At 71.2% G+C, this 55,119-nt stretch carries 55 protein-coding genes (1 of these 55 running past the window's edge); 27 read left to right on the top strand and 28 right to left on the bottom strand.

Annotated features, from left to right (window positions below; genetic code table 11):
• The 6 genes from ACZ5NH_RS01945 to ACZ5NH_RS01920 all read right to left on the bottom strand — a co-directional run.
• Positions 1 to 61: the start of a hypothetical protein gene (locus ACZ5NH_RS01945; protein WP_468772450.1), read on the bottom strand. It extends 380 nt beyond the left edge of the window; 61 of the gene's 441 nt are visible here — the first part of the coding sequence; the start codon lies at positions 59 to 61; the stop codon falls past the left edge of the window.
• A 51-nt stretch (positions 62 to 112) separates the two neighbouring features.
• Positions 113 to 442 carry a DUF2231 domain-containing protein gene (locus tag ACZ5NH_RS01940; RefSeq protein ID WP_468772449.1) on the bottom strand — a complete coding sequence of 110 codons (330 nt, stop codon included), beginning with the start codon at positions 440 to 442 and terminating at the stop codon, positions 113 to 115.
• An 11-nt stretch (positions 443 to 453) separates the two neighbouring features.
• Positions 454 to 654: a hypothetical protein gene (locus ACZ5NH_RS01935; protein ID WP_468772448.1), complete on the bottom strand. Its 201-nt coding sequence runs from the start codon at positions 652 to 654 to the stop codon at positions 454 to 456.
• Positions 655 to 729: 75 nt separating this feature from the next.
• Complete coding sequence (locus ACZ5NH_RS01930) at positions 730 to 1,158, bottom strand: hypothetical protein (protein WP_468772447.1); 429 nt, start codon at positions 1,156 to 1,158, stop codon at positions 730 to 732.
• Positions 1,159 to 1,237: 79 nt separating this feature from the next.
• Positions 1,238 to 1,972, bottom strand: a complete 735-nt coding sequence (locus tag ACZ5NH_RS01925) for a helix-turn-helix transcriptional regulator (RefSeq protein ID WP_468772446.1) — start codon at positions 1,970 to 1,972, stop codon at positions 1,238 to 1,240.
• A 121-nt stretch (positions 1,973 to 2,093) separates the two neighbouring features.
• Positions 2,094 to 2,813 (bottom strand): FAD binding domain-containing protein, encoded by a 720-nt coding sequence (locus ACZ5NH_RS01920; RefSeq protein WP_468772444.1) that lies wholly within the window; start codon positions 2,811 to 2,813, stop codon positions 2,094 to 2,096.
• Positions 2,814 to 3,055: 242 nt separating this feature from the next.
• On the opposite strand from ACZ5NH_RS01920, the gene ACZ5NH_RS01915 reads away from it, so the two are divergent.
• The 13 genes from ACZ5NH_RS01915 (at position 3,056) to ACZ5NH_RS01855 (ending at position 16,362) form a co-directional block, all read left to right on the top strand.
• Positions 3,056 to 4,003, top strand: coding sequence for a DMT family transporter (locus ACZ5NH_RS01915; protein WP_468772443.1), 948 nt, complete (start codon positions 3,056 to 3,058; stop codon positions 4,001 to 4,003).
• Between the two features lie 82 nt (positions 4,004 to 4,085).
• The gene (locus tag ACZ5NH_RS01910) at positions 4,086 to 5,153 is read left to right on the top strand and encodes a glucose-1-phosphate thymidylyltransferase (RefSeq protein WP_468772442.1); all 1,068 of its coding nucleotides are present in this window, start codon (positions 4,086 to 4,088) and stop codon (positions 5,151 to 5,153) included.
• Positions 5,150 to 6,139, top strand: coding sequence for a dTDP-glucose 4,6-dehydratase (rfbB, locus tag ACZ5NH_RS01905; RefSeq protein ID WP_468772440.1), 990 nt, complete (start codon positions 5,150 to 5,152; stop codon positions 6,137 to 6,139). The genes ACZ5NH_RS01910 and rfbB overlap by 4 nt, the downstream gene beginning before the upstream one ends.
• A gap of 39 nt (positions 6,140 to 6,178) precedes the next feature.
• Entirely contained in the window at positions 6,179 to 7,072 is an 894-nt protein-coding gene (gene rfbD, locus ACZ5NH_RS01900; protein ID WP_468772439.1) for a dTDP-4-dehydrorhamnose reductase, read from the top strand.
• A complete protein-coding gene (locus ACZ5NH_RS01895) occupies positions 7,069 to 7,668 on the top strand; it encodes an acyltransferase (protein WP_468772438.1) in 600 nt (199 codons plus the stop codon). Before rfbD ends, ACZ5NH_RS01895 begins: the two co-directional genes overlap by 4 nt.
• 291 nt (positions 7,669 to 7,959) lie before the next feature.
• Entirely contained in the window at positions 7,960 to 9,132 is a 1,173-nt protein-coding gene (locus tag ACZ5NH_RS01890; protein ID WP_468772437.1) for a hypothetical protein, read from the top strand.
• Positions 9,129 to 9,899, top strand: a complete 771-nt coding sequence (locus tag ACZ5NH_RS01885; RefSeq protein WP_468772435.1) for a WecB/TagA/CpsF family glycosyltransferase — start codon at positions 9,129 to 9,131, stop codon at positions 9,897 to 9,899. Before ACZ5NH_RS01890 ends, ACZ5NH_RS01885 begins: the two co-directional genes overlap by 4 nt.
• Positions 9,899 to 11,158: a nucleotide sugar dehydrogenase gene (locus ACZ5NH_RS01880; protein WP_468772434.1), complete on the top strand. Its 1,260-nt coding sequence runs from the start codon at positions 9,899 to 9,901 to the stop codon at positions 11,156 to 11,158. The genes ACZ5NH_RS01885 and ACZ5NH_RS01880 overlap by 1 nt, the downstream gene beginning before the upstream one ends.
• Positions 11,159 to 11,161: 3 nt before the next feature.
• On the top strand, positions 11,162 to 12,277 hold the full coding sequence (gene wecB / locus ACZ5NH_RS01875) for a non-hydrolyzing UDP-N-acetylglucosamine 2-epimerase (RefSeq protein ID WP_468772433.1): 1,116 nt from the start codon (positions 11,162 to 11,164) through the stop codon (positions 12,275 to 12,277).
• Positions 12,278 to 12,328: 51 nt separating this feature from the next.
• Complete coding sequence (locus ACZ5NH_RS01870; protein ID WP_468772431.1) at positions 12,329 to 13,156, top strand: Wzz/FepE/Etk N-terminal domain-containing protein; 828 nt, start codon at positions 12,329 to 12,331, stop codon at positions 13,154 to 13,156.
• A complete protein-coding gene (locus tag ACZ5NH_RS01865; RefSeq protein ID WP_468772430.1) occupies positions 13,119 to 14,615 on the top strand; it encodes an oligosaccharide flippase family protein in 1,497 nt (498 codons plus the stop codon). Before ACZ5NH_RS01870 ends, ACZ5NH_RS01865 begins: the two co-directional genes overlap by 38 nt.
• Positions 14,612 to 15,559: a hypothetical protein gene (locus tag ACZ5NH_RS01860; protein WP_468772429.1), complete on the top strand. Its 948-nt coding sequence runs from the start codon at positions 14,612 to 14,614 to the stop codon at positions 15,557 to 15,559. The genes ACZ5NH_RS01865 and ACZ5NH_RS01860 overlap by 4 nt, the downstream gene beginning before the upstream one ends.
• Positions 15,560 to 15,570: 11 nt before the next feature.
• Entirely contained in the window at positions 15,571 to 16,362 is a 792-nt protein-coding gene (locus tag ACZ5NH_RS01855; protein ID WP_468772428.1) for a glycosyltransferase family 2 protein, read from the top strand.
• Positions 16,363 to 16,380: 18 nt separating this feature from the next.
• Here ACZ5NH_RS01855 and ACZ5NH_RS01850 read toward each other — a convergent pair whose 3' ends face one another.
• Positions 16,381 to 17,280, bottom strand: coding sequence for a glycosyltransferase family 2 protein (locus tag ACZ5NH_RS01850; protein WP_468772426.1), 900 nt, complete (start codon positions 17,278 to 17,280; stop codon positions 16,381 to 16,383).
• The gene (locus ACZ5NH_RS01845) at positions 17,277 to 19,292 is read right to left on the bottom strand and encodes an O-antigen ligase family protein (RefSeq protein ID WP_468772424.1); all 2,016 of its coding nucleotides are present in this window, start codon (positions 19,290 to 19,292) and stop codon (positions 17,277 to 17,279) included. Before ACZ5NH_RS01845 ends, ACZ5NH_RS01850 begins: the two co-directional genes overlap by 4 nt.
• A gap of 71 nt (positions 19,293 to 19,363) precedes the next feature.
• Between ACZ5NH_RS01845 and ACZ5NH_RS01840 the strand changes: the two genes are divergently transcribed.
• A complete protein-coding gene (locus ACZ5NH_RS01840; RefSeq protein ID WP_468772423.1) occupies positions 19,364 to 20,020 on the top strand; it encodes a hypothetical protein in 657 nt (218 codons plus the stop codon).
• Positions 20,021 to 20,037: 17 nt separating this feature from the next.
• On the opposite strand, the gene ACZ5NH_RS01835 is transcribed toward ACZ5NH_RS01840, so the two are convergent.
• The 8 genes from ACZ5NH_RS01835 to ACZ5NH_RS01800 all read right to left on the bottom strand — a co-directional run bounded on the left by ACZ5NH_RS01835 (position 20,038) and on the right by ACZ5NH_RS01800 (position 31,321).
• Positions 20,038 to 21,084, bottom strand: a complete 1,047-nt coding sequence (locus ACZ5NH_RS01835; protein ID WP_468772421.1) for a glycosyltransferase family 2 protein — start codon at positions 21,082 to 21,084, stop codon at positions 20,038 to 20,040.
• 71 nt (positions 21,085 to 21,155) lie between these two features.
• The gene (locus tag ACZ5NH_RS01830; RefSeq protein WP_468772420.1) at positions 21,156 to 24,758 is read right to left on the bottom strand and encodes a DUF4082 domain-containing protein; all 3,603 of its coding nucleotides are present in this window, start codon (positions 24,756 to 24,758) and stop codon (positions 21,156 to 21,158) included.
• A gap of 71 nt (positions 24,759 to 24,829) precedes the next feature.
• Positions 24,830 to 25,948, bottom strand: a complete 1,119-nt coding sequence (locus ACZ5NH_RS01825; RefSeq protein WP_468772418.1) for a DegT/DnrJ/EryC1/StrS family aminotransferase — start codon at positions 25,946 to 25,948, stop codon at positions 24,830 to 24,832.
• Entirely contained in the window at positions 25,945 to 26,634 is a 690-nt protein-coding gene (locus ACZ5NH_RS01820) for an acetyltransferase (RefSeq protein WP_468772416.1), read from the bottom strand. The genes ACZ5NH_RS01825 and ACZ5NH_RS01820 overlap by 4 nt, the downstream gene beginning before the upstream one ends.
• On the bottom strand, positions 26,631 to 27,770 hold the full coding sequence (locus ACZ5NH_RS01815; protein ID WP_468772414.1) for a DegT/DnrJ/EryC1/StrS family aminotransferase: 1,140 nt from the start codon (positions 27,768 to 27,770) through the stop codon (positions 26,631 to 26,633). Before ACZ5NH_RS01815 ends, ACZ5NH_RS01820 begins: the two co-directional genes overlap by 4 nt.
• Positions 27,767 to 28,741, bottom strand: coding sequence for an SDR family NAD(P)-dependent oxidoreductase (locus tag ACZ5NH_RS01810; RefSeq protein WP_468772412.1), 975 nt, complete (start codon positions 28,739 to 28,741; stop codon positions 27,767 to 27,769). Before ACZ5NH_RS01810 ends, ACZ5NH_RS01815 begins: the two co-directional genes overlap by 4 nt.
• Before the next feature lie 31 nt (positions 28,742 to 28,772).
• Positions 28,773 to 29,828, bottom strand: coding sequence for a Gfo/Idh/MocA family protein (locus ACZ5NH_RS01805; RefSeq protein WP_468772410.1), 1,056 nt, complete (start codon positions 29,826 to 29,828; stop codon positions 28,773 to 28,775).
• A 53-nt stretch (positions 29,829 to 29,881) separates the two neighbouring features.
• Entirely contained in the window at positions 29,882 to 31,321 is a 1,440-nt protein-coding gene (locus ACZ5NH_RS01800; protein ID WP_468772408.1) for an exopolysaccharide biosynthesis polyprenyl glycosylphosphotransferase, read from the bottom strand.
• A gap of 344 nt (positions 31,322 to 31,665) precedes the next feature.
• On the opposite strand from ACZ5NH_RS01800, the gene ACZ5NH_RS01795 reads away from it, so the two are divergent.
• The 3 genes from ACZ5NH_RS01795 to ACZ5NH_RS01785 are packed head-to-tail and all read left to right on the top strand — an operon-like array spanning position 31,666 to position 34,844.
• On the top strand, positions 31,666 to 32,514 hold the full coding sequence (locus tag ACZ5NH_RS01795) for a glycosyltransferase family 2 protein (RefSeq protein WP_468772406.1): 849 nt from the start codon (positions 31,666 to 31,668) through the stop codon (positions 32,512 to 32,514).
• A 24-nt stretch (positions 32,515 to 32,538) separates the two neighbouring features.
• Positions 32,539 to 33,798, top strand: coding sequence for an MFS transporter (locus ACZ5NH_RS01790; protein WP_468772405.1), 1,260 nt, complete (start codon positions 32,539 to 32,541; stop codon positions 33,796 to 33,798).
• Positions 33,795 to 34,844, top strand: coding sequence for a TolB family protein (locus tag ACZ5NH_RS01785; protein WP_468772403.1), 1,050 nt, complete (start codon positions 33,795 to 33,797; stop codon positions 34,842 to 34,844). Before ACZ5NH_RS01790 ends, ACZ5NH_RS01785 begins: the two co-directional genes overlap by 4 nt.
• Positions 34,845 to 34,856: 12 nt before the next feature.
• On the opposite strand, the gene ACZ5NH_RS01780 is transcribed toward ACZ5NH_RS01785, so the two are convergent.
• Both ACZ5NH_RS01780 and ACZ5NH_RS01775 read right to left on the bottom strand, forming a co-directional pair.
• Positions 34,857 to 35,102, bottom strand: coding sequence for a Smr/MutS family protein (locus ACZ5NH_RS01780; RefSeq protein ID WP_451004346.1), 246 nt, complete (start codon positions 35,100 to 35,102; stop codon positions 34,857 to 34,859).
• A 45-nt stretch (positions 35,103 to 35,147) separates the two neighbouring features.
• Positions 35,148 to 35,582 carry a hypothetical protein gene (locus tag ACZ5NH_RS01775; RefSeq protein WP_468772401.1) on the bottom strand — a complete coding sequence of 145 codons (435 nt, stop codon included), beginning with the start codon at positions 35,580 to 35,582 and terminating at the stop codon, positions 35,148 to 35,150.
• 179 nt (positions 35,583 to 35,761) lie between these two features.
• On the opposite strand from ACZ5NH_RS01775, the gene ACZ5NH_RS01770 reads away from it, so the two are divergent.
• Both ACZ5NH_RS01770 and ACZ5NH_RS01765 read left to right on the top strand, forming a co-directional pair.
• On the top strand, positions 35,762 to 36,391 hold the full coding sequence (locus tag ACZ5NH_RS01770; RefSeq protein ID WP_468772399.1) for a hypothetical protein: 630 nt from the start codon (positions 35,762 to 35,764) through the stop codon (positions 36,389 to 36,391).
• A gap of 195 nt (positions 36,392 to 36,586) precedes the next feature.
• On the top strand, positions 36,587 to 36,973 hold the full coding sequence (locus tag ACZ5NH_RS01765) for a DUF2267 domain-containing protein (protein WP_451004349.1): 387 nt from the start codon (positions 36,587 to 36,589) through the stop codon (positions 36,971 to 36,973).
• An 86-nt stretch (positions 36,974 to 37,059) separates the two neighbouring features.
• Here the strand turns inward: ACZ5NH_RS01765 and ACZ5NH_RS01760 are convergent, their stop codons facing one another.
• A complete protein-coding gene (locus ACZ5NH_RS01760) occupies positions 37,060 to 38,391 on the bottom strand; it encodes an erythromycin esterase family protein (RefSeq protein WP_468772397.1) in 1,332 nt (443 codons plus the stop codon).
• A gap of 368 nt (positions 38,392 to 38,759) precedes the next feature.
• Positions 38,760 to 39,056 (bottom strand): hypothetical protein, encoded by a 297-nt coding sequence (locus tag ACZ5NH_RS01755; protein ID WP_388635787.1) that lies wholly within the window; start codon positions 39,054 to 39,056, stop codon positions 38,760 to 38,762.
• A 113-nt stretch (positions 39,057 to 39,169) separates the two neighbouring features.
• Between ACZ5NH_RS01755 and ACZ5NH_RS01750 the strand changes: the two genes are divergently transcribed.
• Positions 39,170 to 39,622 carry a YbhB/YbcL family Raf kinase inhibitor-like protein gene (locus ACZ5NH_RS01750; RefSeq protein WP_450987113.1) on the top strand — a complete coding sequence of 151 codons (453 nt, stop codon included), beginning with the start codon at positions 39,170 to 39,172 and terminating at the stop codon, positions 39,620 to 39,622.
• Positions 39,623 to 40,077: 455 nt separating this feature from the next.
• On the opposite strand, the gene ACZ5NH_RS01745 is transcribed toward ACZ5NH_RS01750, so the two are convergent.
• On the bottom strand, positions 40,078 to 40,515 hold the full coding sequence (locus tag ACZ5NH_RS01745) for a DUF2267 domain-containing protein (RefSeq protein ID WP_468772395.1): 438 nt from the start codon (positions 40,513 to 40,515) through the stop codon (positions 40,078 to 40,080).
• A gap of 181 nt (positions 40,516 to 40,696) precedes the next feature.
• Here ACZ5NH_RS01745 and ACZ5NH_RS01740 point away from each other — a divergent pair, with 181 nt between their 5' ends.
• Positions 40,697 to 41,476 (top strand): hypothetical protein, encoded by a 780-nt coding sequence (locus tag ACZ5NH_RS01740; protein ID WP_468772394.1) that lies wholly within the window; start codon positions 40,697 to 40,699, stop codon positions 41,474 to 41,476.
• Between the two features lie 449 nt (positions 41,477 to 41,925).
• Here ACZ5NH_RS01740 and ACZ5NH_RS01735 read toward each other — a convergent pair whose 3' ends face one another.
• On the bottom strand, positions 41,926 to 42,801 hold the full coding sequence (locus tag ACZ5NH_RS01735; protein WP_468772392.1) for an NmrA/HSCARG family protein: 876 nt from the start codon (positions 42,799 to 42,801) through the stop codon (positions 41,926 to 41,928).
• 22 nt (positions 42,802 to 42,823) lie between these two features.
• On the bottom strand, positions 42,824 to 44,278 hold the full coding sequence (locus tag ACZ5NH_RS01730; RefSeq protein WP_468772390.1) for an MDR family MFS transporter: 1,455 nt from the start codon (positions 44,276 to 44,278) through the stop codon (positions 42,824 to 42,826).
• 64 nt (positions 44,279 to 44,342) lie between these two features.
• Between ACZ5NH_RS01730 and ACZ5NH_RS01725 the strand changes: the two genes are divergently transcribed.
• Complete coding sequence (locus ACZ5NH_RS01725) at positions 44,343 to 45,044, top strand: TetR/AcrR family transcriptional regulator (protein WP_388630116.1); 702 nt, start codon at positions 44,343 to 44,345, stop codon at positions 45,042 to 45,044.
• A 475-nt stretch (positions 45,045 to 45,519) separates the two neighbouring features.
• Here the strand turns inward: ACZ5NH_RS01725 and ACZ5NH_RS01720 are convergent, their stop codons facing one another.
• On the bottom strand, positions 45,520 to 46,686 hold the full coding sequence (locus ACZ5NH_RS01720; protein WP_468772388.1) for an acyl-CoA dehydrogenase family protein: 1,167 nt from the start codon (positions 46,684 to 46,686) through the stop codon (positions 45,520 to 45,522).
• Positions 46,687 to 46,981: 295 nt separating this feature from the next.
• On the opposite strand from ACZ5NH_RS01720, the gene ACZ5NH_RS01715 reads away from it, so the two are divergent.
• From ACZ5NH_RS01715 to ACZ5NH_RS01695, 5 genes are all read left to right on the top strand, one after another.
• Positions 46,982 to 48,250: a beta-ketoacyl-[acyl-carrier-protein] synthase family protein gene (locus ACZ5NH_RS01715; RefSeq protein ID WP_388630110.1), complete on the top strand. Its 1,269-nt coding sequence runs from the start codon at positions 46,982 to 46,984 to the stop codon at positions 48,248 to 48,250.
• Positions 48,247 to 49,530: a ketosynthase chain-length factor gene (locus tag ACZ5NH_RS01710; protein ID WP_468772386.1), complete on the top strand. Its 1,284-nt coding sequence runs from the start codon at positions 48,247 to 48,249 to the stop codon at positions 49,528 to 49,530. Before ACZ5NH_RS01715 ends, ACZ5NH_RS01710 begins: the two co-directional genes overlap by 4 nt.
• Positions 49,531 to 49,562: 32 nt before the next feature.
• A complete protein-coding gene (locus tag ACZ5NH_RS01705; RefSeq protein WP_388630105.1) occupies positions 49,563 to 49,823 on the top strand; it encodes an acyl carrier protein in 261 nt (86 codons plus the stop codon).
• Positions 49,824 to 49,914: 91 nt separating this feature from the next.
• The gene (locus ACZ5NH_RS01700; protein WP_468772385.1) at positions 49,915 to 50,865 is read left to right on the top strand and encodes an aromatase/cyclase; all 951 of its coding nucleotides are present in this window, start codon (positions 49,915 to 49,917) and stop codon (positions 50,863 to 50,865) included.
• Positions 50,866 to 50,945: 80 nt separating this feature from the next.
• Positions 50,946 to 51,362: a PPOX class F420-dependent oxidoreductase gene (locus ACZ5NH_RS01695; protein ID WP_451557898.1), complete on the top strand. Its 417-nt coding sequence runs from the start codon at positions 50,946 to 50,948 to the stop codon at positions 51,360 to 51,362.
• Positions 51,363 to 51,439: 77 nt separating this feature from the next.
• Here the strand turns inward: ACZ5NH_RS01695 and ACZ5NH_RS01690 are convergent, their stop codons facing one another.
• From ACZ5NH_RS01690 to ACZ5NH_RS01675, 4 genes are all read right to left on the bottom strand, one after another.
• On the bottom strand, positions 51,440 to 52,477 hold the full coding sequence (locus ACZ5NH_RS01690; RefSeq protein WP_468772383.1) for an LLM class flavin-dependent oxidoreductase: 1,038 nt from the start codon (positions 52,475 to 52,477) through the stop codon (positions 51,440 to 51,442).
• A 100-nt stretch (positions 52,478 to 52,577) separates the two neighbouring features.
• Complete coding sequence (locus tag ACZ5NH_RS01685) at positions 52,578 to 53,303, bottom strand: SDR family NAD(P)-dependent oxidoreductase (RefSeq protein ID WP_468772381.1); 726 nt, start codon at positions 53,301 to 53,303, stop codon at positions 52,578 to 52,580.
• Between the two features lie 85 nt (positions 53,304 to 53,388).
• The gene (locus ACZ5NH_RS01680) at positions 53,389 to 54,219 is read right to left on the bottom strand and encodes a TIGR03619 family F420-dependent LLM class oxidoreductase (protein WP_451557331.1); all 831 of its coding nucleotides are present in this window, start codon (positions 54,217 to 54,219) and stop codon (positions 53,389 to 53,391) included.
• An 18-nt stretch (positions 54,220 to 54,237) separates the two neighbouring features.
• Positions 54,238 to 55,101, bottom strand: a complete 864-nt coding sequence (locus tag ACZ5NH_RS01675; RefSeq protein ID WP_468772379.1) for a DUF6081 family protein — start codon at positions 55,099 to 55,101, stop codon at positions 54,238 to 54,240.
• Positions 55,102 to 55,119: the final 18 nt, after the last annotated feature.

Below are 55,119 nucleotides of genomic sequence, written 5' to 3'. Positions count from 1 at the left end.
TCAGCAGGACGAATCCGCCGAGGGCGGTGACCACCCAGGCGACAAGAGCGGCAATGTCCATGTCGTACTCCAGTGGTTCCGAGGTGCGGATGGGTGAGGATCGGGCTGCCGGTCAGGGGCGGTGCCGGGTGCGGTAGCCCTTGGCCTGCGCGGACTCCCCGGCGACCCGGACGCCGTAGCGGTAGGCGAGCTTGCCGCCGAGGTAGCCGGACACGCCGAGGACGGCGAGCGAGACGGCGGAGAGCACGAGTTGGCCGTATCCGACGCCCTGCCCCTCCGGGTGCCCGCCGCCCTGCCGCCAGACGAAACCGGCCGCGTACGCGGCGGTCACGGCCAGGTTCAGCCCCATGTGCACCAGGCCCGTGCGGAAGGCCGGCGTTCCGGTGGGAATGGCGAACAGGTCCAGGAACCCCGGGCAGGCAGCCGCCAGCGCACCCAGCACGCCGATGGCGATCAGCCAGGTCGACCGTGGGCCAGAAAGGCCGGCCGGTGGACGATCCGCGAGGCGACGTCGAAGACCAGGCTGCACACCCAGGCCCCGATCGGCACGGTGACCAGAATCGGCTGGAACGGATGCCCGTACGGCCCTGCCAGCGCGCTACTGACCGGCTGCTTCGCCTGTCGCAGGCCCTTGAGATCACTGTCCACGGTCATACGGCACGCACCTCGCCCTTGAGTCGGCCGTCGAGCTGTTTCACCAACGATTGTTGGTCTTATTCGCGCCACGGTTCAAGCGGCCGTCACTCTCCGCCGCGTAGGCGGTCTCGGCGCGGCACCGGTCGTCGGGCGTCCCAGCCAGGCAAGGAAGGCAAGCACGAACAGCCCTTCGATGATCAGGGACAGCGGGCCGTACGGCGGATCCCAGCTGGTTTCCTGGTAGCCCTCCGGCAGGCCCACGGTCCGCGACAGCAGAAATCCGGCGATCATGCCGAGGCTGACGAGGGCCCCGGTCAGCCAGGCGATCATGGGGCGCGCCAAGGCGACCAGTGCCGCCGCCACGAAGAGCATGACGACAGCGCCCACGGCGAACAGAACGCCGATGTAGAACTTCTCCTCGAGGTGATCGGGAATGAGGACGGTGTGCAGCACCACGTTGCCGATGGCGCAGCACGCTCCCAGTCCTCTGAGGGTGACTTCGGTCGCGGAGGTGGAGTTCATCGGTGACTCCAGCTGTTGTCATCGAGGGAGCAGCCCAGCCGGGGGGGCGGTGGCGGCCGGCGATCGGTTCCGCCTGTGTTCACCGCTCGCAGGCGGTGCCCGCCTCCGGATTTCCCGGCATGCGCTCACCGCGTAGTTCCACGCAGCATGCGCCGGGTCGCGGGGCGAGCACCGCTGTGGTCCTGTCGCTTCCCAGGCCGTGCAGATAGCCGGCCAGGAACGCCTGATTGACGGCGCACACCAGTTCCGGGGCCTCGGCCGCCAGGGGGTGGAAGGGGCAGTCGCGCAGCCGCAGCAGGGTGGGTGTGGTGCGCTCGGGCTCGAAGCCGAACTCCTCGAGCGTCTCGGCCGCCACGCCCAGTCCGCGCTCGGCACCGAGGCGTCCGGGACGCACCCGTTCGCGTTCGGCGCCGCCCGGGGCTTCGCCGCGCGCGCACGCGACGCGGAGCGCGGCATCGCGGGCGGATTCGCCGTCGGTCTCGGTGAGCACGGCCTCGGTGAGGACGTCGGCCAGCATTCCGTAGCGGCGCTGAGGGATGCTCACCGCGATGGCCTCGCCCGTCGGTTCATAGACCTTGGGCCTGCGTCCGACCTTGCGGATGCCCGTCGGAGGTTCGTAGCGTGCCTGGAGCAGACCGGCGGCCACCAGCTTGTCGAGGTGGAAGGCCGCCAGCTTGCGGGAGATGCCGAGGCCGTCGGCCACCTCCTCACGCGTCATCGGCCGCCGCTCGTGCCGGATGAGCTCGAACATGCGGCGCCATGTGGCGTCGCCGAAGGCCGCCAGGCTGGTCAGCGAGGCGTGGTCCAGTCCCACTCGTTCAATGTATTCGCCCATGAGAATTGGCGAAACTCTTCAGTGGTGCTGTTGTCCGGGAGGTTTCCCTCCCATGGCGTCATACGAATGGGACCTTGGACGAGATTGCCCCGGTCGCGGGTCAGTCGGTGTCGCGCCCACCCAGCAGGCCGGTGACCTGCGAGCGTACGACGTGCCATGCGGCGGTCGGCAGGTCGCCGAAGGCCGACGCGCGCAGCGTCTGCAGCGCCTGCGCCGGGTCGGCGCCGCACGGGGCGCTGCCGCTGAGCACGTCGTAACCGTCGCGCACGGCGACCCGCAGCCTGTCGCCACCGTCGTCGACGTGCACCGCCGAGGCGACGACGGGAGGCGGCGGTCCACCCGCCTCACCCGCGAGCTTCCGGTACGCACAGGCGATCGGTTCACGCCAGCGCAGGCTGAGCAGGACGGGGCGCTTGGCCACCAGCTCGGCCAGGTCCGTCTCCCGGACGCCGTCGGATTCCAGCACCGTCGCCCGCGCGTCCAGGACGATCGCCGCGGGCAGCAGACAGCGCAGCGCGCTGCCGACGAGGTTGCCGCCGACCGTCGCCGTCCGCCGCACGGCCCCGGTGCCCACTGCGGCGGCCGCCAGGCGCAGCACGTCCGGCACCCGGTCGTTCATCCGGTGCAGGACCACGGCGCCACCCACGGTCTCCCGCCCCAGCACGTTGGCCTCCGGCACATCGCGCAGGGACATGGCCAGCTCGGGGAAACCGTCCCGCTGCCATGTGGCCCACACGAGCGTGGCCCCGCCGATCGGCACGGCCCCCTCGGCCAGGCACTGCTGCGCTTCGGACACCGACGTGGGGAAACGCACCAACACAGCGACCGGCCTGCCTTCCTCGGGAGTTGACCGAAGGCGGTGAGCAATGCCTTGGCCAACCGCCCTCACCGAGGCAGTCTTCTCGCCCGGGCGGGGGCGCGTACAGGGCTCACACGAGCACGCCGCGCCCTCGCCACGCCGATCCGACTGCCGCCGCCGCCGCCGAGCATGGTTTTGGACCTTCGTACCGGTGACATTGTGGACCTGTCGCCGACGTCCACGGTGCGGGCAGCGTGGACGGCATGGACACGCCTTCCGCTTCGTTCGCCCAGCTCCTCCCCGGCATGATCGGGATGACGCTGGTCGGCAGCAGCGTCACCGTCTCGCGCACCCTCGTCGGCGCCCCGCTGTTCACCACCCAGGCGGTCCGCTACGCGGCCGCGACCGTCATCCTCTTGGTCATGGCACGGCTCGCCGGTGCCCGGCTGGTGTGGCCACGGGTCCGCGAGTGGCTGTGGCTGGCCGGGATCGCGGTGACCGGTCTGGTGCTGTTCAACGTGGCCGTGGTCCGGGGCGTCGATCATGCGGAGCCCGCGGTGGTCGCCGTCGCGGTCGCCTGTGTGCCGGTGGTTCTCGGGGTGGTGGGTCCGGTGCTGGAGCGGCGCAGGCCGAGCCGGCAGGTCCTGTGGGCCGCGCCGGTCGTCATGGCGGGCGCGGTGCTGGTGGAGGGAACGGGCCGCACCGATGCCGTCGGGGTGGCCTGGGCCGCGCTGGCCCTGGGCTGCGAGGCCGCGTTCACGCTGCTCGCGGTGCCGGTACTGCGGCGGCACTCGCCGTGGGGGGTGTCCGTGCACGCGATTTGGCTGGCCGCCGTGCTGCTGGCCGTGCTCGGTACGGCGGCGGATGGGCCGTCGGCCGTACGGGAGCTGTCCGGGTCCCAGTGGGCGGCCGCCGGATATCTGGCGTTGATGGTGACGGCGGTCGCCTTCGTGCTGTGGTACTCCACGGTCCGCGCCGTAGGGGCCGGGCGAGCGGGTCTGCTCACGGGCATCGCGCCGCTCGCCGCGGCGGTCGTCGGCGCCGTCTCGGGCAGCGACGTGCCGAGGCCGTCGGTGTGGCTGGGCATCGCCGTGCTGATCGCCGGCCTGGTCGCTGGTCTGCGGCCACGCGGCGTTCCCGGCGCAGAGGCCGCGGATCCGGATCCCTCGGCCGCGGCGAACCCTTCCCCGGCCTCGGCCCGCTCCAGATAGCGGGCCGGGTAGCGCCCGTTGCCGGAACCCCTCCGTGCGGAATCCCCCCGTCAGCAAGTCCGGCATAAGTAGGGTGATATGCATGAAGGCACTTTTGTTGTCTGGCGGCTCAGGTACCCGTTTGCGCCCCATCACCCATACATCGGCGAAGCAACTTGTACCGGTCGCGAACAAACCGGTGCTGTTCTACGGCCTGGAGGCGATCGCCGAGGCGGGCATCACCAAGGTCGGGATCATCGTCGGGGACACCGCCGAGGAGATCCGGGAGGCGGTCGGCGACGGTTCCGCGTTCGGCCTCGACGTCACCTACATCCCGCAGGCGGCGCCGCTGGGTCTGGCCCACGCGGTGCTGATCGCCCGTGAGTTCCTGGGTGACGACGACTTCGTGATGTACCTCGGCGACAACTTCGTCGTCGGAGGCATCACGGACCTGGTGGACGCCTTCCGCAGCGAACGGCCGGCGGCGCAGATCCTGTTGACGAAGGTGCCGGACCCGACCGCGTTCGGGGTGGCCGAGCTGGACGCGGCGGGCCAGGTGATCGGCCTGGAGGAGAAGCCCCGGCACCCCAAGAGCGAGCTGGCGCTGGTGGGCGTGTATCTGCTCTCCCCGGCGATCCACGAGGCCGTGCGCTCGATCAAGCCGTCCTGGCGCGGCGAGTTGGAGATCACGCATGCCATCCAGTGGCTGATCGACGCCGGACGTGATGTGCGTTCCACGATCATCTCCGGCTACTGGAAGGACACCGGGAACGTCACCGACATGCTCGAGGTCAACCGCTCGGTCCTGGAGACCCTGGAGCGACGGATCGACGGGACGGTCGACGGCGAGAGCGAGATCATCGGCCGGGTGCGGATCGAGCCCGGGGCGAAGGTCACCGGCAGCCGCATCGTGGGCCCGGTGGTCGTCGGTGCGAACACCGTGATCACCGACTCGTACGTCGGCCCCTTCACCTCGATAGCCGGCGACTGCCGGATCGACGACAGCGAGATCGAGTACTCGATCGTGCTGCGCGACTCCTCGGTGAGCGGGGTCCGGCGGGTGGAGGCCTCCCTCATCGGACGCAACGTCGAGGTGACTCCCGCGCCCCGCAAGCCTGCCGCCCACCGGCTCGTCCTCGGCGACCACAGCAAGGTGCAGATCTCCTCATGACCACCAGGATCTTGGTGACCGGCGGTGCCGGTTTCATCGGCTCGCACTACGTCCGCACGCTGCTCGGCCCGGCCGGCCCGGATGACGTGGCGGTCACGGTGCTGGACAGGCTCACCTACGCGGGCAACCCGGCCAATCTCGACGAGGTGCGCGATCACCCCCGATTCGCCTTCGTCCAGGGTGACATCTGTGATGCCGCGCTGGTCGACGAGCTGCTCGCCGGGCACGACCAGCTGGTCCACTTCGCCGCCGAGTCCCATGTGGACCGCTCGATCCTGGCTGCCACCGAGTTCGTCCGGACCAACGTCCTGGGCACGCAGACACTGCTGGACGCGGCGCTGCGCCACGGAGGTTCGAAGACCTTCGTGCACATCTCCACCGACGAGGTGTACGGCTCCCTCGACTTCGGCTCCTGGCCGGAGACGGACCCGCTGCGCCCCAACTCCCCGTACGCCGCCTCCAAAGCGGCCGGCGACCTGATGGCCCTCGCCCACCACCGCACCCACGGCCTGGACGTGCGGGTGACCCGCTGCTCCAACAACTACGGCCACCACCACTTCCCCGAGAAGGTCATCCCGCTGTTCATCACGAACCTGCTGGACGGCAGGAAGGTCCCGCTGTACGGCGACGGCGGCAACGTCCGCGACTGGCTGCACATCGACGACCACGTCCAGGGCATCGAGCTGGTGCGCACCCAGGGGCGCGCCGGTGAGGTCTACAACATCGGCGGCGGCACCGAGTTGACCAACAAGGAGCTGACCGCGCTGCTGCTGGAGGCCTGCGGCGCCGACTGGGACACCAGCGTCGAGCACGTCGCCGACCGCAAGGGCCACGACCGCCGTTACTCCGTGGACTGCACGAAGATCCGCGAGGAGCTCGGCTACCAGCCCCGCAAGGACTTCGCCACCGGCCTTGCGGAGACGGTCGCTTGGTATCGCGAGAACCGCGCCTGGTGGGAGCCGCTGAAGGAGCGCGCGGCGTTGTAGTGCCGGCATCAACACCCCTTTGACGACGAGCAGGGAACCATGACCACCACTTGGCTGATCACCGGCTGCACCGGAATGCTCGGACAGGATGTCCTCGCGCGGCTGCGCCGGGACGGGGAGAGCACCGTCGGCCTCGCGCGTGGCAGTCTGGACATCACGGATGCCGTCGCGGTGGCCGATGTCGTCGACGCGCACCGCCCCCGCATCGTGGTCAACTGCGCCGCCTGGACGGCCGTCGACGACGCCGAGGCGCACGAGGCGGACGCCCTGCGGGTCAACGGCGACGGACCCCGGCACCTCGCCGAGGCCTGTGTGAAGACGGGCGCCCGGCTGATCCAGGTCTCGACGGACTATGTGTTCGGGGGCGACGGGACCGGCCCGTATCCAGAGGACGCCCCGACGGCACCGCGCGGCGCGTACGGACGTACCAAGCTGGCGGGGGAACAGGCGGTGCTGACGACGCTCCCGGACGCGGGATACGTCGTGCGTACGGCGTGGCTGTACGGCGTGGGAGGCGGAAACTTCGTCGACACGATGATCGGACTGGAGTCGGTCAAGGACACCGTAGACGTGGTCGACGACCAGCGCGGACAGCCCACCTGGACGGTGGACCTCGCTGACCGGCTCGTACGGCTGGGGCGTGCCGCCCTCGCCGGTGCCGCGCCCGCCGGGGTCTACCACGGCACCAGCGGCGGGGAGACGACCTGGTTCGGCCTGGCCCAGGAGATCTTCCGGCTGCTGGGCGCGGACCCCGGACGGGTCCGGCCGACCACCGGCACGGCCTTCGCACGGCCCGCTCCCCGCCCCGCGTACAGCGTCCTGGGGCACGGCCGCTGGCGCCGGGCGGGGATCGAACCGATCCGTGACTGGCGCGAGGCGCTGCACACGGCTTTTCCGGCTCTGCTCGACGAGAAGAAGGGCTCATCCCGGTGAACTTCAGGATCCAGCCGACCGCACAGGTCGACGAGACGGCCACGATCGGTGACGGGACGACGGTCTGGGACCTGGCCCAGATCCGGGAGGACGCCCGGCTGGGCAGCGGGTGCATCGTGGGCCGGGGAGCGTATGTCGGCCCGGGGGTGCGGATCGGCGACAACGTGAAGCTCCAGAACTACGCGCTGGTCTACGAACCCGCGGAGCTCGGTGACGGGGCGTTCGTCGGTCCGGCGGCGGTGCTCACCAACGACTACTTTCCCCGATCGGTGGACCCGCAGGGCCGGCTCAAGCGCGGTGGCGACTGGGAGACCGTGGCGGTGGTGGTGGGCGAGGGAGCGTCCCTGGGGGCCCGGTCGGTGTGTGTGGCACCGGTGCGCGTCGGCCGTTGGGCGCTGGTCGCGGCGGGTGCCGTGGTGACGAAGGACGTGCCGGACTTCGCGCTCGTGGCGGGCGTTCCGGCGCGCCGCATCGGCTGGGTCGGCCGGGCCGGCGCACGACTGGTCGAGCGGAACGGCGAGCCGGGCGGATGGGAGTGCCCCGAGACAGGAGCGCTGTACGACGAGAAGGACGGCCAACTCGTCGAGCGCGCCTGACTTCTCGTCGAGCGCGGATGACTTCTGATTCTCCCAAAACACCAATGCTCGAACACGTGCAGGCATAACATGTGTGCGAACTGTGCAGACCGGGCACAGTCAGCGCACAAACCAGTGCCCAGGGGGGGTTACCGGGTGGGACGCCTGTGTCCGAAGCGCGGAGCGACGACCGCTCCGACGCCTGACGTCTGACGTTCCGACGTCTGCTGTCCGCCGCGTGGCCGTCCGCGACGCGGCGCTCACAAGCCTGCGCAAAAAGAGGACCCACAGGGGGGTTGGTGTGTCCAGAAGATGACCAACACACGTCTGGCGGCGCTCGGTCATGAAGAGCCGCCGCTGCTCGCGCTCGGCCGGCGACTGCTGGCAGTCGCCGAGTCGGGACTTCCGTCGATGCTGCTTCCCGGCGGTGAGGCCTTCGCCTTCACCATGGCGGGGCGGGAGGCGCCCGATGGTTCCTGGACCCTGGAGCGGCGTGGGACCAGTACCCGGTACGCGGCCATCACCGCGCTGGGGGCCCGGTTCCTGCCCGAGGACCGCCAGTGCGCGGTGCTCGGCGGGCGCACTGCCCAGGAGTTCACGGGTCTGCTGGTCGAGTCTCTGCCCGGGGTAACCAACCTCGGCGACGCGGCGCTCATCGCCTGGGCCGCCGCCGAGACCGCACACCCCAAACTCTCCAACGCCCTCGCACGGGTCGAAGCCCTGGACGAGGAGGGCCGGCCGCAGTACACCGTCGAGGCCGCATGGGTGCTGTCCGCCCTCGCGGCGGCTCGCGGCACGGTCGACGTGGAGAGCCGTCTCACCGCGGCCCGCGACCGCCTGCTGCGGGCCCGGATCGGGAACAGCCCGCTGTTCCCGCACGCCACAGGGCCCGGACTGGTGCCCTGGTACCGGGCGCACGTGAGCTGCTTCGCCGACCAGACGTACCCGCTCCAGGCCCTGGCCCGCGCCCACGCCTCGGGCGAAGGCGGCGGCGATCCGGAGGCGCTGGCCGCGGCCGAGGCGTGCGCGGCCCGCATCTGCGAGTTGCAGGGCGCGGGCGGTCAGTGGTGGTGGCACTACGACGCGCGCACCGGCGGTGTCGTGGAGGGCTACCCGGTCTACAGCGTCCACCAGCACGCGATGGCGCCGACCGCGCTGTTCGACCTCGCCGACGCCGGCGGCACCGACTTCGGCGCGTCGGTCCGCAAGGGCCTGCGCTGGATGACGGACGTGCCCGAACTCGCCGAACGCCCGGAGCACCGCGAGCCGTTGATCCTCGACGAACTGGGCGTCACCTGGCGCAAGGTCTACCGGGGCGACCCGAAGAAGGCCGTACGCGCCGCCCGGGGACTCGGCAGCCGGGTCGCTCCCGACCTCCGGCTGAAGGCCCTGGACCGGATTTACCGGCCCCTCTCCGTCGACCGCGAATGCCGGCCGTACGAGTTCGGCTGGACGCTCTACGCCTGGCAGGGGGGCCGCATATGAGCGGGCGTCAGTCCCTCTTCGGTGTCGAGCTGGACCCGCTGACCATGGACCAGACCGTACAGCGCTGCCTCGAAGCGGTCCAGGACGGCAGACAGTTGGAGATCGGGGTGGTCAACGCCGCGAAGCTGGTGAACATGCGGCGCGATCCGCGGCTCGCCCGGGCCGTGGCCGGCTGCGATCTCGTCCTCGCCGACGGACAGGCCGTGGTCTGGGCCGGCCGGGTGTTACGCGCCCCGCTGCCGGAACGGGTGGCCGGTATCGACCTCTTCCTGCGCTTGCTGGCGGAGGCGGAAGCGGCCGGCATGTCGGTGTACTTCCTCGGCGCCAGGAAGGACGTGCTGGAGCGGATGCTGCACCGGGTGGCCGACCGCTTCCCCCGCCTGACGGTGGCCGGCAGCCGGAACGGCTACTTCGACGATTCCCAGCAGGAGGCCATAGCGAAGGAGATCGCCCGAAGCGGCGCCCAGATGCTGTTCCTCGGCATGACCTCGCCCAAGAAGGAGGTGTTCACCGCCGCCTACGGCGCCCGCACCGGCGCCCGAGTCGTCCACGGAGTCGGCGGCTCCTTCGACATCCTGGCCGGGGTCACCAAGCGGGCCCCCGAGTCCTGGCAGCGGTGGGGCCTGGAGTGGCTCTACCGCGCCCTGCAGGAGCCGCGCCGCCTGGGCCGACGCTACCTCACCACCAATGCTGCCTTCCTCCTCATGACGGCGCGAGAGTTCATCCGGCTCAACCCGTCGACCGCTCCCGCGAACAGGAGTCACTGATGCGCGTCGTCGTGGTTGGACAGGGATACGTCGGCCTGCCACTGGCCATCCGCGCCGCCGAGGTCGGACACGAGGTGATCGGCTACGACGTCGACTCCCGGCGGGTCAAGAGCCTGTCCGCCGGTGAGTCCTTCGTCGAGGACGTCTCCTCCGAGCGGATCCGCGCGGCGCTGGACAACGGCACCTACCGTCCGAGCGAATCGGCCCGCGACTGCGGCGGTTTCGACGTCGCCGTGGTGACCGTCCCGACCCCGCTGCACGAGGGCACTCCCGACCTGCGCTACATCAAGGAGTCCGCGGTCACCCTCGCCCGCTATCTGCGCCCCGGAGCCACCGTCGTCCTGGAGTCGACCACCTATCCCGGCACCACCCAGGAGCTGTTCGCCCCGATCCTGGAGGACGGCTCGGGCCTCACCGCCGGACGCGACTTCCACCTCGGCTACAGCCCCGAGCGGATCGACCCGGGCAACACCGTCTGGGGTTTCAAGGAGACCCCGAAAGTCGTCTCCGGCGTCGACGCGGCGTCGCTCAAGGCCGTTCAGGACTTCTACGCAGGCCTCGTCGACACCACCGTGCCGGTGCGCTCGCCCAAGGAGGCCGAACTCGCCAAGCTGCTGGAGAACACCTTCCGCCATGTGAACATCGCGCTGGTCAACGAGATCGCGATGTTCGCCCAAAATCTGGACATCGACGTCTGGCAGGCCATCGACGCCGCCTCCAGCAAGCCCTTCGGCTTCATGAGGTTCACCCCCGGACCGGGCGTCGGCGGCCACTGCCTGCCGATCGACCCCTCGTACCTGTCCTGGCGGGTGCAGCGCGAACTCGGCCAGAGCTTCCGCTTCGTGGAACTGGCCAACGACATCAACAACCACATGCCCGAGTACGTGGCGCGCCGCATCAGCGACCTGTTCAACGAAAGACGCCGTTCCGTGAACGGCTCGCGCATCCTGCTGCTGGGTCTGGCGTACAAGAAGAACACCGGCGACGCCCGCGAGTCGCCCGCCCTGCGCATATCCCAACTGCTGCTCGACATGGGGGCCCAGGTCAAGGCGGCGGACCCGCATGTCGTCGAGAGCCTGCCGGTGGACACCCGGCTGGTGCGGGTCGACCTGACACCGGAGGAGCTGGCGGCCGCCGATGTGGTGGTGCTGCTCGCCGACCATGACAGCTTCGACTACGAACTCGTCGCCGAGCACGCCCCCTTCGTCCTCGACTGCCGTCGACGGCTGCCGTCCGGACCCTCGATCGAGGTGCTCTGAACCATGCAGCGCATCGTCTGCGTCGCCGGGGCGCGCCCCAACTACATGAAGATCAAACCGGTGATGGACGCCTTGGAGCGCCGGGGCGCCGAGGTGGTCCTCGTCCACACCGGGCAGCACTACGACCCGGCCATGAACGACGTGTTCTTCGCCGACCTCGGCATCCGGCCGCCCGACCGTTTCCTCGGGGTCGGGTCCGGCACCCACGCCGAGCAGACCGGACGCGTGATGACCGCGTTCGAGCCGCTGCTCGGCGAGGTGTCCCCGGACATCGTCGTCGTGGTCGGCGACATCAACTCCACGCTGGCCTGCGCCCTCGTCACGGCCAAGGCCGGGCCGCTGCTGGCCCACGTCGAGGCCGGGCTGCGCAGTCGCGACTGGAGCATGCCGGAGGAGGTGAACCGTGTCGTCACCGACCGCCTCAGCGACTATCTGCTGGCGCCTTCGCCCGACGCCGGCGACAACCTGCACGCGGAGGGGTACCGGGACGACCAGATCCACCTCGTCGGCAACGTCATGATCGACACGCTGCTGGCCAACCTGGAGCGGGCCAGGGCCTCGGATGTCCTGGGCCGGTACGGCCTGGCCAGGGGCGAGTACGGCCTGGTCACCCTGCACCGACCCGCCAATGTGGACGACCCCGAGGTCCTCGCCGCCCTTCTGAAGGCCCTGGGCGAGATCGCCGGCCGCTGCCCGCTGCTGCTGCCCGTGCATCCCCGCGCTGCGCAGCGGCTGGCCGACGTCGGCGTCCCAGGAGGCGTGCGGCTCGTGCCGCCCGCCGGATACCTGGACTTCATCGCCCTGCAGGACGCGGCCCGGCTCGTGCTGACCGACTCGGGCGGCGTGCAGGAGGAGACCACCGCGCTGGGCGTGCCGTGCGTGACCCTGCGGGACAACACCGAGCGGCCCGTCACCGTCGAGCAGGGCACCAATGTGCTGGCCGGCCGGGATCCGGCACGCATCGTGGCCATCGTGGACCGGGTGCTGGACGATCCGCCCGCGCCGCGCCGGCCCGAACTGTGGGACGGCCGCGCGAGCGACCGCATCGCCGATGTGCTCTTGGAAGGAGGCACGGCGAGCACACGGCCGAGGCCCACCGACCAAACGTTCCCCATATGATCCGCTTGCGACATATGCTCGTCGAACATCTGGTCGCGAGGGGGGACCACCATGGATCTGGCTGAGATATTCCGTGTCATGCGCAGGCGCTGGTACGTCCTGCTGCCCGGACTGCTGCTGACCGCCGGCCTGACGGTCGCCGTGGCCCTGCTGGTTCCCGTCACCTACCAGTCGCAGAGCACGGTGGTTCTCCTGAACTCCCAGAAGGCCACGATGGCCTACGACGGCAACCCCTTCCTCAGCACCCAGACCTCGCTCACCGGCATGGCCGACGGCCTGACCCGCAACCTCAACTCCGACGGCTCGGTCCGGGAGCTGAAGTCCCGTGGCGCCACAGGAACGTTCGAGGCCAAGCTCGCCGACAACGCGCAGGGGCCGCTGATGTGGCTCACCGTCACCGGCACCGACAAGACCGCCGTCCTGGCCTCGGACAAGATCCTCACGGCCTATGCCAAGCAGCGGCTGGACCAGTTCCAGCAACAGCAGTCGGTCGCCCCGAAGGCCATGATCCGTATGACGACCCTCGTCCCCCCGCAGGACCCGGTGGCGCAGACCAAGACCCGGCTCGAGTACCTGGTCATGGGCGGGTGCCTGGGTCTGGTGCTGAGCCTGGTCGCCGTCTTCTACGTGGAGGCGCGCCGTCGGCCGCAGAGGTCCGCCCGGCCAAAGGAGCCCGCGCAGCCGACGGCCGGGGAACCGGTCGCGGAACAGACCATCGCCCTCCGGCAGACGCCCAGTTGGTCGCGGTCCACCGAGAACAGGTCCGCCGCGGAGCCGAGGGCCGGGCGGCCCGTCGTGGCCGTGGTGCCCACCGCCGAGCCGCTCGACGAGGAATCGACTCATGGACAGCGTTCGCACACCGGACAGCGAGACCGCTGAGCCGAGCGACACCCACACCACCCCCGCTCCCAACTCCCTCGCCCGGAAGGTCCGTTCGGCGGCCCGCTGGAGCCTGATCAACACCGTGGTGATGCGCCTCGGCAATTTCGCCACCGGCATCCTGCTGGCGCGCTTCGCCCTCGGACCGGCCCAGTGGGGCGTCTACGGCATCGCCCAGACCGTGCTCCTGGTCCTGCTCTCCGCGAACGAACTGGGCGTCAGCCTGGCCATCGTCCGCTGGGACGGCGACCCCCGCCGCTTCGCGCCGACGGTACTGACCCTGGCCACCGCGTCCAGCGGCCTGCTGTACGCCGCCCTCTTCGTCTCGGCGCCGACGGTGGCCCGGCTGCTCGACTCACCCGACGCCTCGGGCGTACTGCGGGTCATGTGCCTGTGCCTGGTGATCGACGGGGTGGCCCAGGTCCCGGCCGGCTTCTTGACCCGGGAGTTCGCCCAGGGCAGGCGGATGCTCATCGACGCGCTCAACTTCGTCCTCAGCACCGCCGTGACGCTCGTGCTGGCCTTCGCCGGACGGGGCGCGATGAGCTTCGCCTGGGGCGCGGTCGCGGGCAACATCGCCGCCCTCGCCGGCTGCGCCCTGGCGGCCCCCGGCACTCTGCGGTTCGGCTGGGATCCCCAACAGGCCCGGGCACTGCTGAGGTTCGGTCTTCCGTTGGCCGGGGCGAGCCTCCTCGCCCTCGCCGTCGTCAACGTGGACACCATGGTCGTCGGCTCCACCCTCGGCGGAGTCTCCCTCGGCTTCTACGTCCTGGCGTTCAACATGTCGGGCTGGCCGGTGCGCGTCATCTCCGAGGCCGCCCGCCGTGTCTCCTTCGCCGGCTTCTCCCGTCTCGCCGCCTCCCCGCAGGCCCTCGCCCAGGGCTTCAGCCGCGCCCTGGCGGTGCTGGTCACCGGCACCGTGCCCCTGTGTGTCCTGCTCGGCGGCCTCGCCGCCCCGGTCGTCCGCCTGGTGTACGGCGGCAAGTGGGTGCCCGCCGCCGATGCGCTGCCCTGGCTGATGGCCCTGGGCCTGATCCGCATCGGCTGTGAACTCGCCTACGACTGCCTCGTCGCCACCGGGCAGCGCCGCTTGCTGATCCTCACCCAGGCTCTCTGGGTCGTCGCCCTCATCCCCGTCCTCGTCGTCGGCGCGCGCCTGGGCGGCATCGTCGGCGTCTCCCAGGGCCATGTGCTGGTCGCCGCCGGACTCGTCGTCCCCGCCTTCCTGTACGCCCTCGGCCGGGCCGGGATCGGCCTCGCCCCCGTCGCCGGGGCCTGCGCCTGGCCCTTCTTCGGAGGAGCCGTGATGACCCTGGTCGTCGTCGCGGCGAAGCGCCTTCTCGGCGACGGCACCCCCGCCCTGTTCGGCATCGGCACAGCCGCGCTGGCCTGCTACGTGGTGTGCGTGCTGCCCGGACGCCGTTTCCTGCTGGGCTCCCGGACGCCGGAGACCGTATGACGAGACTCCGCCGTCTGCTCGCCGGCCTGGCCCTCCTGCTGTCCGCCGGCTGTTCTCCGGGCGCCTCGGGCACCGACTCCGCACCGCCGGCCCGGAGCCACTCCCCCGGCACGGCCCGGGCCAGCACCGCGGCGCCGGGCGAAGCCGGTTTCCCGGACGCCCGCACCACCGGTCCCCGCCTCCCCCTGGCACCGCACTCCACGGGGAACATGAGCGTCAAGACCGACGGGACCGTCATCAAAGGGTGGGACATCACCGGCTCGCTCGACATCTACGCCGACGACGTGACCATCGTCGACAGCAGGATCACCTCCGCCAACTGGTGGGGGGTCAACCTGCGCCCCGGCCACCGCGGCCTGAGGATTCTGCACACCACCATCACCGCCGTCCCCGGCAAAGGCCCCGACAACGGCGGAGTGGACTACGCCGTCTCCAACATGGGCACCAGCTCCGTCGAGGTCGGCTGGTGCGACATCGCCGTCTTCGGCAACGCCCTCTCCATGGGCCAGGGTTACCTCCACGACAACTACGTCCACGACCTCGTCCCGTTCCGCAACAACGGCGGCGAGTGGCAGCACACCGATGCGGTGATCAGCGGCGGCGGCACCAAGGGCCGGCTGGTCATCCGCCACAACACACTGCTCAACCCCGTCGCTGTCGACCGGGGAGCGTCCGCCGCCCTGGGCCTGTTCGCCGACACCGGCCATGTGTCCAACACCGTCGTCGACGGCAATCTGCTGGCCGGCGGCGCGTACGCCCTCTACGGGGGTGGCGCGGGCGCCACCGGGATCCGGGTCACGAACAACGTCTTCTCGACCCGGTACCACCGCAACAGCGGCGTCTACGGGGCCGTCACCGCCTGGAACGCCGGCGGTCCCGGCAACGTCTGGCGCGACAACCGCTTCTCCGACGGCACCCCGGTCAGCCCCGAGCCGGCCGGCTGAGAAGGAGGATCATGCGACGCATCATCCGCGCCCCCTGGGAGGTCCTCAAGCGCACCTTCGGCTGGCTCGTCCTCTTCGAGCTTCGCAACAAGGTCCTGCTCCTCCCCTCCGCACTGCGGCTGCGCCGCTTCGAGACCGCGGAGACCCGCCGCCTCGCTGCTGCCACCGATTCCCTGCCCGCCGCCCTCGTCGCGACGGTCATCGCTACCCACCGACGCCCGGACGAGCTGCGGGCGGCGGTCCGGTCGGCCCTGGCCCAGACCGTTCGCGATCAGGTCGTGATCGTCGTGGACGACGGTGCCGGTCTTTGCGAACTGCCCGACGATCCCCGGCTATTCGCCGTTTCGCTGGCGCGCAACACCGGCGTGGCCGGCTTCGTGCGCAATGTCGGCATCCGCCTCACCCGCTCGCGGTATGTGGCGTTCCTGGACGACGACAACCTGTGGGAACCCGACCATCTGCAACGTGCCCTGGCGGTCCTGGAGTCCCCCGGCGGTCCGGACGGCGTCTACACGGCGCTGCGCCGTGTCCTCCCGGACGGGACCGAGCGGGACATCCTCTCCGTGCCGTTCGACCGCCGGCGCGCCGCCCGGGAATCCTTTCTGGACACCAACGCGTTCGTCGCCCGACGCAACCGGGCCCTGCACTTCAGCCGTCTGCGGCGTACCCCGGACGTGCTCCCGCGTGAGGACTGGGAGCTCGTGCACCGGTACAGCCGCCGCCACCGCGTGCGCCATGTGCCGTACGCCACCGTGCGGTATCTGGTGAACCCGGGGAGTTTCTATACGACTTGGTCCGGCTGAACGTCCGTCGACCGGGCCTCAGGGGCCCGGCATGACCTGCAGCGCGCCCGGCCTCAGCAGTGCGGTCGCCGCGGCGCGGCTGGCCTTCCGGCCGAGAAGAGCCCGCGATGTCTCGCGCAGGAACACGGCACCTCTGAAGCACGCGGTCGCGACGGCTCCGTGCCGCCGCCCGTACAGCCGCACCCGGTTGAGCGTGAGCAGGGTCCACAGCCGAGGCGAGACCTGGGAGTCGCCCCCCAGATGCACGGCCTCGGCCTTCGGCTCCAGTTGCGTGACATATCCCAGGTCGCGTGCCCGCAGGCAGTACTCGGTCTCCTCCGAATAGAGGAAAAAGGACTCGTCCCACGGGCCACAAGCGGCCAGGCAGTCGGCCGAGACGGCCATGAGCGCGCCGGTCGCCCAGTCGGCGCGCGTGGGCCGTCGATACGCGGCGGGGTCCGTGACGAGTTCGCTGAGGCGCGGGAATCGCCCGGCCCGGCGGTTGCCGATGACGGCCTCGCCGAGGGCCCTCAGCACGCTCGACTCGCGGCGCAGCGAGTAGTGGGGCGTGTCCCGGCCCTCTTCGTACAGCAGGGGCACGGCGATGCCCACTCCGTCGCCGAGGCTCTCGACGAGCCGTTCGGCACAGCCCTGCCGCATACGGATGTCGGGGTTGCAGATGAGGGCGACCCGGTAGTCACCGGCAGCATCCAGCGCCGCGTTGATCCCGGCGGCGTACCCGGCGTTGCGGCCGGTCTGGACGACGGTGGCGTCGGGGGCCAGGGCCTGGAGAACCTCGACGGTGTCGTCGGCCGAGTCGTTGTCGGCGACGACCAGCCGCCAGTCGAGGCCGGCCATGCCCTCGCCGAGCGCGGCGAGGAACCCGGGGAGCACCGAGGCGCTGTTCCAGGTGACGACGATGACGGCGACGGTTCTCATCGGGACTCCACGAGTTGGGGGAGCTGGACTTCTGGGGTCTCGACGGGGCCCTGTGCCGCAGCGGCAGCCTCGCGCCGTACAAAGCCCAGACAGCTGCCCCCCGCTCCCAGGATCAGGAAGAACATTCCGGCGAACATGGGGAAGCTGAGCGAGTCGAACGTGGCGCTGATGACCAGGGCGACCAGTGACGAGGCGAAGAACGCCTGGCCCAGCTCGCGGTCGGACTCGGTCCGGGCCAGGCGCCGGATGGCACCGCCGTGATGGATTCCGGTGATGAACAGGACGAGCAGGGCGACGAGCCCGAGCACGCCCATCTCGGCCAGGCCCAGCATGTACTGGTTGTCGGTGAAGAAGTACAGGTCGGGAGTGAAGGTGCCGAAGCCCCTCCCGAACCAGGGGTGTTCCTTCAGATACGGCATGATCGCGCTGTACTTGACCGTACGGGCCTGGGTGCTGCTGTCGGAGTTGGACAGGAACGAGGCGAACAGACCCGTGATGGTGCCGATCAGCCCCGGCACGAGAACCTTGAAGACGGCCACGGAGGCCGTCATCACGCCGATCGCGGCCCAGCGGCGGGCCGGTTTCCAGCGCGGCACCATCACCAGCGCCACCAGCAGCAGGCCGATGATCGAGGTCCGCGACACGGACAGGGGCAGCGCTCCGGCCATCAGCAGCACCGGACCCCAGCGGCGCAGCGCGTGGCGGTGGCGTCGTACCGGATCCAGGGCCTGCTGGATCGCGAAGGGCAGGAGGATCGCCAGCATGCCGGCGAACTCCAGCGGCTGGGCCGTGGTGGCCCGGGGCCGGGTGAAGGCGCCGCGGTCCATGACGCTCACCTGGGCCACGCTGGTCTGGAGGCCGGGGATGTGAATGGAGTCGGCGATGTTGGTAGCGGCGAAGAAGTCGTAGAACCCGATCGCGGCGACGACGGAGCCCATGACGACCATCCGGCGCATCAGGACGTCCAGCCGCTCGCGCTTCTGTACGGCCGCCGAGGTCAGAACGACGATCGACACCCACACAAGGAATCCGATGAGCCCTCGGTCGGCCCCCAGGACCTCCTCGTGCGAGCTCTCGCGCATCGCGTCCGCGACGTAGGCCGTCAGGACCGCCAGCCCGAGCACGCACAGCGCGACCCGGGGAGTCCTGGTGCCCGGCGCCGGAAGGATACGGCCGCCGAGCCAGGTCGCGAGGTACCACAACAGTCCCAGCAGGGCGAAGACGTTGGCCGGGGTGCCGACGCCGCCGAGCGCGGGCAGGGCCAGGTTCGACGGGATGAAGAAGGCCAGCACCAGGTAGACGGTGAGGATCGCCGTGGCGTCGACCCGTCGGCCGAGCACTCCTCGCTCGGTGGTTCGGGCGTCCTGTGGTCGCGGGGCGGGGCCGTTCCCGGCGCGCCGCCTGCGGCGGACCACCGCGACGCCCTCCAGCAGGATCGACAGCAGGAACGCGCTGACGACGCCCAGGATGACGACCGCCGCGATGTCCTGGTAGCGACTCTTTGACTTCGACACCGGGGTCTGCGGCAGGACGACCGGCGCCGTCTGGACGAAGTAGGTGGGCGGGACCTTGGCGGCGGCCTGCAGAGCCTTGAGTTGTTCGCCGGCGAAGGCCGTCAGGGTGTTGGTCTCCTTGAGCACCTTCGCCCGGTCGGTGCCGGTGACGCTGAGCGAGAGGAGCGGGCTCTCGCTCTCCGGCGCGAAGCCGGCCGTGTAGGGATCCGTGACGCCACGGCTGTGCAACTCCTTGGCGGCGTCGGCCGATTCAAGGGTTCTGATCAGCACATCGGCCGTGACGATGAGCGAACCGCCCGCATTGGAAATGGGGTTGCCGAAGGTGGGGGCCAGCCGGGCGACGGCCGAGGAGTCCAGCAGCGCGACCGAGCTCTGCGACTGATAGGAGACGGGCACGGTCACGTACAGATACGCGCCGCCGAGCAGGCTGAGCAGGGTGAAGGGCACCATGAAGTACCAACGCCTGCGCAGAATGGCCCATATCTCACCAAGGCTCACGAACCAACCCCCCATTCGGTGGCATCCGGCCGCGCGTCCTGCCAGTATCGGGGGTGACGGAAGGAACTCGTATGTCGCCCGGGAACGTCGCCGATGCGCTGCTCCGTCGCTGGTACGTCGTGGTGGTCGCGCTGCTGCTGACGGCCGCCGGTGCGTACCACGTGGCGCGCCCGGCCCCCCAGTACGTCGGCTCCGCGGTGGTGGTCCTCAAGCCGCCGGTGACGCAGAACCAGCCCAACCAGCTCACCAATCTGCAGCCGCCGCTCGCCGTGGTCTCCTACGCGGTCGTCCAGCAGCTGCAATCCCCCGGCGGGGTGAGGGAGTTGAGCGCGGCGGGGGTCCACGGGACCTACCACCTCGTGCCCCGCAACAGCGGCACCAGCGCGACACCGCGCTATCTGATCCCTTCCCTGCAGGTGCAGTCGCAGGCGTCCGACCCCGACGCGGCCGTCACGGCGGTGCGCCGCATCATCGACGTCTACACCCAGCACGTCGAGGAGATGCAGACGGCTCAGGGAGTTCCCTCCGGGGCACGGATCACCGCCTCCGTACTGACCTCCCCGAGCGCCGCCGAGGTGCAGGGCACCAAGAGCCGCGGCCTGGCCGGCACGGCCCTGCTGGGCCTCGCCGGCGGGATCCTCGGCGCATTGTGGCTCGACCGCTATGTGATGAGGCGCCGTCAGGTCGTGCCTGCCCGGCAGGCCGGTCCCGTTCCCGTGGCCAACTGAGCCGTAACGGTCGCTCATCAGATTCCGCGGCGCTTCCACGACTCCCACCACAGCCACTCCCGGCCGCGCTCGGCCACGGCCGACCACACCAGCGGCTGCAGATACGGCATCGCCTTCGGACCGATCCGGCGCCTGAGCCGCAGCGCGCGGTACTCCGGCAGCGCCGCGTATCCCGGCAGACACTCCTCGGCGAAGGCCACGCACTCATCGACCGGTACGACCCCCGTGCGTCCCCGGTCGTAGGCACGGTACGCGCGGCGCAGCGCGCAGCGGGCGAGCCGGGTGTGCACCTGATCGGCCAGGCGGTCGGCGTGGGGCAGCCGGTCGGCGCATTTGGCGAGCACCGAGTCGAAGGCCACGAGACGCTGGCGCAGGTCGTCGAGCTGACCACCGAAGTCCGTGGTGGACATGTTCTTGCCGTGGACGCGGTAGAAGGCCTGGTCGGCCCCGCGTATGTAGCCGACGTCGGCGTGTGCGGCGAGCCGCATCCACATCTCGATGTCGCCGGCGTGCGGAAGGACGGGGTCGTAGCCGCCGACCTTCCGCTGGAGCCTGGTGCGGACGACGACCTCCGGCGAAGTGATGCAGCCCGTGCCCTCGCGGAAGCGCCGCTCCAGCCACCACTGCCCGGGATAGACGACCGAGCCGGTGCTCTGCGTACGGGCCCGTGGCAGCGGGCCGCCGTGCTGGAAGCGCAGGGGACGCCCGTAGGCGAACCCCGCCTCGGGACGGGCGTCCAGGAGTGCGGCGGCCCGGACCAGCGCGCCCGGCACCAGTCGGTCGTCGGCGGAGAGGAGGGCGACGTAGTCCCCGTCGGCCCATTCCAGAAGGCCCTCGTTGTAGGTGGCGATGTGTCCCTTGTTGGTTTCGTGGACGCTGACCTCGATACGCGGATCCGCGGCGGCCAGTTTCTGCGCGATCTCCGCCGAGTCGTCGGGCGAGGCGTCGTCGATGATGAGCACCCGGACGTCGACGCCGTTCTGCTCGTCCAGGACACTGCTGACGCAGTCGGCGAGGAAATGGCCGTACTTGTAGCAGGGGATGACAACACTGACGGTGCTCATCGGTGGGCAAGCCAATCCCCGGTGGCGGCCTCCGCGTCGGGCGGAGACCGCCACCGGTGCGTTCGGGTCGGTCAGTTCTTCTTCTTGCGGACGGTCTCGCTGGTCAGGGTCCAGCTGTGGGACTTCACCGGGTGGCCGTGTCTGTCCCGGGCCGTGACCGTGACGGTGAACCGGGTGCCGTCCGGCAGCGGGACGGACAGGTGGACGGATACCTTGTGGGTGGCCCGGTCGTAGAAGGCGACGGCCGTGACGTGGAGCTTCTTGGCGTCCTTGGAACCGCGCAGGATGGTCACGGTCGCCTGCACGGACGACACGGCGGCCTTGTCCGGCACCGACATGACGAGGGCGCTCGCCGCGTCGGCGGTGTGCGCCACCGAGGACGCGGTCACCTCCGAGGCGGTGGCCGTCGTCAGGGCGGCGCTGGGGTTGTCGGCGGTGAAGACCGGGCCGACCCAGTAGTTCGCGGATCCGTAGGAGCTGTTGGGGAAGGCCGCGTCGGCGCCGTACCGGTAGAGCCCGTTGTGGTGCGCGGTGGTGTCGGCGGTGGCGGTCAGCGGATACGACAGGTGGGCTGCCGTGAAGTAGCCGCCGTCCACCGCGTAGTTGCCGTTCGGGGCGTGGTAGGAGACGACGTACGGGGTGCCGGCGGTGATGGCGACCGGGGTGGCGAAGGTCAGCGTCTGCCAGCCGGAGGCCGTCTCGTTGGTGAAGGTGCCGGTGGCGAGCAGCGTCCCGGTGTCGGACCACAGGCTGCCGGTGTGCGTGCCCGTGTTGCCGGTGCCCTTGTAGAAGGTGACACCGGTGACCCAGCCGTCCGTCGAGGAGGTGAACCGGGTGCCGAGCTCGACGGAGTTGGCGTCACCGGTCATGTCGGTCGTGGCCGGCGTGGCGGAGAAACCCCACAGCGTGCAGGGGCAGGTGACCGCGGGTGGCGTGGAGCTGGTGGTGAAGGACCAGGTCACCGGGTCCGCCATGGCATTGCCCCACACGTCGGAGGCCTGGACGGACGCGGTGTACGCGGTGTGCAGCTCCAGCTCCGTCGACGGAGTAAAGGTCGCCTTGTTCGAAGCGGGGAAGGTGACGGCCCCCGGCACGGTGTTGCCGTTCGGGTCCTTCACGGTGAAGGTCACGCTGTCGGGGTCGACGGCCGAGCTGAACGTGGCCGACACCGGTGCTGTGATCGACGCGTCGGTGGCCCCGGAGGTCGGGGAGGTGGAGGTGACGGTGGGCGGGGTCGTGCTGGCCGTCGAGGTGTCCAGCACCACGTCGACCCAGTAGTTGCTGCCGGAGGACTGAGAGGACGGGAAGGCGCTGGTGGAGCCGTAGTGGTAGACACCGTTGCCGCCGTCGGTGCCGGACTTCAGTGCCGTGAGCGGGGCGAGGCCCGCGTCGCTGCCGGAGAAGTAGCCGCCGTCGTAGGAGTATCCGCCGTTGGGGGCGAAGTACGAGGCGACATACGTGGTGTTGGCCTTGACGGTCACCGGGGTGGCGAAGTTCAGCTGCTGCCAGCCGGAGGCCGTCTCATTGGTGAAGGTGCCGGTGGCCAGACGGGTGCCGGAGGCGCTCCACAGGCTGCCGGTGTGGGTTCCGGTGTTGGCGGGTGACTTGTAGAAGCGGACGGCGGTGATGGAACCGGCGACCGTGGTGCGGAACTTGACGCCGAGCTCGACCGAGCTGCCGTCGCCCGCGTTGACGGTGCCGGGCACGGCCGAGGCCGCGAACACGCTGCACGGACAGGCCTGGGGGCCGACGGTCACGGGGATGGTGGTCACGGCGCCGATATTGACGCTGTCGTCGACGGCACGGACCTTGATGGACGCCGGACCCGGGGTCGTCGGGGTCCAGCTGTAGCTCCAGGACGCGAGGCCCTTGGCGGCCTGCCAGGTCGTTCCGCCGTCCGTGGACACCTCCACGCGGGCCACCACGCCCCCGCCGGAGTCGGTGGCGGTACCGGCGATGGTGACCGGCTTCAGCGCCGGGACGGTGACACCGGAGGCGGGGCTCGACACGGTGGCCGCCGGGCCGGTGGTGTCGGTGGAGGCCCCGGCCGCGACGAGGTTGCTCTGCAGGGTCAGCGGCTGGACGCCCATGTCGGCGAGGATGTTCACCGTCGCCTGCTGCATACGGGCGTCCTCGGTGACCACCGTGTCGGCGGGGTTGTACGTCGGGACGTCGGTCAGGCCCCACGACCACTGCACGGTCCCCGACCCGAACACCAGGGCCCCGGAGTCCTGGTCACGGAACTCGACGAGCTTGTGGGTCGCCGTGCCGTTGCCGTAGACATTGCCCCAGTCCATGCGGAGCTTGCCGTCGTTGACGTCCACCGTCGTGGACGACACATCGATGGCTCCGGCGGGTCTGGTGCTGTTGTCGATGTCGCTGTCCCACTCGTAGCCGAGGGTGCCCGTCGGGAAGGTGGCGGTCTGGCCGGCGGGGAGGCTCGCGATGGAGGTGTTGCGCCAGATCCGGTTCCTGCCGTACGAGCCGGGGACCGTGATGGCGTCGCTGCGGTAGCCGTTCACCTGGAACATGGAGCCGGTGAGGATGTTCGGCGGCTGGTAGTCCTGCCCGTAGTGGGTGCTGGTCGGGTCCATCCAGGTGCCGGTCCAGATGCCGCTGGGGTCGGCGATGCCGTTGTTCTGCGCCATCTTGGTCATCTTGTAGCAGACCAGGGTCCGGTCCGCCGTGTTCGTGCCGTCGATGCTCGGCGCGAGCCGGGTCTTCCAGAAGACCTCGTTGCCGCTGAAGAAGGCCTCCCGGACGCCGGCCTTCCGGGCCGCCAGGACGTTGGAGTACTGGCTCTGTGTCCAGTACTCGTCGTGGCCGGAGGACATGTACACCTTGTGCTGCTTCAGCAGGGTGGCACCGCTGGTCGACGACACGTCCACGCCGGACAGATAGCTGACGTCGTAGCCGTTGCGCTCCAGCCAGGACAGCATCATGTACTCGGAGCCGTAGATGCCGTTGTCGCCGCCGATGTCCAGCGGCCGGTTGTAGCTGACCTCGTAGGCCCGGCCGTCGGGCGCGGGCCCGGTGCCGCCGTAGAGGTCCTGGCCGCCGTAGTGGTTGTAGGCCTGCCAGGTCTGGTCGCTGGTCTGCACGACGACGCCTGAGGCGCTGGAGTCCTTGCGGACGACGAACGGGTACGGCATCAGGCCGTTGCCGTCCGTCTGCGTCAGGTTCGCGATGTACAGGCCGGACACGGCGTCGCTGGGCACTGTCCAGCTCGCGGTCACCGGCCAGTTGCCGCAGTCGACCAAACCGGTGCTGCTCTTGGTGGTACAACTCGCCGGTTTGATGGCGTAGTTGGCCGGATAGGTCACGGCCGCCTGGGCCGCGGTGGACATCTCGCGCGCGCCGTCGCCGCCGTACCAGCCCAGCCGGTAGATCTCGATGTGGTAGGGCACTTTCGACTGGACCTTGAACTGGACGGTGTCGCCGGCCTGGACGCTCTCCTTGGTGGAGAAGCCCTGGATGTCGCCGTACGCGTTGGGCGAGAACCAGTCGGTTTTGGGGCTGCCCGGCTTGGAGTTCTCGCAGACGATCGGGTTCGAGCCCGCTCCGCACGGGTCGGCTGCCGCCTGGGCGGTCGCGGCCTGCGGGAGCACCGCCCATATCAGTGCTGCTACGACGGCGAGGCGGCCGCCCCGGAGCCGTCTGCTCCATCTGTTCATGTGTACCTCTCAGCGGTGCTGTGCAGGACCGGCCCGTGCGGCCGGGGCGGAGCGGGAAAACCGGGGGTCGATCAGCTTCCGAGCGCGTCGGTGAGCGTGTCCACGACGCGCTGCTGCTGGTCGGGGGTGATCTGCGGGTAGAGCGGCAGTGACAGGATCCGGTCCGCCGCGCTCTCGGCGTTCGGGAAGTCGCCGCGGGAGTGGCCGAGATGGCGGTAGGCCGGCGTGAGGTGGACCGGGGCGGGGTAGTGCACCCCCGCGCCGATGCCCTCCGCGTTGAGCTTGCCGACGACGGCGTCGCGGTCCGCGCCGGTGACCTGGACGACGTACAGGTGCCATACGTGGACGTTGCCGGCCGCCGTCGTCGGCAGTACGACCCGGCCGGCGGCCGCCAGGTCGGCGAGCAGCGCGTGGTAGCGGGCCGCGGCCGCGCGCCGAGCCGCGTTGCCGTCCGCCAGCCGGGCCAGCTTGGCGCGCAGGACGACGGCCTGGAGTCCGTCCAGACGGCTGTTGAACCCTGGCACGTCGTGGCGGTACTTGGCGACGCCGCCGTGGTTGGCGATCGCGCGTACCTGGCCTGCGAGTTCCTCGTCGTCGGTCAGCACCGCGCCCGCGTCGCCGTACGCGCCGAGGTTCTTGCCCGGGTAGAAGCTGGTGGCCGCGATCCCGCCGCTGCCGGGCGTGTGGCCGTCGCGGGTGGCGCCCTGGCACTGGGCGGCGTCCTCGACCACCCGTATCCGGTCGGGCAGTCGGCCGGACAGCGCCGTCACATCGGCCATCTGCCCGTAGAGGTGCACGGGTACGACCGCGCGGGTGGCCGGGCCGATCGCGTCCAGTGCGGCCTGGGGGTCGAGCAGGTAGGTGTCGGGCAGGCAGTCGGCGAGGACCGGTCGGGCGCCGGTTCTGGCCACCGCGCCCGCGGTGGCGATGAAGGTGTTGGCGGGTATCACTACCTCGTCGCCGGGCCCCACCCCGCTGGCGCGGAGGGCGAGTTCGACGGCGTCGGTGCCGTTGGCGACGCCCACGCAGTGCGCCACATCCCCGAAGTCCGCGTATTCACATTCGAACTGGCGGACCTCGTCTCCTCCGATGAACGCGGTGCCGGCCAGGATCCGTTCGAACCCGGCCCGTACCTCGTCGGCGACTTCCTCGTGGGCCGCCTTGAGGTCCACGAGCGGAATCCGGTTCATGTCAGCGGTCCCCCCACTGTTCGCGTCGCAAGTTCGTCGAGCGCAGGCGCTTCCGCCCCGCGCAGCCGCCGGGCCGGGCTCCCCACCCAGACCTCGCCCGGCGGAATGTCGCCGAGCACGCTGCTCCCCATCCCGATCAGCGACCAGGCGCCGACCGTCGTACCCTCCCTGACCAACGCCCCGGAGCCCACATAGGCACCCCGCTCCAGCCGTGCGCCCCCGCCCATGCGGACGCCGGAGGCGAGCGTGGCGAAGTCCTCGACCACGTCGTCGTGGGTGAGGACGACCTGCGGCATCACCGCGACATGTGCGCCCACCCGCACGGCTGCGGTCAGGACGCAGTGTGCGAGCAGCACCGAGCCGGGACCGATCCCGGAGGTCGCCGACACCACCGCCGTCGGGTGGATCACGGTGGCGTAGCGGTCCGCGGGCAGGCCGAGCCTGCGGACCAGCCGGGCGCGGGCCGCGTAGTCCCTGGGATTGCCCACGCAGATCACCACCCGGGCCTCGGGCAGGACGTGGACCAGGTCGCAGCCGCCGAGGACGGACACGCCGTCCACCTCGGTGCCGTGCAGGGCGGGGTTGTCGTCCAGGTGCCCGAGCAGCTCGAACTCGCCCGTGTCCCGTACAGCCTGCGCGGTCTCCCGGGCGAAGCCGCCCGCGCCGACGATCAGCAGCCCGCTCATCTTCGCGCCTGTTCGTGCAGCGCTGCCACGACGCGGTCCTGCTGGGCCTCGGTCATCGTGTGGAACAGCGGCAGGATCAGCGAGTCGTGGGTGATCCGCTCGGTGACCGGGAGGGGCGCGCGGGGGTGGTCCGCGTAGGCGGGTTCGAGGTGGGCGGCCATGATCCCGCGCCGGGCGGAGATACCGGCCGCGGCGAGCGCGGCGAGCAGGTCGTCCCGGCCGACGGGGAAGTCCTCGTCCAGCAGCACCCAGTAGGACTGGAAGTTGCTCTGCCCGTGGGCGGGGTCGCGTACGGGGGTGAGGCCGGGGACGTCGTGCAGCAGCGTGTCGTAGCGGGCCGCCAGTTCGCGGCGGCGGGCGATCATCGCCTCGAGTCTGCCGAGCTGGACCAGGCCGATCGCGGCCTGGACGTCCGTCATCCGGTAGTTGTAGCCGACCTCCAAGTAGCTCTCCAGGACCGGCTTGTTGCTCGCATGGCGCTCGGCCGCCGAGGCGCTCATCCCGTGCTCGCGCAGCCGGCGCAGGCGGGCCGCCCACTCGGCGTCGTCGGTGGTGATCATGCCGCCCTCGCCGGTGGTGACGAGCTTGCGGGGGTGGAAGGACCAAGCGGCGATCAGCGCACCGTGCCCGACGGGCTTGCCCCCGACGGACGAGCCGATGGCGCAGGCCGCGTCCTCGACCAGGGGCAGGTCCCAGTCGGCGCAGGCGGCGCGCAAGGCGTGCACATCGGCGGGTGCGCCGCCCTGGTGGACGGCGAGGACGGCCCTGGTGCGGGCGGTGCGGACCGCGTCCACGGTGGCCACGGTCAGGTTGCCGGTGGCGAGGTCGACATCGGCGAACACCGGCTCGGCGCCGACGTACCGTACGGCGTTGGCGGTGGCGATGAACGACAGCGAGGGCACCACGACCTCGTCGGCGGGGCCGAGGCCGAGCGCGACCAGCGACAGGTGCAGGGCGGTGGTGCAGGAGCTGACGGCGACGCCGTGCTCGGCGCCCACCCGCTCGGCGAAGGCCTGCTCGAAGGCGGCGACCCGGGGGCCCTGGGCGACCCACCCGGACAGCACCGCCTCGGAGGCGGCCCGGGCCTCCTCCTCGCCGAGCCAGGGGATCATCACCGGGATGCGGTCGGTGCTCACTTGGCCGCCTCCCGCTCCGCGCGCCACCACTCGACCAGGTCCCGCAGCCCGGTGCGCAGGTCGATCCGCGCCGTGAACCCGAGCCGCTCGGCGGCCTGTGAGGTGTCCGCGAGCCGCCGTACCACCGAGTTGACGCTGCGGGCGGGCCCGTGCACCGGCTCCAGCCCGGTCGCCCCCATCGCCTCCAGCAGGCCCTCGGCGAGCTCCTTCAGCGAAGTCTCCGTGCCGCTGGCGATGTTGAACACCTCATCGGTGAGATCCGACTCGGCGGCCAGCACATTGGCCCGGGCGATGTCGCGGACGTCGACGAAGTCCATGGTCTGCGTGCCGTCGCCGAGGATCAGCGGCGGCTCGCCCGCCTCGATGCGCTCCATCCAGCGGATGAGCACCTCGGTGTAGAGGCCGTGGATGTCCATCCGGGGGCCGTAGACGTTGAAGTAGCGCAGCGCCACGTAGTCCAGGCCGTACATGGCGTGGAAGCTGCGCAGCATGCCCTCGTTGAAGGCCTTCGCCGCGCCGTAGAAGGTGTCGTTGTTGTACGGGTGGTGGCGCTCGGTCGTCGGGAAGGTCTCGGCCATGCCGTAGACGGACGCCGAGGAGGAGGCGACCACCTTGGCGACCCCGGTCTCGGCCGCCGCCTCCAGGACGTTGAAGGTGCCGTCGACCAGGACCTCGTTGGCGAGCCGGGGTTCCTCCGCGCACTGGGTGATGCGGATCGCGGCGAGGTGGAACACCAGGTCGGCGCCTTCGGTGACCTTCCGTACCGCGGCGGCATCACGGACGTCGCCCTCGACGATCTCCACGACGCCGCTGGGCAGGGCCTGGGCGAGGTTGGCCCGCCGCCCACGCACGAAGTTGTCCAACACCACGATCTCGCGGGCGCCGCCCTCGGCCAGGAGGTCGACGAGGTTGGAGCCGATGGTGCCCGCTCCCCCGGTGACCAGGATCTTCTTGCCTCGTACGCTGCTCAACTGCCGTGCCCTCTCAGTGTGTTCGATCTGCTCAACGCCCGGCGCGCAGGCCGACGACCGCGCCCTTGAATTCGAGGCTCCGGGACGCGGCCTCGAGAATGTCCAGCACGCGCAGGCCCGCCCGGCCGTCGGTCAGCGGAGGCCGCCCGTTCCTGATCGCGTCGCCGAACTCGTCGACCATGCCGCGCAGCGCCTCCTTCTCCCCGATGGCGGGCGCGACCATGTCTCCGGAGCGGTACGAGACGAGCATGTCCCGGCGCTCGTCGTCGCCGATCTCCTGGGGGGAGGCCAGGTCCACGCCCCGGTCGTAGATGGCCACCCGCTGCAGGGGGTTGAGGTCGTCCCAGACCAGGGTGCGTTTGGCGCCGCCCACCATGGTGGTCCGCACCTTCGTCGGGGACAGCCAGTTGACGTGCACGTGGGCGATGGCTCCGGTGCTGAGCGTGAGCGTCAGATAGGCCACGCAGGCCTGTCCGGCACCGATCGGGTCGGCTCCGTGGGCCGCGACGGCGACCGGCTCCACGTTGTCGGGGAGGATGAAGTCCAGGATCGACAGGTCGTGGGGGGCGAGGTCCCACAGGACGTCGATGTCCTTCTGGACGAGCCCGAGGTTGATCCGGACCGAGTCGACGAAGTGGATCTCGCCGAGTTCGCCGGAGCGGACCAGCTCCCGGATGCGGCCCACGGCCGGCGTGTAGCAGTAGGTGTGGTCGCACATCAGGGTGAGCCCGCGCTCTTCCGCCTCGGTCACCAGGCGCATCCCGTCGGCGTAGGTCGCCGCGAGCGGCTTCTCCACGAGGACGTGCTTGCCGGCGCGCAGGGCGGCCAGGGCGATGTCGAGGTGGGTGCCGGCGGGCGTGGCCACGGCGACGGCGTCCACGGAGGGGTCGGCGAGGACGGCCGCGTAGTCCGCGGTGGCCTCGACCGTCGAGTAGCCGCCGAGGACCCGTCGGGCCCGGTCCACGTCGAGGTCGCACAGCCAGCGCAGCCGGAACCGCTCGCTGGCCTGGAAGTTGCGGACGAGGTTGGGGCCCCAGTAGCCGGCCCCGACGACCGCGACCCCCAACGGCTGCGTGGTCTGCGTCACTTGGTTCCTCTCCCCTTGGTCCATCGGTAGGCGGTCCGTCCGCAGGCGGTGCATCAGTAGGCCCCCGTTCCCCGCACCACGGCGGACCCGGTGCGCAGCAGGATCGACAGGTCCAGGCTCATCGACCAGTTGTCGACGTATCCGAGATCGAGCCGGACCGCCTCCTCCCAGGGCAGGTCGGAGCGGCCGCTGACCTGCCAGAGTCCGGTGAGGCCGGGCTTGACGAGCAGCCGGCGCTTGATGTCCGGCGTGTACGCCTCCACCTCTTCGGGCAGCGGTGGGCGGGGGCCGACGAGCGACATGTGGCCCCTGACGACGTTGAGCAGCTGTGGCAGTTCATCGAGCGAACTGCGGCGCAGGAACGAGCCGACGCGGGTGATCCGCGGATCCTCCTTCACCTTGAACAGCAGGCCGTCGCTGTTCTGATTGAGGTGCTCCAGTTCCGCCCGCAGGGCCTCCGAGTCCGGCCGCATCGTGCGGAACTTCAGCATGGTGAAGTGGTCGCCGTACCGGCCCACCCGTTGCTGTCTGAACAGGGCGGGCCCGGCGCTGTCCAGCCGGACGATCAGGGCGACCAGCAGCATGGGCAGCGCGAGGAACAGCAGGAGCGCCGCGGCGAGCGACCGGTCCAGCAGTTCCTTGGGCAGCCGGGAGGTCCGGGAGAGGTTCGGCGGCTGGATCCGCAGCAGCGGCACCCCGTTGGTGGGCCGTACCGCCAGCCGGGAGGCGGAGACGTCGGCCAGCACGGGAGCCAGCAGGAAGTCGACGCCCTGGGCGGCCGCCGTCCAGGCCATCCGGCGCAGGACGGAGGCGTCGGTCCCGGGTAGCGGCAGTGCCACCACGGTGGTGATGCCCAGGGCCCGGACGACGTCGTCCATGTCACCGACGCCGCCGAGGAAGGGGAGCCCCAGCTTGCGTATCTCCGCGGCGTTCTGCGGATCGCTCAGGCACACTCCGGCGGCCTGCAGTTCCTGTACGCCGCCGCGCCGCAGCACGGTGAGCATCTCCACGATGCCGCGTGCCGGGCCGACCAGCAGTGTCGTGCTGCGGTCCCGGCCCCGCGTCCACCGCCTGTGCAGCCGGCGGCGCAGCGTGTACCGGATCGGCAGGGCGATCGCGGCGGCCGGTGCCGCGGCCATGGTCATGTCATGAAGGAGGGCTGAATCACGCGTGAACAACCAGTACGCGAGGGCGGCCAGCGCCGGCAGCGCGACGGCTCCGCGCAGCACCCGACGGTATTCCTCGCTCCCCAGGCCGAAGGCACTGCGATCGTAGGAGCGATGGGCCAGCATCGCGATGATCCATGTCGGGGGCAGCGCCAGGGCCACCGCCCAGCGGCCGTACGCCCCGTGGATCACTAAGCCCGCGGCAACGGCTGCGAGCCCGTCCGCGACCAGCAGGACTGTCCGGTACTTCCGTTCCCAGCGTCTTCGGCGAGCCTCTGGACGTCTGTGCTCCACGACCAGTTGCTCATGCGTGACCTCAATGGTCATGCGCCCCCCACCACATGCGCGGCTCCCCCTGACCACACGCAACTGCACACGTGATCGCAAGTGCGCAGCCAGGGCTGAATCAGCACCGCATGTGTCTCCTCAGCACAGCGGCACTGGAAAACGAGTGAGCCTTCAGCGGTTCCCCAACCGCCTCATGCCCCCAGCATGTTGGTTACTGCCTGTGTCGTACCCGGTTCATGACGCCGTACATTGACATGCCGTCAAGGACAAGTCACCCTCCCAAACCGGTCCGGCGGACCTCAATCTAGACCACGTGACGCAGTCACGGGAACAGTTGGACGAAACACGCAGCGCAATGGCGACTTCGAGGCCATACTGCCCGGGTGACGAGCATCGTGATCCCGGCCCACAACGAGGCACGCGTCATCGGCCGGCTCCTCGATTCGCTGCTGGCCGACTCCTCCGCGGACGAGACCGACATCGTGGTCGTGTGCAATGGCTGTACGGATGACACCGCGGGGATCGCGGCCGCTCGCGGTCCGCGCGTCCGGGTGGTCGAGATCCCCGTCCCTTCCAAGCACGCCGCCCTGCGGACGGGGGACGATCACGCGCGCGGCTTCCCCCGGCTCTACGTGGACGCCGACGTCGTGATCACGGGCGCCGACGTACGGGCACTGACCGAACCCCTGACCGACGACACCTCGGGCATCCTCGCCACGGCCCCGGAACGGCGGATCACGCTGGCCGCGTGCGCCTGGCGGGTGCGCGCCTACTACCAGGTGTGGCAGCGCCTCCCAGCCGTACGCGAGGGGCTGTTCGGCCGGGGAGTCATCGCGGTGTCCAAGGCCGGGCAGGCCCGGATCGCCGCGCTGCCGCCGCTGATGGCGGACGACCTGGCCGCGTCACTGGCGTTCGCCCCCGAGGAGCGGCTCGTGGTCCGCGCGGCCGGCGTCGTGATCCAACCGCCGCGCACCTGGCCGGACTTGATCAAACGGCGGATCCGGGCCGCGGTGTCCACCGCACAGGTCGAACAGCATCAGGGACCGCAACGAGCCTCGGCACGCACGAGCAAGGCGGATCTGAAAGCCCTGCTGCGCGGGGAGCCGCGCCTCTTCCCGGGTGTCGTGATCTTCGTCGCGGCGGCGGTCGTCGCCCGGCGGGGTGCCCGAAAAGCCATCAGGGCACAGGACTTCGGCACCTGGCTACGGGACGAGAGCAGCCGGCAGAACTGATCACATCGCATCTGGAGCCTTGTCTTGTATCTCACCGATCGCTCCGCGCCCGCCGGGGCGGACACCGACCGGGGCCGAAGACGCGGTCCGGGGGCCAGGGTCGCCCCGGTCGTGCTCGTGCTGGGCGCGGTCAGTCTGATCACCGACATCTCCTCGGAGATGGTCACCGCCGTCCTGCCGCTCTACCTCGTCACCGCACTCGGCTTCAGCCCGCTGGGCTTCGGCACCCTCGACGGCGTCTACAACGGCGTCAGCGCGCTGGTCCAGCTCACCGGCGGCCACCTCGCCGACCGGGTGCGGGGCCACAAGCTGCTGGCCGGGCTCGGCTATGGACTGTCCGCACTGTGCAAGCCGCTGCTGCTGATCGCCGGCAGCCTCGGCACGCTCGGAACGGTCCTGGCTCTGGAACGGACCGGCAAGGGCCTGCGCACCGCCCCGCGCGACGCGATGATCTCCCTGGCCACTCCGGCCCAGAACCAGGGCCGGGCCTTCGGCGTGCACCGGGCGATGGACACCACCGGGGCGATGCTCGGACCGCTGACCGCCTTCCTCATCCTGCGCGCGGCGGCCGACGGCTACGACGCCGTGTTCGGGGTGAGCGCGTGCGTCGCCGCCCTCGGCGTGGTCGTGCTGGTGCTGTTCGTGCCGGGCGGGCGTCGGAGCGAGCAGCGTGCGGTCCAGCGCAAGCCGCCCGTCCACGTACGCGAGGCACTGGCGCTGCTGCGGCTGCCGCGGCTGCGGGCGCTCGCCGGCTGTGCCGCGCTGCTCGGCCTGACCACCGTCAGCGACGCCTTCGTGTATCTGCTCCTCCAGCGGCGCGCGGGTGTCGGCGAGCAGTGGTTCACGCTGCTGCCGCTGGGCACGGCCACCGTGTTCCTGCTGCTGGCCATGCCCGTCGGGGCGCTGGCCGACCGGGCCGGACGGCGCACCGTGTTCCTCGCCGGGCACGTGGGTCTGCTCATCGCCTACGCCCTGCTGCTGTGGGCCCCGGACACACCCCTCCTCGCCCCTGGCGTCCTCGCCCTGCACGGCACGTTCTACGCGGCCACCGACGGCGTGCTCCCCGCCGCCCTCGCCGGCCTCGTGCCCGAGCATCTGCGCGCCAGCGGTCTGGCCATCGTCGGCACCGGCCAGGCGCTGGCCCGGTTCTGCTGCTCCCTGGCCTTCGGCGCCGCCTGGACCGCGTGGGGAGACGGCCCGGCGCTGGCCGGCTCGGCGGTCGGGCTGCTGTGCTGCGCGGCCGTCGCGAGCGTGGTGCTGCGGCCGACCGGCAGGACCCGATGACCACCACAGACACAAGCATCCGGATGACATCGCCGCGCCGCCGTCTGCTGATACTCGTCGCGGCGGTCCTGATGCTCGCGGGCCTGGGCACCGGCGTGGTCCTGCGCGCCGCCGCCCGCGCGGACCGGGCGAACCAGCCGCAGTCGGGCGATCCCGCCGTCAGCGCGGGCAAGCTGACCCTCGGCCAGCAGGGCCGCCTCGCCTTCCTCAACGCGGCCCCTGGTCCGCACCGCACCGCGGTCGCCTCGGTACCGTCCACGGACCCGAAGGGCGGGCGGACCGCCTCGGGACTGAAGTGCGCGCGCTTCTACGCGGCCGCCGGCACGGGCATCTGCCTCCAGTCGAATCCCGGTGTCCTCAGGCAGAGCAACCGCGCGCTGCTCCTGGACGCCGATCTGCGCGCCAAGCGCGCCTTCCCGCTCGCCGGCACCCCCAGCCGGGCCCGGGTCTCGCCCAGCGGCCGTTTCGTCGCCTGGACCGTCTTCGTCTCCGGCGAGTCCTATTCGTCCGCGTTCTTCTCCACCCGGACCTCGATCCTGGACACCCGGACCATGCGGCTGACTCCCAGCCTGGAGACGTTCTCCGTCATCAAGGACGGCGAGCCCTACCACGCCTCGGACATCAACTTCTGGGGCGTCACCTTCGCCTCCGACGACGACACCTTCTACGCCACCGTCAACACCGCCGGCAAGACCTATCTGATCCGGGGTTCGATCTCCCGGCGTACGGTCACCACCCTGGTCGAGAACGTGGAGTGCCCGTCGCTCTCCCCCGACGGGACCCGCGTCGCCTTCAAGAAGCGGGTGTTGTCCCGGACCGACCTCTGGCACGAGTACGTCCTCGACCTGCGCACCCTGCACGAGACGGCGCTGGCCGAGCGCCACAGCGTCGACGACCAGGCGACCTGGCTCGACGACCACACCGTCGCCTACGCACTCCCCACGAACGGCGAGGTCGGCAGCAGTGATCTGTGGAGCGTGCCCGCGGACGGCTCGGGAACCCCGCACCTGCTGATCCCGGGGGCCTCTTCCCCCGCGCCGCTGTAGTGCCCGGCGCGATCACTGGAAGTAGACGAGAATGCGTCCGCTGTTGCCCGTGTCGACCTCGCGCCGGACGTACAGCCTCCTGATGTGCTTCTGGTCCAGGAACGCGAGCACGCGAGCCCTGAGTCGCCCGGAACCCTTGCCCGGAATGATCTCCGCAACGGGCTCGCCCGAATGGTTCGCCTTGAAGAGGAACTGACGCAGCGCCAGTTCGATGTCGCGGTTGTTGCGGAAGATCGGATGGAGATCGAGCGACAGCATGGGGAACCTCCCGGTGATGCGGCACGGCTGTCCGAGCACGGTCCATCATCGACTCTCCCCCGCACTGCCTGCTCCGGCCATACGGTATGCCGCCATGCGAAAATACAATGCCACCAAGTGGAAAAGTGGGGTGGGGTTGAGTATGCGGCGCCATAGTCGCTCGGCCGGGGTCCGAGGTTCGCGATCCGCGTGCTGCGCGGCCTCGCGCAGGTCATGTTCATCGACGATCCCGACCGGGCGATCGATCTCCGCTGGCGGCATCAGCGGGATGCCCTGCTGGCCCAGGGAGCGGATCACGCCACTGTTTCCGCTCTTGCGGTGGCCGTGGGCACGGATCGGGTGCAGCCGGGACGGCACGGTCAGGCGCTGTTCGCGACGCACGGGCGCCTTGCCCTGGTGGAGGAGCTGCCCGAGCCGCCCGTGCGGGACACGGCCCGGCTCGACGCACTCCCCGACGCGGCACCACTGGCCGTACAGCATGCGCCGGACATTCCGTACCTGGCCGTGGCCCTCACCTGCGGCGGCGAGCGGGCCCCGGACGATGGCACCGGAGACCATGTCCCGGGCGACTACGTGCTGGTCGTCTCGGAAGCCGGGCGGTGGCCCACCGGCAGGGTCAGGCCGGAACACCGGCTGAGTCACCGGATTCCGGCCGACGGATGGCGGCGCGCCGCCCGCCCGAGGTCGCCCGGGACCTCGGCGATCTCGCACAGCGGCACCGCGCCGAGTCGATCGTGGTGTGCCGGGCCCGGGAGGACGCCTGGGCGTCGGGGGTGCTCGTGAACCGCTGGCCCGACTCGCTGCGGAACCGGGTGGCGGTCGTGGAGGACGACTGCGTCACCGGTCCGGAGGCCGCCGCCGTCCCGACCCTGCTGGAGGCGCACACCGCTCGGGTGCTGGAAGGGCACCTGAGCGCGGCGGACCAGCAGCAGCTGGACACGTTTCTGGCGCAACGCGCCCGCCGCCCCGGGCAATCGGAGGGCGTCGCCGCGGCCGTCGGCGCTCTGCAACAGGGTCAGTCCCGCGCCCTCCTCCTCGACCGCCGCGCCCGGCTCTCCGAGCGGCTCTGGCTGGGCAGGGAGCCGCCGCAGATCGCGCTGTCCGCCGCGGACCTGGAGACCTTCGGAGCGACGGCCGTCGAGGAGGAACCGGCCCTCACGGCCTTGCTGTACGCCGCCGTCCGCACCGGGGCCGAACTGATCGTGCTGCCGCCGGACCGCATCGATGTGACCGACGGACTGGGTGTCCTGCTGCGCTATCCGGCTGTGCCGGGCGGGGATCCACAGTAGGCCGTATCGATCCACCAGGTCGGCAGAGGAGCGCCGCGCGCCCTGTCGGCGGCGCCGCCGCCGGAGGGCGGTTGGTGCCATACGGCGCGGGTACCCGGGCGCGCGTGGAGTGGCAGCGGGGGCAGGACTCACCGGGAGCGTTCCAGGTGACCTCCGGATCAACCTGCCGCAGGGAGCACCACTGGGGAGCGAATCATGACGTCCACCGAATTCCTCGCCACCGTGCGGGAGCACGGAGAATACAGCGACCTCGACGAGGCAACCCGCGTCACCGAAGCCGTCCTCTGCACGCTCGGCGACCGGCTGCAGCCCAGCGCTGCGGATCATCTCGCGGATCAGCTGCCGCTGGAGATCGGCGATTTCGTCACCGGCGTGGGCAACACCGGACGGACCTGGGGTGTGGAGGAGTTCGTCCGTCAGGTGGCCCGGGCCGCCGCCGAGGACGAGACGACCGCCCGGAGGGACGCGGAAGTGGTCCTCACCGCCGTGGGCGACACCGTGTCGGGCGGTGAGCTGCACAAACTGCTCAGCCTGCTGCCGAGCGGATACGCCGCGCTGTTCGGCCATCCCGAGCTGACCTGACGGGTCTTCGTTCAACTCTCGCCGGGCAGGTCAGGGCGGTTGATCGCGGCTCACCGACACCCGGCCGCCGCCGTCCACCGCGGGCGTCACACGCCCGCAGGCCAGGTCTGCTCCTCCCGGCTCTCTTCGGCCAAGGGGTGCAGCGGGGTGAGCGCGTGGGTGCGGTCGAGGTAGCAGAACGCGTCGTAGCGCTGGGCCAGGACCGTGGGGACGTAGTTGCCGACGGGGTCGTACTGCGGCCGGTACACGACGCCGATCGCGCGGTGACCGTGCTCCTCGTGGAACCACTCGCCCCGGCCGGAGGAGGGCGGGCGCTGGAGCTGCACATGCGGGAAGACGAACAGCGCCCGCTCGCCGGGCAGCGCCCGGTGCAGCAGATCCTCCACGCTGCCGGTGCGCGCCGGCGGCACGCTCATGATCCTGGGAACATCGCCCCACGCGTCCGCGGCGATCACGGTGCCGGAGTGCGAGCCGAACCCGACCAGCACCACACCCCGGCCCATGTGCCGCTCGCGCACCAGTTGGCCGACGTTGACCTCGCCGACGTCTACCATGTCCGTGGCACGCGCATCGCCGATGTGGGTGTTGTGCTCCCACACCACCGCCTTGGCGTCGGGGCCGTAATGCTCCATCAGCCGGTCCAGGGTGTCGGCCATGTGGCGGTCCCGGATGTTCCACGACTCGGGGCCGCTGTCGAGCATGACCCGGTAATAGGCCTCGGCCCCGGCCAGCACCTCCGCGTTCTGTCTGGCTGCGAACTCCGCGAGCGAGCCGTCCACGGCCGCCGCCTGCGCGGCCCGCCGCCGAAGCTCGGTCAGCAGAGACACCACCTGGGGTTCGCAGCTCTCCGGCACGTAACGGGTGGCCAGCGCGTACGCCTGCGGATCCTCCGCATAGGGCTCGAAGCAGGGGAACGTCTCCAGGGCGTGTTCCACCTGGCCGGGATCGTGCTCGCGCAGATGGCCCAGCACCGCGTGCAGCGATTCCCACAGGCTGTACACGTCCAGCCCGAAGAAGCCCACGCGCCGCTCGGGCGGCAGGCCCTCATTGTGCCGGCGCAGCCACCGGGTGAAGGCGGCCACATCGGCGTTTCCCCACATCCATGACGGCCAGCGCCTGCAGCCCTCCAGTACCTCGCCGGGGTCCTCGGGCGCGTCCGGCGCCGCGACGACGGAGCAGTGCACGGCCTGGCAGTCCGGCCAGTCGCCCTCCACCGCGACGAAGGAGAAGCCCTTCTCCTCGATCAGCCGACGCGTCATCACGTCGCGCAGCTGGTAGTACTCCGCGGTGCCGTGGGAGGCCTCGCCGAGCAGTACATAGCGGGCGTCGCCGATGCGCTCCATCAGCGGGTCCAGCGACGCCGGGTCGGTCAGCGGCAGGGCCTGGCTGTGGATGCGGTCCAGGTCGGTGTCGGGCACGGATGCTCCTCTTTCCGCGGATGCCGCATCGGGTTCCCGCGGCGCCGCAGCCGAAACGGCGTGTCCAGCGCGTCGCCCCGCACCAGGGAACGGCCGCGCGCGGAGCGAGCGTGCCAGCACCCCGCGAAGCCATGATCCTCAGCCTGCGCTACGGCTGCACGCCGGGCATCCGCGCGCACTGCAGCAGGTGGCCGACCAAGTGGGGCCGCCCGGGAACGCGTGCGCCGGCTGGAGAAGCAGTCGCTCGCCCGGCTGCGGGCACGGGCGAGCGGCTGCTGGACTGGGCGAGCTGACGGCACACCGCTCCGGCTGCTCACCGCCGGGCGCTGTTCAGGTCCGTTTCGAGCTGCCGGCCGCGGGGGCGGTGTTCACGCCCGGGTGTCGGGCCCCGCCGTCCCGCCGAACGTCGTGTGCCGCATCCGGCGCGGCCCGGATCCCCGGTGCCGGCCGGTGTGTGTGGCACCGCCCACCATGATCGCCAGGCCGATGCAGAAGATGAGCGCCAGCGCGAGTCCGGAGCTGAACAGGGCGAGACCGCTCATGGTGGCGACGTCGTGATCGAGGACGGACACCGTGTACTCGGGCCCGCCGGACAGGTTGCCCGCGATCGCGAGGGCCGTGAAGGCGCCCGCGCCCGCGAGAAGGAGCAGTCCGATGAACCGCATACCAGTCATCTCCTCGCACGGGGGTGTGTCAGCCTGGCGGGTACCCCGCGCCGTGCCGGTCATCCCGTGCGGTTCGGCCGTATGTCCCTGCCCGCGCCGGGTACTCCGGTCGCATGGCCGGTATCGAACTCAGAAGTGCAGCCTTCAGTGATCACACCATGATCCCCCGTCACCATGCCCATGACGCGGACAACGTCTCGCCGCCGCTCGCCTGGTCCGGAGTACCGGACGACGCGGCGGAGCTGGCCCTGCTGTGCGAAGACCCGGACGCGCCGTCCGGAACCTTCGTGCACTGGCTCGTCACCGGCATCGACCCCCATGTCGGGGGCTTGGACGCCGGCGAGACACCACAGGGCAGCCAGCCGCATCGCAACGGCTTCGGGGAGCGGGGCTGGGGTGGCCCGCAGCCCCCGGTCGGAGACGACGCCCACCGCTACTTCTTCCGGATCTACGCCCTCCCCGCCCCGGTCTCGCTGCCCGACCGGGCCAGCGCCGACGACGTACACGCCGTCCTCGACCGGGAGCAGCTGGCCAGCGGCACGATCGTCGGGCTCTACCAGCGCTGACGTCGGCGGCAGCATGCCCGTCACCCCCCTCTGCGCTGGGCCGTGCCCGGCGCCTCCCGCCGCACCCCCGGGCCCAGGTCCGGCGATTCGGGCAGGGCCCAGGCACGGCATGAACAGGCGCCGCCCGCGGACACCGTCCCCCGGCAGCGCCCCCGCTTCCCCGGCAGGGCCGGGAGGAGTTCCTCGACCGGATCGCTGCCCGTGGCGTGAAGTGCCGTGACTCCCCCGGACCCGGCCGGCCCGCCCTTCCCCCAGGACGTCGACATCTCCTCCCAACGACGGGGGGTTGGGTCGTATGCGCAGCCGTGCCGTCGGGCGACCGCGGCCGCAGATGCCCGAGGTCGTCCTGGTGCAGGGCATGGACGGCCGACTGCCTGCTGCCCGGTCTGGCCACGCTCAGCGGGCGGACCCGCACCCACCTACTGAAGCTGCCGGGCTTCGCGGCGATCTCCTCGTCACTGAGCGGGGCCGGGTGCGTCCGTGGCACGGCTGGGCCGCTCGGGCATCGGGGCGGGCTCCGCGAACAGCGTGCCGAACTCGTCCGGCAAGGCGCCACGCAGGTCCGCCGCCAGGTCCGTGTCGTCCGCCGAGAGCCGGGAGACGACCGTCTGCGCCAGGAACAGCGCCTGCTCCGGAGTGGCACCCACCGGCCGGGCGACATCGGCCAGCAGTTCGTCGAGCCGCATGGCGGAGTCGTCCACCTCGGCGGCGCCGTACACCAGAGCCCCGCGTTCATGGGCCGGTACGGCCTGGCGCAGATGTTCACGGTGCGGTGCGTCCAGACGGCGGCTCAGCGCTGCGAGGACCAGGTGCACGGCTGCGTCGGCGGCCTCCGTGTCGCCGAGCCGGGCCCGCGACGACACCTCTTCCACCAGATGCCGATGGGTGATCATGCTGCCTCCCACTGGTCAGGACGGGGTCATGCCCGAGGGGGCCGAGCGGCGCCCCTGAGGGCCCCGTTGCCACGGGTGCCCGTGAGACCGACGCATACACGGGCACGGCGGCGCCGAGGCTCACGCCGTCCGGCCTCGGCGCCGCTGCCGTGCTCGTCGTTCCGCATTACGGGGTAGGGACTTGCTCGTCGTCGTCGACTGCACGCTGCGCTGGCCCACGACCAGGATCGACGACCGGTACCTGTTCCAGTTCGGCGCCCTCGGCAACGCCACGCGCGAGGAATACCGCCAGGGCGGTCCCCGTGTGGCCGGCCTGCTCGCCCGCTACGGCGCCCCGGTGCGCCGCTGGGATCCGCCCGCCGCCGACGGCGAGAGCCCGGAGGCGGAATGGGGCCTGGATGCCACGCTGCTCGACGACATCCGCGCCTGCGCCGGACGGCACCGGCTCGATGCCCATCTGCTGCGCTTCGACACGCGACAACGGCTCAGTCCCGCCGTGGCCGACCTCTATCGATCCTGGTACGCCGACCGTGGCCTGCCCACCGGGCGGCTCCTCGTCGAGTCGTTCCTGCTGCTCGAACCCCGGTGGACGCTGCGCACCGGATCGGTGCCGTACTGGACCGTCTTCGGCACGGAGGCTGCCCGCGCGGGCCTCGAGTCCTACCTGGACGCCTCCGCCCCGTACGACGAGATCCGGATCCTGCTGTTCAACCACGGCACCGACTCCATCGGGCTGGCCGCGCAGGCCTGGCAGCGTACGGCCGTCCGCGCAGGCAAGATCGGAGTTCTGACCGGCGTGGACGCCGCCGCACACCCACACGACTTCGCCGGCTTCGTCCGCTCGCACCGGGAACTCAGCAAGATCCGCAGGCGCTGTCCGATGCCGCTGCCGCTCGACGCCGCCGACGCGGTCGCGGCACTCTCCGCCCGGGACGACATCGTCTGGCGTCCGGTGACATGAAGCGCACGCGCTGTACGCCGGGTGCCCATCGCTGACAGGAACGGTCCACCGACGGTTCAGTGCCGCTCGAGGCGTGGCTGGAACGCTGCCGGTGACGAGCCGGGCACGGACCGGCGTCCGGATCAGCAGGATGGTGGTGCGTCAGCATGCAGGACAAGGCCGCTCTCTCGACAACCGCGCTCGACTTCGGTGTCGTTCGTCGACGTCCCGACGCGCCTCGCGCTCCTCGGGAGCCGAGGTCCGACCCTCTCGCCCTCACGACTCAGGCCGTGCTCTTCGGCCACATCCTGGATCTGTCGCTCACCGGTGCGCGTTCCCGGAGGGAGGCGGAGGCGGAGGCATCCGGCGAGTACCGGTTTCCGTACGCGGGCTGACTCGCGCGGGAACTCGTGACGGCGCCGCCGTCCCGGACCGTCCGGGACGGCGGCGCCGTCATCGGTTTGCGGGCGTCACACCTGCAGCAACCGCTCCCAGTCCACGGTGCGGGCCCACTGCTCGAAGGTGTGCCAGGACACCTCCGGATACGCGGCACGCAGCGCCATCCGGTCCACGAAGTGGGTGTTCTCCTCGAAGCGCTGGAACATTGCGGCGACCTCGTCGCCGGCCCACTGCCGCACCTGCTCGATCGGCATCTGGTGGTAGGGGATCTCCTTGCCGAGCACAGCGCTGAGCGCAGCCGCCGCCTGTGTCCCGGTCACGCTGTCGGAGGCGAGATCGATCCGCCTGCCGGCCAGGTCCTCGGGGTTCTCGATGGCGTGCACGGCCAGGCCCGCGATGTCCAGCACCGTCACCTGGTCCAGCTTCTTGCCGGGCGACAGCGGCATGGCGAGCCGACCGCCCGCCAGTCCGTTGAACCTGACGTTGAGCATGTTCTCCATGAAGTAGACGGGGCCGAGGACGGTCGCGCGCAGCTCGTCCTTCTGCCGCAGATACGCCTCGATCTGCTGCTTGCTGCCGGCATGGGCGACCTGGCTGTCGACGATGCGGTCGGCTCCGCGCAGCGAGGAGTACACCAGGTGCGCGCCCGCCTGCGCGGCGGTGTCGACCAACAGCCGCCCCTGGGTGACCTCCTGCTCCTTGCCTCCGGGGCCGAACGGCAGTGAGAGACCGAACACCGCGTCCACGCCGGTGACGGCCTTGGACAGTGCCTCCGCGTCCGCAGGGCTGCCGGCGACCGGGCGGGCGCCCAGGTCGGCCAGCGCGCGAGCCGCGGGGGAACCGGTGTCGCGGGTCAGGGCGAGAACGTCATGGCCTCGCCGCAGCAGCAGTTCGGTGACCGCCCTGCCCTGCTTGCCCGTGGCGCCGATGACGAGAACCGTGGTCATGCGTACTCCTTGTCCAACGTGGTCAAGAGTGCTTGTCGTGTGCGGTGAAGGCCGCACGCTGTGCCCGCTCGGTGACGAAGAGCAGGACCGTGGGGACGATCGCCATGACGGCGGCGACGATGACCCAGCCGAAGGTGTCCCCGAAGGCCTGGGCCCGGCCGGACGGGCTTACCTGACCGGCGAGTTGGTGGGAGAGGACGATGGTGAGGACGGCGGTGCCGATCGAACCGCCCACCCGCTGCAGGACGTTGAGCTGAGGTGTCGCGTCCTTGATCTTCTGCGGCGGCAGTGTGCGGTAGGCGGAGGTCATCACCGGGGTGAGGGACAGACCGATGCCGGCTCCTCGCGTGGCCATGGCGATGGCGAGCAGCGGATAGGAGGTGCCGGCGGTGAGGAAGAGGAAGGGGATCGTGCAGACCGCGGCGATGACGCCGCCGAGCAGCGCGGTCGTTCCCCCGCCCAGCTTGTCCGTCAGTGGCGCCGCCAGCCGGTTGGCGGCCAGCGCGCCGACTCCGCTCGGCACCAGCAGCAGCCCGGTGCTGACGACGTCCTCGCCACGGACGATCTGGAAGTACAGCGGCAGCAGGATCATGCCGCCGAACAGGGCGACACCGAGGCTGAACATGGTCAGTGCCGCGGCGCTGAACAGCCGGTTGGCGTACAGCCGCATGTCCAGCAGCGGATGGGGCACGCGCAGCGACCGCACGACGAACAGGGCGAGGAACCCGACCGCGGCCACGAGCACGGCGATCGAGCGGGCGGTGACCTCGGCCCGGGTGCCGATGTCGGCCAGACCGTAGGTCAGTCCGACCAGTCCTCCGGCGGCGAGCACCAGGCCCGGGATGTCGAGGGGCCCGGCCTCCGAGCCGCGGTCACGGGGCAGCAGCCGCCGGGCGAGTACGGCGCCCACCAGGCCCAGGGGGATGTTGATCCAGAAGATGGACTGCCAGCCAGCGCCCTTTACCAGTAGTCCGCCGATGAGCGGGCCGATCATCGGGGCGAGCACGATCGGGATGCCGACCATGCTCATCACGCGCGCCATTTGTGACCGGTCGGCCATGCGGGTCCAGATGATCGTGCCGACCGGCATGATCGCCCCGCCGCCGAGACCCTGCAGGGCCCGGCTCGCCACCAGTTGGCCGATGCTGCCCGACAGCGCGCAGCATGCGGAACCGAGGGTGAACACCAGCAGCGACACGAGGTAGAGCCGCGCGGCACCCAGCCGTTGGGCAGCCCAGGCGGTCACCGGGATGACCGCGCCGAAGGCCAGCAGATACGCGGTGACCGTCCACTGCACATCGGTGAGCGGTACGGCCAGGTCGGAGGCGACGGTGTCCAGCGCCACGTTGACGACGGTGGAGTCGAGGAACGAGAGCGACGCGCCGATCATGATCACGCCTATGGCGCGTCGTAACGCGGGTGAGAAGGGCACCGGTGCGGTGGCCTGTGCGGTGCCTTGCGTGGGGACAGCGCTCATGTCGCCCATTGTTAGACAGCTGTCGAGCGAAGTCAAACGTCTGTCTAAGCCGTAATCTTGGCCCATGACGACCGCCGATTCCCGCTCCGCCGCCTCGCCCCGCCGCACGCCACGGCGTGCCCGGACCCCCGAGGACCGGCAAGTCGACGCCGAGCGCACCCGCGCGGCCCTGCTCGATGCCGCCCTGGAGGAGTTCGCGGCCCGTGGTTTCACGGGGGCCCGCGTACGCGACATCGCCGCACGCGCGGGTGTCAGCAAGGACCTCGTCAACTACCACTTCGACAGCAAGGAGGGGCTGTACCTGGCGGTGCAGCGCGCCTGGCTGCAACGCGAGGCGGCCTTCGCCGACCAGTCGCTGCCGCTCGCCGAACTCGCCGCCAGGTACCTGGACGACGCGCTCCGCGATCCGCGCCCCATGCGGCTGCTCGCCTGGCGCGGGCTCTCCGAGCCACAGGACACCGCCGCCGCCCGGCCTCCCGCCGAGCCCGAGGACCTGTCCGGCGTACGCCGCCGTCAGGAGGAAGGCGAGGTGGCTCCCGGTCTCGACCCGGCGTCACTCCGCCTGGTGCTGCTCGGCGCGGTGGCGGCTCCCGTGGTGTTCCCCGACATGGCACGCCGGTTGTTCGGCACCGGCATCGACGACCCGGACTTCCGCGCCCGCTACGAACGAGGCCTCCGCGACCTCGTCCGCCAACTGGCCCCGGGTGGCGCGGGAGAGGACGGCGGCGGGGAGAAGGGCGGCGCGGGGGGCGTCGGCGAGGAGTAGAGCACGCCGCGGGAAGTGGCGCCGTAGCAAGGGCACGGCACCGCAGGAAGAAGTCGTACGAAGGCACACCGACCGCACCGTGGGACTCCGCACCGGGCCGGTGAGCGCGCCGCTGGACCACGGCGCGCACGCCCTCCGCTCAGGGCCTCGTCGCAGCACGCCCGGAGGAACGCTCCCGCCTGTCGGCGCGCCGCAGACGGACCAGGGCGAAAAGCGGCCGGGCTCCTGCCCCGGCCGCACCCCGACCCACCTCCACCGCCCACGCCGCCCCCAGCCGCACCTGGAGCCGGCCTCCGCCACCTCTCCCGGCCGGGGCAGGTCCGGAGCCGCCTCCGCCGCCCGCCCCGGTCGCACCCGGACCCGCCTCCACCGCACCAGCCCGGCACCCACCCGAACGCCCCCGACCCACCTCCACACCCACGCCGCCGCCAGCCGCACCTGGAGCGGTCCCTGTCACCTCTCCCGGCCCCGGATCTCAGCCCCGCTGCCCCATGACCGCGTCGGCCAAGGCCAGTTCCGCGTAGGCACGGGCGGCCGGCTCGAACTGCAGGACCGCGTGGGCCGAGCCGGTGTTGGCGTCCCGCCAGAAGCGGGCCAGGGAGCCCGTCTCGCTCGCGCCGCTGGTGCCCGCGTTGCGGAACAGCTCGTTGACCGCGGTCACCACGATGTCGGCCGCCAGGGTCTGGTCCCGATGGGCGCGGGCGGCCACCAGCGGGGTGATCCCGCCTCGGTCCGCTTCCTTCGCCGCGCGTTCCAGAAGCAGTTGGGCCGCGTCGATCTGCCCGGCCGTGCGGGCAAGCACCGCGTCGGTGGCGGCCTCACTGACGCCGAGCAGCCGGTTCGTGGACGGTGCCGCCCGCTTCTGGGCGACCTTGGCCGTCCACTGGGCCAGCGCACCGCGGGCGGCGCCCAGCACGGGGGCGGCGAAGGAGAGTCCGCTCACCGCCTTCAGCGGCACCGCGTGGCAGGCGGGCGACGACCCCGGAGCCCGGCCGGAGATCACATCGTGCCGCGCCACGGAGTGCTCGGCGGGTACGAAGGTGGGCTCCAGCACCAGCGTGTCGCTGCCGGTGGCCCGCATACCCGTCATGAACCAGCTCTCCTCGACGGTGTAGGCCGCCCGCGGCACCAGCAGGAAACGCACCTCGTTGCCACCGTGGGCCAGGGGCACCGGGCAGCACAGCATGGCGTGGTCCGAGAAGTGGACCCCGCTCATGTACGGCCAGCGGCCGCTGAGCAGCCAGCCGCCTGCCACCGGCTCCGCGGTGCCCGCGGGCAGCAGCGCCCCGACGAGGAAGACGTCCGGGCCCTCACCCCAGATGACACGCTGCGCCTCCTCGGGCAGGAATCCCGCCATCCGGCCGATGGTGGCCGCGATGGAGGCGCACCAGGCGGCCGAGGGGTCCCCCTCGGCGACCGCGGCCACATCGCGCACATGGTCGTCGAAGGTTCCCTCGCTGCCACCCCAGCGGGCGGGCACGAAGTGCCGGGCGAAACCGGCGCCCCGGATCGCCTCGTACGTCTCCGGGGACAGCCGGCGGTCGAGCTCCGCCTTCGCGGCGTGCGCGGCGGCGAGTTCGGCCAGCGCGCCGACGGCGCCGTCGGCCGGCCGTGACGCCTCCTCGTTCGTTCGGCGTTCCATCAGGAATCCCTCCTCGTGACGGCGGCGGGGACGCGCCGTAGGGCCCGCTCCTGTGCAACGACGGTCGTCCGGTCCGCTCGAGACTGCCTCGCCGACCGCTGGAATCCCTCGGCCGGTCGCCGGAGGCGGGGCGCTACCACCCGGTTTCGAGCCGGGCTCGAGCCGTCCGGCACAGGCTGCTCGACGCGGGCGGCGTTGCCCTACCGCCGACGGTGGACGACCCCGTCGGGCACAGGCGAAAGGAACGCACTGCGATGGTCTGCTCGAAAGAACCCCGTCGTGCCGGAGGTGTGCGGTGACCCGGCGCGTCGTGATCACAGGTATCGGTGTCCGTGCGCCCGGTGGGACCGGAACGAAGGAGTTCTGGGATCTGCTGACCGCGGGCCGTACGGCCACCCGGCGGATCGACTTCTTCGACCCCGGCCCCTTCCGCTCCCAGGTCGCCGGCCAGGTGGTGTTCGACGCCGAGGCGGAAGGTCTGAGCCCGCGGCAGATCCGCCGGATGGACCGCGCCACCCAGTTCGCCGTCGCGTGTACGCGGGAGGCCGTGGTGGACAGCGGGCTGGAGACACGGGCGGGCGATCCGCACCGGATCGGTGTCGCCCTGGGCAGCGCGGTGGCGTCCGCGACCAGCCTGGAGAACGAGTATCTGGTGATGTCGGACGCCGGACGGGAGTGGCTGGTGGACCACGCCTATCTCTCGTCCCACATGTTCGACTACCTCAGCCCGGGCGTGATGCCCGCCGAGGTGGCCTGGGAGGTGGGCGCGGAGGGGCCGGTGACCATGGTCTCCGACGGCTGCACCTCGGGTCTGGACGCGGTCGGCTACGCCGTCCAGCTGATCCGTGAGGGATCGGCCGACGTCATGGTCGCCGGTGCCACGGACACGCCCATCTCACCGATCGTGGTGGCCTGCTTCGACGCCATCAAGGCGACCACCACCCGCAACGACGATCCCGAGCACGCCTCCCGGCCGTTCGACGGCTCCCGCAACGGGTTCGTGCTGGCCGAGGGCGCCGCGATGTTCGTACTGGAGGAGTACGACGCGGCGCGGGCCCGTGGCGCCCGGATCTACGCCGAGGTGACCGGGTACGCGACGCGCTGCAACGCCTACCACATGACGGGGCTGAAGAAGGACGGCCGCGAGATGGCCGAGGCCATCCGGACGGCGCTGGACGAGTCGCGCCTGGACCCCACCGCGGTGGACTACATCAACGCGCACGGCTCGGGCACCAAGCAGAACGACCGCCATGAGACCGCGGCGTTCAAGCGGAGCCTCGGCGAGCACGCCTACGACATTCCGGTCAGCTCCATCAAGTCCATGGTGGGTCACTCGCTCGGCGCCATCGGCTCCATCGAGATCGCGGCCTGCGCCCTGGCCATCGAGCACGGTGTCATCCCGCCCACGGCCAATCTGCACCAGCCCGACCCGGAGTGCGACCTGGACTATGTCCCGCTGACCGCGCGCGAACAACGGGTGGACACCGTGCTGACGGTGGGCAGCGGATTCGGCGGGTTCCAGAGCGCCATGGTGCTCCGGCGTCCGGAAGGAGCCCGCGCATGAGCGGCGCAGCGGTGGTCACGGGGATCGGGGTGACCGCACCCAACGGCCTCGGTACGCAGGAGTACTGGAAGGCCGTGCTCGACGGCCGCAACGGGATCGGCGAGCTCACCCGGTTCGACACGTCGCGCTATCCGGCACGGCTCGCCGGGCAGATCACCGGCTTCCGGCCCGAGGAGCATCTGCCGGGCCGGCTGCTGCCGCAGACCGACGTCTCCACGCGCCTCGCCCTGGTGGCCGCCGACTGGGCGCTCGCCGACGCGGGTGTCGGCCCCGAGGCCCTGGCGGACTACGACATGGGCGTGGTCGTGTCCAACGCCCTGGGCGGTTTCGACTTCACCCATCACGAGTTCCGCAAACTCTGGAGCCAGGGGCCAGAGTTCGTGAGCGTCTACGAGTCGTTCGCGTGGTTCTACGCGGTGAACACCGGTCAGATCTCCATCCGCAACGGGATGCGCGGGCCGAGCGCGGCCCTGGTCGGGGAACAGGCGGGCGGTCTCGACGCGCTCGGTCATGCCCGCCGTACCGTCCGGCGCGGCACCCGGCTCGTCGTCACCGGTGGTGTCGACTCCGCCTTCGACCCCTGGGGATACGTATCCCAGTTGGCCGGCGGACGGGTGAGCACCGTGCCCGACCCGGACGGCGCGTATCTGCCCTTCGACGCCCGCGCGTGCGGCCATGTCCCGGGAGAGGGCGGTGCCCTGCTCGTGGTGGAGGACGCGCGCTCGGCGCGCGAGCGGGGCGTCACGGGCGCCGATGTGTACGGCGAGATCGCCGGGTATGCCGCGACCTTCGACCCCCGGCCGGGTTCCGGCCGTCCGCCGGGGCTGCGCAGGGCGGCGGAGGCGGCCCTGGCCGACGCCGGTGTCGCGCCGGCCGACGTCGACGTGGTCTTCGCGGACGCGGCGGGCAGCGCCGAGTTGGATCGGGCGGAAGCCGCGGCGATCCGCGAGCTCTTCGGCCCGGGTGGCGTCCCGGTCACCGCGCCCAAGTCGCTGACCGGCCGGCTGCACGCGGGCGGCGGCCCGCTGGATGTGGCGACCGCCCTGCTGTCCATCCGCGACGGTGTGATCCCGCCGACCGGCAACACCTCGGACGTCCCGCAGGAGTACGGACTGGACCTCGTCCTGGGGGAACCGCGGGAACGGCCCGTGCGCAGCGCGCTGGTGCTCGCGCGAGGTCACCGCGGCTTCAACGCGGCCGTGGTCGTCCGCGCCGTTCCCCCGATCTTGAGCGGTACGACGGCCCGGCCGCTCCCCGCGGATCGCACCCCGCACGCCTGACAACCGGTCACCCGAACACCAGGAGACATCTCATGACCACCATGACCCTTGACGACCTGCGGCGCATCCTCGTCGAGTGCGCCGGCGCCGAGGACGGCCTCGGCGCCCCGGAGGGGGACGTGCTCGACGCGTCCTTCGAGGAACTGGGCTACGACTCGCTGGCCCTGATGGAGACCGCGGCCCGGATCAACCAGGAATTCGGCGTGAGCATCCCCGACGACGAGATCACCGACGTGGAGACGCCCCGGGCGCTGCTCACCCTGGTGAACGAGGGAATCACGGCCGCGGCCTGATCCCGCCCCGCCCCGCAGACCCACCGGTGCCGCCGTCCCGAGACGGCGGCACCGGTCCACTTCCCGCACGGATCAGCCGAGGAGACCCACCATGGCAGAAGCCAGGCAGCACAGCACCGAGCACACCGTCGTCGTCGCGGCTCCCCCGCACGTCCTCTACGAGCTGGTCGCCGATGTGACGTGCTGGCCGGCCGTCTTCGGCCCCAGCGTGCACGTGCACCACCTGGAGCGCGCGGAGCGTGCGGAGCGGTTCCGGATCTGGGCGCTCGTGGGCGGGCAGGTCACCAGCTGGGTGTCACGCCGCACCTTCGACCCGGAAGGGCTGCGCATCACCTTCCGGCAGGAGCACAGCAGGCCGCCGATCGCCTCCATGGGCGGCGAGTGGCTGTTCCGCTCGCTGCACGGCGACCGTACCGAGATCGTGCTCCGGCACGACTTCACCGCGGTCGACGACGCGCCGGAGACGGTGCGGTGGATCAGCGAGGCACTGGACCGCAACAGTCCCGAGGAGCTCCAGGCGCTCGCGCGCACGGCGGAGTTCGGCCACCCGGCGGCCGACGTCGTCTTCTCCTTCACGGACACGGTGCGGCTCGCCACCGACGTCAAGTCCGCCTACGACTTCGTGTACCGGGCGGACCGCTGGGCCGGCCTGCTTCCGCACGTGTCCCGGGTACGGCTCACCGAGACCGAGCCGGGCGTCCAGGAGCTGGAGATGGACACGGTGACCTCGGACGGCGCCGCGCACACCACCAGCTCGGTGCGCGTCTGCGAGAGCGGGCAGTGGATCGCGTACAAGCAACGCCGGACACCGAAGCTGTTGTTGGGGCACAGTGGCCTGTGGACGTTCGCGTACGGGCCGGACGGCAGCGCGGTCACGGCACGGCACACGGTCGTGCTGAACCCCGCGGCCGTGGAGGAGGTGCTGGGTGCGGGCACCACCCTCGCCGAGGCCCGGGCCCATGTCCGTGACGCCCTCGGCCGCAACAGCCGTACCACACTGGCCGCCGCGGCCGGGAACGCCGACGCACCGGCCGGCCGCTGACGGCGCCGGCGAAGAACCGCAGCAGGACCGCAGCAGGACCGCAGCAGGACCGCAGTGAACCAGGAAGGGAAGCCATCGTCGTGTCGCTGACCGAGGCCGAACTGGCCTATGTGAACAGCCAGTACCTGGGCCGCCTGTCGACGGTCGACAGCAAGGGCGCACCGCAGAACAACCCCGTCTCGTTCCGGTACAACACCGAGCTGGGAACCTTCGACATCGGCGGCCGCAATCTCGCGGAGAGCCGCAAGTTCAAGAACATCCTCGGCAATCCGCAGGTGGCCTTCGTCATCGACGACCTGGTCTCCGCCCGTCCGTGGACGGTACGCGGCATCGAGATCCGCGGCCGGGCCGAGGCCATCTCCGGGCACGCGCCCGCCCAGGCGCACTTCAGCCAGGAGCTCATCAGGGTGTACCCGCGCCGCATCCTGAGCTGGGGCATCGATCCGGAACACCCGGGCATGCAGAAGCGCAACGTGCCCGAGGGGCCGTCCGCCTGACGCCGTCCGGCGAACCGGCATACGGCCAAGGGTGCCGACCACATCGTGCGGTCGGCACCCTTCGCCGGATGCGCGCGCTACTCCCCCACGCCCGAGCGCTCCAGCGCCTCGGCCGCCTGCCGCAGCAGACGCAGCCGGCCGGCCGGCGAGGTGGCCGCGGCCGACACCATGATGCCGAGGGTGGTCACCCCGGCCTCCTGATAGGCCACCATCCGCTCGGCCAGCCGTGCCACGGGGCCGAGCAGCGCCGTGCGGTCGATGAAGTCCAGCGGCACGGCGGCGCCCGCGCCGGCCCGGTCTCCGGCATCCAGGCGCTCACGCAGGTGCGTCATCTCCCGCTCGAAGCCCATCTGCCCGGCCATCGCACAGTAGAAGTTCCGGTCGGGATCGCCGATGCCGAGCATGTAGACGTAGTGGGAGCGCAGGGCGTCCGCGGCGGTGGCCACGTCGTCGGCCACGGCCGTCGGCAGACTCGGCAGCACGTCGAAGCCCGCCATGTCCGTGCCGGCCCGCTCGCGTCCGGCGCGGATCTCGGTGACCGACTTGGCCACCGCCTCCGGGGAGGTGAACACGCCGATCCAGCCGTCCGCGATCTCGCCGGCCAGCCGCAGGTTCTTCGGCCCGACCGCGGCCAGGTAGACGGGGATGCGCGGACGGGGCGACTCGGTGAGGATGTGGAGCGGTGCCCCGCCGCCCGGCCCGGAGGCGGGGAGCCGGAAGTGGCGGCCCTGGTACTCCACCGGGCCTCCGGCCACCGCCCTGCGGACGATCTCCACGTACTCGCGGGTGCGGGCGAGGGGCTGGTCGAACCGGGCTCCGTACCAGCCGTCGGAGACATCGGGATTGGACACACCGAGCCCGAGCCGGAACCGGCCACCGCTGAGCGCGTCCAGCGTGGCCGCGGTCAGCGCGGCCAGGCCCGGCGGCCGGGCGGGGATCTGCATGACACCGGAGGCCAGCCCGATCCGCTCGGTCCGCCCCGCGATCAGTCCCAGCACGCTGGCGGCGTCCGAGCGGTAGCCCTCGGGCGCCAGCACCACGTCGTACCCGAGGTGTTCCGCGGCGCGGGCCAGCTCGCCGGCGCCCTGGTACACCAGATTCGCTCCCAGCTTCATGACGGTGTCTCCTCGGACCTGGGGAGGGCAAAGACCCTGTGCAAGAGGACGAACCGGCCGCGGGAGGTGTCCCGCGGCCGGTGGCACGGCCCACAGGCCGTCAGATCAGGTGGGCGCCGCCGTCCACCAGCTGCACCGTTCCGGTGGTGTAGGTGGCACCGGCCATGGCCAGCACCGCCTCGGCGACGTCCTCGGGGAGCCCGACGCGGCGCAGCGGGGTGGTCTCCCGTACGTGCTGGGCGATGTCGGTGAAGTCCCTGGTCCAGGGCGTCTCAATGAGCCCGGGAGCCACCGCGTTCACCCGGATGCGAGGGCCGAGCACGCCGGCCAGCAGGCGCGTCAGATGCTCGATCGCCGCCTTGCTCACCGCGTAGGGGATGGAGCTGCCCGCGGGCCTGCTGCCCGCGATCGAGGAGATGTTGACCACGGTGCCCGCCGACTCCGTCAGGTGGGGTACGGCGGCCACCGTGGTCTGCCAGGTGCCGATCAGATTGACGTCGAGGATCTCGCGCCAGATCTCCGGGGTGGCGGCGGTCAGATCGGCGTGCGGGATACGGCGGGTGGTGCCCGCGTTGTTCACAAGGACGTCCAGTCGGCCGAAGTGCTCCACCGCGGTGGCGACCAGCCGCCGGGCGTCGGACTCCGCGGAGATGTCGGCCTGTACGTACAGCGCGTCGGGCAGGGACTCCGCGAGTTTCCGCCCGGCCTCGGCGGACCGGGCGGAGTTGACGACCACGCGCATACCGGCGGTGGACAGCCTGCGGACGACGGCCTCACCGATGCCGGAGGAGGACCCGGTCACGAGGGCGACGGGCTTGTCGGTCATGTGCACCTCCATTGTGGGGCAGGTACGCCTGTGTTGGGGGCGTGTGCGCCTCCGTCGTGGGGCGGGCGGGCCGTCCACGGTGTGGTCAGGCGCCCTGCGTCTTGGCCAGGGCCTCGGCGAACATGGTCATGCGGTCCACATAGCCGTCGGGGGCACCGAACCAGACGACCAGGTCGTCGGTGCCGGCTGCCTTCCACGCCTCGATCTCCTCGACGGCCCGCTCGAAGGAGGCTTCGGCGGCGGAGAACTGGATCCGGGCGCCCGCCACGACCTTGCGATCCGTGAGGTCGCGCATCCGGGTGAGGTTGGCGGCGAAGACGTCCGGCTCGGTCATCGCGCACAGCCAGGCGTCGCCGGTGCGCGCGGCCCGCTTCCAGGCGGCCTCGGTGCGGCCGCCGATCCAGATGGGCACCTCCGGCTGAACCGGCTTGGGGGCGAAGACGGCTTCCTCGCCCAGCGGGTAGTGCGTCCCGTCGAAGGGGCCCCGGCCTTCCTTGAACAGGTGGCGGATCAGCCGGATGATCTCGTCGGTGCGCGCGCCGCGGGTGTGGAAGTCGGCGCCCATGTTCTGGAACTCCTTGAGCACGATACCGACGCCGATGCCCAGGTCGAGCCGTCCGTGGGAGAGCCGGTCGATGGTCGCGGCCTGCTTGGCCACCGCGAAGGGATTGCGCATCGCCGCGACCAGGACGCCGCTGCCGAGCCGTACGGTGGTGGTGCGGGCGGCGATGTTCGCGAGCATGACCAGCGGTTCCCAGACACCGCCGTAGAAGTCCCGGTACTCGTAGTAGGGCAGGGGATGGTCCGGGAGCCAGACGCCGTGGTAGCCCAGGCGTTCGGCGTGCACCGCTACGTCCGCCGCCTCGACGGCGTCCTGTCCGGGGGTCTCGCTGGGGATGTACGTGTGCAACCGCATGATGGTCGATCTCTCCTGTCAGTCGCTTGTGCGCGGGCCGGGCACCGAGGTGATGGTCAGCCGGCGTGCGGCGAGTCGGACTCCCTGGCCCCAGAGCTTGCCGGTGAAGGTGGAGAGCCCGAAGTTGAGCTGGCGAGGGGTGGCGGTGCGCTCCTCGCCCTCGCTCTGCCAGATCAGCCGGGAGGCGTCGAGCACCTTGTGACCGATCTTGTCGACGGTGAGCACCTCCTCGCCGTCGAGGATCCAGCGCACCACGCCCGCGTCTGCGTCCAGCTCCACCGAGCAGGTGTGGAACCGGTCGGGCTCGCGGGTGCCGACGGGGACGGCGTACGAGAACGTGGCGTGTTCGGCGTCGGGCCTCGGCAGGCGTTCGTAGAGGGCGAGCACGGCGGTGTTGGTGAGCACGAAGTCGAAGACCATGCCCGTGGCGCGGTCTATGCAGATCAGGGCGCCGGCGCCGAGCCGCATGTCGGCGTCGTGGTCGGTGACCGCGTCGCCGAGGGGGTGGGCGGCGGTGCCGTAGGTGCGGACGGCGAACTCCGTGGTGGCGGTGAGTACTTCGCCGGGGCGGGTGGCGAATCCGAAGCCGCCGTCCTCCGTGCTGCGGTCGACGAACGCGGCCCACCGCAGGAACTCGGTGGTCGCCCCGGGGTCCTCGGGCCGGGCGAACGCGGGCTCCCCGGTGGTCTCGTTGCGCCCGGTGGGGAGCACCACGAGTCCCTCGTCGGAGGTGCTGATCAGCCCGTCTCCCGCGGGCATGTCCTCCACCGCACGCAGCTGCCAGCGCGCCTCGGGGCCGTCGTGGCGCAGGCCCTCGCGGAAGTCGTCGTGGAACAGCAGCCCGGGTGGGGCGGACGGCGTCGCCTCGTGCCGCGTGGTCATGATGCCTCCAGAACTGAG

It is taken from the genome of Streptomyces sp. NPDC031426 (assembly GCF_055581585.1).
Note: the sequence above shows the minus strand (reverse complement) of the source record. Positions and strands in the feature narration are given on the sequence as shown.

Bases quoted from the DNA above. Each gene is read 5' to 3' on its own strand.
- ACZ5NH_RS01935 (WP_468772448.1), bottom strand. From the start codon at position 654: ATGACCGTGGACAGTGATCTCAAGGGCCTGCGACAGGCGAAGCAGCCG.
- ACZ5NH_RS01930 (WP_468772447.1), bottom strand. From the start codon at position 1,158: ATGAACTCCACCTCCGCGACCGAAGTCACCCTCAGAGGACTGGGAGCG.
- ACZ5NH_RS01915 (WP_468772443.1), top strand. From the start codon at position 3,056: ATGGACACGCCTTCCGCTTCGTTCGCCCAGCTCCTCCCCGGCATGATC.
- ACZ5NH_RS01910 (WP_468772442.1), top strand. From the start codon at position 4,086: ATGAAGGCACTTTTGTTGTCTGGCGGCTCAGGTACCCGTTTGCGCCCC.
- rfbB (WP_468772440.1), top strand. From the start codon at position 5,150: ATGACCACCAGGATCTTGGTGACCGGCGGTGCCGGTTTCATCGGCTCG.
- rfbD (WP_468772439.1), top strand. From the start codon at position 6,179: ATGACCACCACTTGGCTGATCACCGGCTGCACCGGAATGCTCGGACAG.
- ACZ5NH_RS01890 (WP_468772437.1), top strand. From the start codon at position 7,960: ATGACCAACACACGTCTGGCGGCGCTCGGTCATGAAGAGCCGCCGCTG.
- ACZ5NH_RS01885 (WP_468772435.1), top strand. From the start codon at position 9,129: ATGAGCGGGCGTCAGTCCCTCTTCGGTGTCGAGCTGGACCCGCTGACC.
- ACZ5NH_RS01880 (WP_468772434.1), top strand. From the start codon at position 9,899: ATGCGCGTCGTCGTGGTTGGACAGGGATACGTCGGCCTGCCACTGGCC.
- wecB (WP_468772433.1), top strand. From the start codon at position 11,162: ATGCAGCGCATCGTCTGCGTCGCCGGGGCGCGCCCCAACTACATGAAG.
- ACZ5NH_RS01870 (WP_468772431.1), top strand. From the start codon at position 12,329: ATGGATCTGGCTGAGATATTCCGTGTCATGCGCAGGCGCTGGTACGTC.
- ACZ5NH_RS01865 (WP_468772430.1), top strand. From the start codon at position 13,119: ATGGACAGCGTTCGCACACCGGACAGCGAGACCGCTGAGCCGAGCGAC.
- ACZ5NH_RS01860 (WP_468772429.1), top strand. From the start codon at position 14,612: ATGACGAGACTCCGCCGTCTGCTCGCCGGCCTGGCCCTCCTGCTGTCC.
- ACZ5NH_RS01855 (WP_468772428.1), top strand. From the start codon at position 15,571: ATGCGACGCATCATCCGCGCCCCCTGGGAGGTCCTCAAGCGCACCTTC.
- ACZ5NH_RS01850 (WP_468772426.1), bottom strand. From the start codon at position 17,280: ATGAGAACCGTCGCCGTCATCGTCGTCACCTGGAACAGCGCCTCGGTG.
- ACZ5NH_RS01840 (WP_468772423.1), top strand. From the start codon at position 19,364: ATGTCGCCCGGGAACGTCGCCGATGCGCTGCTCCGTCGCTGGTACGTC.
- ACZ5NH_RS01835 (WP_468772421.1), bottom strand. From the start codon at position 21,084: ATGAGCACCGTCAGTGTTGTCATCCCCTGCTACAAGTACGGCCATTTC.
- ACZ5NH_RS01830 (WP_468772420.1), bottom strand. From the start codon at position 24,758: ATGAACAGATGGAGCAGACGGCTCCGGGGCGGCCGCCTCGCCGTCGTA.
- ACZ5NH_RS01825 (WP_468772418.1), bottom strand. From the start codon at position 25,948: ATGAACCGGATTCCGCTCGTGGACCTCAAGGCGGCCCACGAGGAAGTC.
- ACZ5NH_RS01820 (WP_468772416.1), bottom strand. From the start codon at position 26,634: ATGAGCGGGCTGCTGATCGTCGGCGCGGGCGGCTTCGCCCGGGAGACC.
- ACZ5NH_RS01800 (WP_468772408.1), bottom strand. From the start codon at position 31,321: ATGACCATTGAGGTCACGCATGAGCAACTGGTCGTGGAGCACAGACGT.
- ACZ5NH_RS01785 (WP_468772403.1), top strand. From the start codon at position 33,795: ATGACCACCACAGACACAAGCATCCGGATGACATCGCCGCGCCGCCGT.
- ACZ5NH_RS01780 (WP_451004346.1), bottom strand. From the start codon at position 35,102: ATGCTGTCGCTCGATCTCCATCCGATCTTCCGCAACAACCGCGACATC.
- ACZ5NH_RS01775 (WP_468772401.1), bottom strand. From the start codon at position 35,582: ATGCTGTACGGCCAGTGGTGCCGCGTCGGGGAGTGCGTCGAGCCGGGC.
- ACZ5NH_RS01770 (WP_468772399.1), top strand. From the start codon at position 35,762: ATGGCGGCGCGCCGCCCGCCCGAGGTCGCCCGGGACCTCGGCGATCTC.
- ACZ5NH_RS01765 (WP_451004349.1), top strand. From the start codon at position 36,587: ATGACGTCCACCGAATTCCTCGCCACCGTGCGGGAGCACGGAGAATAC.
- ACZ5NH_RS01755 (WP_388635787.1), bottom strand. From the start codon at position 39,056: ATGCGGTTCATCGGACTGCTCCTTCTCGCGGGCGCGGGCGCCTTCACG.
- ACZ5NH_RS01750 (WP_450987113.1), top strand. From the start codon at position 39,170: ATGGCCGGTATCGAACTCAGAAGTGCAGCCTTCAGTGATCACACCATG.
- ACZ5NH_RS01745 (WP_468772395.1), bottom strand. From the start codon at position 40,515: ATGATCACCCATCGGCATCTGGTGGAAGAGGTGTCGTCGCGGGCCCGG.
- ACZ5NH_RS01735 (WP_468772392.1), bottom strand. From the start codon at position 42,801: ATGACCACGGTTCTCGTCATCGGCGCCACGGGCAAGCAGGGCAGGGCG.
- ACZ5NH_RS01730 (WP_468772390.1), bottom strand. From the start codon at position 44,278: ATGAGCGCTGTCCCCACGCAAGGCACCGCACAGGCCACCGCACCGGTG.
- ACZ5NH_RS01725 (WP_388630116.1), top strand. From the start codon at position 44,343: ATGACGACCGCCGATTCCCGCTCCGCCGCCTCGCCCCGCCGCACGCCA.
- ACZ5NH_RS01720 (WP_468772388.1), bottom strand. From the start codon at position 46,686: ATGGAACGCCGAACGAACGAGGAGGCGTCACGGCCGGCCGACGGCGCC.
- ACZ5NH_RS01710 (WP_468772386.1), top strand. From the start codon at position 48,247: ATGAGCGGCGCAGCGGTGGTCACGGGGATCGGGGTGACCGCACCCAAC.
- ACZ5NH_RS01705 (WP_388630105.1), top strand. From the start codon at position 49,563: ATGACCACCATGACCCTTGACGACCTGCGGCGCATCCTCGTCGAGTGC.
- ACZ5NH_RS01700 (WP_468772385.1), top strand. From the start codon at position 49,915: ATGGCAGAAGCCAGGCAGCACAGCACCGAGCACACCGTCGTCGTCGCG.
- ACZ5NH_RS01690 (WP_468772383.1), bottom strand. From the start codon at position 52,477: ATGAAGCTGGGAGCGAATCTGGTGTACCAGGGCGCCGGCGAGCTGGCC.
- ACZ5NH_RS01685 (WP_468772381.1), bottom strand. From the start codon at position 53,303: ATGACCGACAAGCCCGTCGCCCTCGTGACCGGGTCCTCCTCCGGCATC.
- ACZ5NH_RS01680 (WP_451557331.1), bottom strand. From the start codon at position 54,219: ATGCGGTTGCACACGTACATCCCCAGCGAGACCCCCGGACAGGACGCC.
- ACZ5NH_RS01675 (WP_468772379.1), bottom strand. From the start codon at position 55,101: ATGACCACGCGGCACGAGGCGACGCCGTCCGCCCCACCCGGGCTGCTG.